General features: G+C 61.7%; 69 protein-coding genes (2 of these 69 cut by a window edge). 4 read left to right on the forward strand and 65 right to left on the reverse strand.

Annotation, left to right across the window (positions count from 1 at the left end; genetic code table 11):
* The 55 genes from D4A92_RS00285 to D4A92_RS00550 all read right to left on the reverse strand — a co-directional run.
* Positions 1–68 carry the 5' end (the start) of a hypothetical protein gene (locus D4A92_RS00285; RefSeq protein WP_203017326.1) on the reverse strand. Its footprint begins 1,231 nt before the window's first position, so the window shows 68 of its 1,299 coding nt (coding positions 1–68); it begins with the start codon at positions 66–68; its stop codon lies beyond the left edge, outside the window.
* 52 nt (positions 69–120) lie between these two features.
* Positions 121–387, reverse strand: coding sequence for a hypothetical protein (locus D4A92_RS00290; RefSeq protein WP_203017327.1), 267 nt, complete (start codon positions 385–387; stop codon positions 121–123).
* 9 nt (positions 388–396) lie between these two features.
* The gene (locus D4A92_RS00295; protein ID WP_203017329.1) at positions 397–891 is read right to left on the reverse strand and encodes a hypothetical protein; all 495 of its coding nucleotides are present in this window, start codon (positions 889–891) and stop codon (positions 397–399) included.
* A gap of 255 nt (positions 892–1,146) precedes the next feature.
* Entirely contained in the window at positions 1,147–2,253 is a 1,107-nt protein-coding gene (locus tag D4A92_RS00300) for a hypothetical protein (RefSeq protein WP_203017331.1), read from the reverse strand.
* Entirely contained in the window at positions 2,253–2,849 is a 597-nt protein-coding gene (locus D4A92_RS00305) for a YmfQ family protein (protein ID WP_246753995.1), read from the reverse strand. The genes D4A92_RS00300 and D4A92_RS00305 overlap by 1 nt, the downstream gene beginning before the upstream one ends.
* On the reverse strand, positions 2,846–3,988 hold the full coding sequence (locus tag D4A92_RS00310; RefSeq protein WP_203017334.1) for a baseplate J/gp47 family protein: 1,143 nt from the start codon (positions 3,986–3,988) through the stop codon (positions 2,846–2,848). The genes D4A92_RS00305 and D4A92_RS00310 overlap by 4 nt, the downstream gene beginning before the upstream one ends.
* Positions 3,988–4,449 (reverse strand): phage GP46 family protein, encoded by a 462-nt coding sequence (locus D4A92_RS00315; protein ID WP_203017336.1) that lies wholly within the window; start codon positions 4,447–4,449, stop codon positions 3,988–3,990. Before D4A92_RS00315 ends, D4A92_RS00310 begins: the two co-directional genes overlap by 1 nt.
* Positions 4,450–4,506: 57 nt before the next feature.
* On the reverse strand, positions 4,507–5,022 hold the full coding sequence (locus D4A92_RS00320) for a phage baseplate assembly protein (protein ID WP_203017338.1): 516 nt from the start codon (positions 5,020–5,022) through the stop codon (positions 4,507–4,509).
* Complete coding sequence (locus tag D4A92_RS00325; protein ID WP_203017340.1) at positions 5,019–6,212, reverse strand: phage baseplate assembly protein; 1,194 nt, start codon at positions 6,210–6,212, stop codon at positions 5,019–5,021. The genes D4A92_RS00320 and D4A92_RS00325 overlap by 4 nt, the downstream gene beginning before the upstream one ends.
* A complete protein-coding gene (locus tag D4A92_RS00330; protein ID WP_203017342.1) occupies positions 6,212–7,453 on the reverse strand; it encodes a DNA circularization N-terminal domain-containing protein in 1,242 nt (413 codons plus the stop codon). Before D4A92_RS00330 ends, D4A92_RS00325 begins: the two co-directional genes overlap by 1 nt.
* The gene (locus D4A92_RS00335) at positions 7,453–9,747 is read right to left on the reverse strand and encodes a phage tail tape measure protein (protein ID WP_203017344.1); all 2,295 of its coding nucleotides are present in this window, start codon (positions 9,745–9,747) and stop codon (positions 7,453–7,455) included. The genes D4A92_RS00330 and D4A92_RS00335 overlap by 1 nt, the downstream gene beginning before the upstream one ends.
* Positions 9,748–9,845: 98 nt before the next feature.
* The gene (locus D4A92_RS25215; RefSeq protein WP_281435256.1) at positions 9,846–9,980 is read right to left on the reverse strand and encodes a hypothetical protein; all 135 of its coding nucleotides are present in this window, start codon (positions 9,978–9,980) and stop codon (positions 9,846–9,848) included.
* Entirely contained in the window at positions 9,980–10,447 is a 468-nt protein-coding gene (locus tag D4A92_RS00340) for a hypothetical protein (protein WP_203017346.1), read from the reverse strand. Before D4A92_RS00340 ends, D4A92_RS25215 begins: the two co-directional genes overlap by 1 nt.
* A complete protein-coding gene (locus D4A92_RS00345) occupies positions 10,444–10,809 on the reverse strand; it encodes a phage tail tube protein (RefSeq protein WP_203017348.1) in 366 nt (121 codons plus the stop codon). The genes D4A92_RS00340 and D4A92_RS00345 overlap by 4 nt, the downstream gene beginning before the upstream one ends.
* Before the next feature lie 24 nt (positions 10,810–10,833).
* The gene (locus D4A92_RS00350; RefSeq protein WP_203017350.1) at positions 10,834–12,321 is read right to left on the reverse strand and encodes a phage tail protein; all 1,488 of its coding nucleotides are present in this window, start codon (positions 12,319–12,321) and stop codon (positions 10,834–10,836) included.
* Positions 12,321–12,497 (reverse strand): DUF2635 domain-containing protein, encoded by a 177-nt coding sequence (locus D4A92_RS00355; RefSeq protein WP_203017351.1) that lies wholly within the window; start codon positions 12,495–12,497, stop codon positions 12,321–12,323. The genes D4A92_RS00350 and D4A92_RS00355 overlap by 1 nt, the downstream gene beginning before the upstream one ends.
* Positions 12,498–12,499: 2 nt before the next feature.
* Positions 12,500–13,084, reverse strand: coding sequence for a hypothetical protein (locus D4A92_RS00360; protein WP_203017353.1), 585 nt, complete (start codon positions 13,082–13,084; stop codon positions 12,500–12,502).
* Entirely contained in the window at positions 13,084–13,521 is a 438-nt protein-coding gene (locus tag D4A92_RS00365; protein WP_203017355.1) for a gp436 family protein, read from the reverse strand. Before D4A92_RS00365 ends, D4A92_RS00360 begins: the two co-directional genes overlap by 1 nt.
* A 61-nt stretch (positions 13,522–13,582) precedes the next feature.
* A complete protein-coding gene (locus D4A92_RS00370; protein WP_203017356.1) occupies positions 13,583–13,849 on the reverse strand; it encodes a hypothetical protein in 267 nt (88 codons plus the stop codon).
* Between the two features lie 85 nt (positions 13,850–13,934).
* Positions 13,935–14,333 carry a hypothetical protein gene (locus D4A92_RS00375; protein WP_203017357.1) on the reverse strand — a complete coding sequence of 133 codons (399 nt, stop codon included), beginning with the start codon at positions 14,331–14,333 and terminating at the stop codon, positions 13,935–13,937.
* Positions 14,334–14,446: 113 nt separating this feature from the next.
* Positions 14,447–15,340, reverse strand: coding sequence for a Mu-like prophage major head subunit gpT family protein (locus D4A92_RS00380; RefSeq protein WP_203017358.1), 894 nt, complete (start codon positions 15,338–15,340; stop codon positions 14,447–14,449).
* Positions 15,341–15,350: 10 nt separating this feature from the next.
* On the reverse strand, positions 15,351–15,746 hold the full coding sequence (locus D4A92_RS00385; protein WP_203017359.1) for a hypothetical protein: 396 nt from the start codon (positions 15,744–15,746) through the stop codon (positions 15,351–15,353).
* A 1-nt stretch (position 15,747) separates the two neighbouring features.
* A complete protein-coding gene (locus tag D4A92_RS00390; protein WP_246753996.1) occupies positions 15,748–16,848 on the reverse strand; it encodes a phage protease in 1,101 nt (366 codons plus the stop codon).
* A 22-nt stretch (positions 16,849–16,870) separates the two neighbouring features.
* Positions 16,871–17,380 (reverse strand): phage virion morphogenesis protein, encoded by a 510-nt coding sequence (locus D4A92_RS00395; RefSeq protein WP_203017360.1) that lies wholly within the window; start codon positions 17,378–17,380, stop codon positions 16,871–16,873.
* Entirely contained in the window at positions 17,377–18,435 is a 1,059-nt protein-coding gene (locus tag D4A92_RS00400) for a phage head morphogenesis protein (RefSeq protein WP_203017361.1), read from the reverse strand. Before D4A92_RS00400 ends, D4A92_RS00395 begins: the two co-directional genes overlap by 4 nt.
* 118 nt (positions 18,436–18,553) lie before the next feature.
* On the reverse strand, positions 18,554–20,146 hold the full coding sequence (locus D4A92_RS00405) for a DUF935 domain-containing protein (protein ID WP_203017363.1): 1,593 nt from the start codon (positions 20,144–20,146) through the stop codon (positions 18,554–18,556).
* The gene (locus tag D4A92_RS00410; RefSeq protein WP_203017365.1) at positions 20,146–21,816 is read right to left on the reverse strand and encodes a hypothetical protein; all 1,671 of its coding nucleotides are present in this window, start codon (positions 21,814–21,816) and stop codon (positions 20,146–20,148) included. The genes D4A92_RS00405 and D4A92_RS00410 overlap by 1 nt, the downstream gene beginning before the upstream one ends.
* Positions 21,809–22,447 carry a phage protein Gp27 family protein gene (locus D4A92_RS00415; protein WP_203017367.1) on the reverse strand — a complete coding sequence of 213 codons (639 nt, stop codon included), beginning with the start codon at positions 22,445–22,447 and terminating at the stop codon, positions 21,809–21,811. Before D4A92_RS00415 ends, D4A92_RS00410 begins: the two co-directional genes overlap by 8 nt.
* Before the next feature lie 2 nt (positions 22,448–22,449).
* The gene (locus D4A92_RS00420) at positions 22,450–22,764 is read right to left on the reverse strand and encodes a VpaChn25_0724 family phage protein (RefSeq protein WP_203017368.1); all 315 of its coding nucleotides are present in this window, start codon (positions 22,762–22,764) and stop codon (positions 22,450–22,452) included.
* The gene (locus D4A92_RS00425) at positions 22,761–23,123 is read right to left on the reverse strand and encodes a DUF2730 family protein (protein ID WP_203017369.1); all 363 of its coding nucleotides are present in this window, start codon (positions 23,121–23,123) and stop codon (positions 22,761–22,763) included. The genes D4A92_RS00420 and D4A92_RS00425 overlap by 4 nt, the downstream gene beginning before the upstream one ends.
* A complete protein-coding gene (locus D4A92_RS00430) occupies positions 23,120–23,338 on the reverse strand; it encodes a TraR/DksA C4-type zinc finger protein (protein WP_203017370.1) in 219 nt (72 codons plus the stop codon). Before D4A92_RS00430 ends, D4A92_RS00425 begins: the two co-directional genes overlap by 4 nt.
* Complete coding sequence (locus tag D4A92_RS00435) at positions 23,328–23,861, reverse strand: hypothetical protein (protein ID WP_203017371.1); 534 nt, start codon at positions 23,859–23,861, stop codon at positions 23,328–23,330. Before D4A92_RS00435 ends, D4A92_RS00430 begins: the two co-directional genes overlap by 11 nt.
* 1 nt (position 23,862) lies before the next feature.
* The gene (locus D4A92_RS00440) at positions 23,863–24,846 is read right to left on the reverse strand and encodes a glycoside hydrolase family protein (protein WP_203017377.1); all 984 of its coding nucleotides are present in this window, start codon (positions 24,844–24,846) and stop codon (positions 23,863–23,865) included.
* Between the two features lie 101 nt (positions 24,847–24,947).
* Entirely contained in the window at positions 24,948–25,319 is a 372-nt protein-coding gene (locus D4A92_RS00445; protein WP_203017378.1) for a sigma-70 region 4 domain-containing protein, read from the reverse strand.
* Positions 25,316–25,510: a hypothetical protein gene (locus tag D4A92_RS00450; protein ID WP_203017379.1), complete on the reverse strand. Its 195-nt coding sequence runs from the start codon at positions 25,508–25,510 to the stop codon at positions 25,316–25,318. The genes D4A92_RS00445 and D4A92_RS00450 overlap by 4 nt, the downstream gene beginning before the upstream one ends.
* On the reverse strand, positions 25,510–25,947 hold the full coding sequence (locus tag D4A92_RS00455) for an ASCH domain-containing protein (protein WP_203017380.1): 438 nt from the start codon (positions 25,945–25,947) through the stop codon (positions 25,510–25,512). The genes D4A92_RS00450 and D4A92_RS00455 overlap by 1 nt, the downstream gene beginning before the upstream one ends.
* A complete protein-coding gene (locus tag D4A92_RS00460) occupies positions 25,947–26,492 on the reverse strand; it encodes a DUF1643 domain-containing protein (RefSeq protein ID WP_203017381.1) in 546 nt (181 codons plus the stop codon). Before D4A92_RS00460 ends, D4A92_RS00455 begins: the two co-directional genes overlap by 1 nt.
* Positions 26,492–27,220: an SAM-dependent DNA methyltransferase gene (locus D4A92_RS00465; protein WP_203017382.1), complete on the reverse strand. Its 729-nt coding sequence runs from the start codon at positions 27,218–27,220 to the stop codon at positions 26,492–26,494. Before D4A92_RS00465 ends, D4A92_RS00460 begins: the two co-directional genes overlap by 1 nt.
* Positions 27,220–27,540, reverse strand: a complete 321-nt coding sequence (locus tag D4A92_RS00470; RefSeq protein ID WP_203017383.1) for a helix-turn-helix domain-containing protein — start codon at positions 27,538–27,540, stop codon at positions 27,220–27,222. The genes D4A92_RS00465 and D4A92_RS00470 overlap by 1 nt, the downstream gene beginning before the upstream one ends.
* On the reverse strand, positions 27,540–28,187 hold the full coding sequence (locus D4A92_RS00475) for a gp16 family protein (protein WP_203017384.1): 648 nt from the start codon (positions 28,185–28,187) through the stop codon (positions 27,540–27,542). Before D4A92_RS00475 ends, D4A92_RS00470 begins: the two co-directional genes overlap by 1 nt.
* A complete protein-coding gene (locus tag D4A92_RS00480) occupies positions 28,184–28,378 on the reverse strand; it encodes a hypothetical protein (protein ID WP_203017385.1) in 195 nt (64 codons plus the stop codon). The genes D4A92_RS00475 and D4A92_RS00480 overlap by 4 nt, the downstream gene beginning before the upstream one ends.
* Positions 28,375–28,809, reverse strand: coding sequence for a hypothetical protein (locus D4A92_RS00485; protein WP_203017386.1), 435 nt, complete (start codon positions 28,807–28,809; stop codon positions 28,375–28,377). The genes D4A92_RS00480 and D4A92_RS00485 overlap by 4 nt, the downstream gene beginning before the upstream one ends.
* Entirely contained in the window at positions 28,806–28,952 is a 147-nt protein-coding gene (locus D4A92_RS00490; RefSeq protein ID WP_203017388.1) for a hypothetical protein, read from the reverse strand. Before D4A92_RS00490 ends, D4A92_RS00485 begins: the two co-directional genes overlap by 4 nt.
* A gap of 152 nt (positions 28,953–29,104) precedes the next feature.
* Entirely contained in the window at positions 29,105–29,758 is a 654-nt protein-coding gene (locus tag D4A92_RS00495; RefSeq protein WP_203017390.1) for a DUF3164 family protein, read from the reverse strand.
* Between the two features lie 2 nt (positions 29,759–29,760).
* A complete protein-coding gene (locus D4A92_RS00500) occupies positions 29,761–30,054 on the reverse strand; it encodes a hypothetical protein (RefSeq protein WP_203017392.1) in 294 nt (97 codons plus the stop codon).
* A complete protein-coding gene (locus D4A92_RS00505) occupies positions 30,051–30,374 on the reverse strand; it encodes a hypothetical protein (protein ID WP_203017394.1) in 324 nt (107 codons plus the stop codon). Before D4A92_RS00505 ends, D4A92_RS00500 begins: the two co-directional genes overlap by 4 nt.
* A complete protein-coding gene (locus D4A92_RS00510) occupies positions 30,371–30,658 on the reverse strand; it encodes a hypothetical protein (RefSeq protein WP_203017396.1) in 288 nt (95 codons plus the stop codon). Before D4A92_RS00510 ends, D4A92_RS00505 begins: the two co-directional genes overlap by 4 nt.
* Positions 30,655–31,680 (reverse strand): AAA family ATPase, encoded by a 1,026-nt coding sequence (locus tag D4A92_RS00515; protein WP_203017398.1) that lies wholly within the window; start codon positions 31,678–31,680, stop codon positions 30,655–30,657. Before D4A92_RS00515 ends, D4A92_RS00510 begins: the two co-directional genes overlap by 4 nt.
* Positions 31,681–31,800: 120 nt before the next feature.
* Positions 31,801–33,762 carry a transposase domain-containing protein gene (locus D4A92_RS00520; protein WP_203017400.1) on the reverse strand — a complete coding sequence of 654 codons (1,962 nt, stop codon included), beginning with the start codon at positions 33,760–33,762 and terminating at the stop codon, positions 31,801–31,803.
* Entirely contained in the window at positions 33,759–33,959 is a 201-nt protein-coding gene (locus D4A92_RS00525; protein WP_203017402.1) for a hypothetical protein, read from the reverse strand. Before D4A92_RS00525 ends, D4A92_RS00520 begins: the two co-directional genes overlap by 4 nt.
* On the reverse strand, positions 33,956–34,420 hold the full coding sequence (locus tag D4A92_RS00530; protein WP_203017404.1) for a hypothetical protein: 465 nt from the start codon (positions 34,418–34,420) through the stop codon (positions 33,956–33,958). The genes D4A92_RS00525 and D4A92_RS00530 overlap by 4 nt, the downstream gene beginning before the upstream one ends.
* Positions 34,417–35,247, reverse strand: coding sequence for a ParB N-terminal domain-containing protein (locus D4A92_RS00535; protein WP_203017406.1), 831 nt, complete (start codon positions 35,245–35,247; stop codon positions 34,417–34,419). The genes D4A92_RS00530 and D4A92_RS00535 overlap by 4 nt, the downstream gene beginning before the upstream one ends.
* Positions 35,248–35,622: a hypothetical protein gene (locus D4A92_RS00540; RefSeq protein WP_246753997.1), complete on the reverse strand. Its 375-nt coding sequence runs from the start codon at positions 35,620–35,622 to the stop codon at positions 35,248–35,250.
* A 1-nt stretch (position 35,623) separates the two neighbouring features.
* A complete protein-coding gene (locus tag D4A92_RS00545) occupies positions 35,624–35,776 on the reverse strand; it encodes a hypothetical protein (RefSeq protein WP_203017410.1) in 153 nt (50 codons plus the stop codon).
* 146 nt (positions 35,777–35,922) lie between these two features.
* Complete coding sequence (locus D4A92_RS00550) at positions 35,923–36,240, reverse strand: helix-turn-helix domain-containing protein (RefSeq protein WP_203017412.1); 318 nt, start codon at positions 36,238–36,240, stop codon at positions 35,923–35,925.
* 130 nt (positions 36,241–36,370) lie between these two features.
* Between D4A92_RS00550 and D4A92_RS00555 the strand changes: the two genes are divergently transcribed.
* A complete protein-coding gene (locus D4A92_RS00555; RefSeq protein WP_203017414.1) occupies positions 36,371–37,072 on the forward strand; it encodes an XRE family transcriptional regulator in 702 nt (233 codons plus the stop codon).
* A 590-nt stretch (positions 37,073–37,662) separates the two neighbouring features.
* Here the strand turns inward: D4A92_RS00555 and D4A92_RS00560 are convergent.
* Complete coding sequence (locus D4A92_RS00560) at positions 37,663–38,331, reverse strand: hypothetical protein (protein ID WP_203017416.1); 669 nt, start codon at positions 38,329–38,331, stop codon at positions 37,663–37,665.
* A gap of 97 nt (positions 38,332–38,428) precedes the next feature.
* Here D4A92_RS00560 and D4A92_RS00565 point away from each other — a divergent pair, with 97 nt between their 5' ends.
* Positions 38,429–38,698 (forward strand): hypothetical protein, encoded by a 270-nt coding sequence (locus D4A92_RS00565; protein WP_203017418.1) that lies wholly within the window; start codon positions 38,429–38,431, stop codon positions 38,696–38,698.
* 7 nt (positions 38,699–38,705) lie between these two features.
* Here D4A92_RS00565 and D4A92_RS00570 read toward each other — a convergent pair whose 3' ends face one another.
* Together D4A92_RS00570 and D4A92_RS00575 are read right to left on the reverse strand one after the other, a co-directional pair.
* Positions 38,706–39,347: a ThuA domain-containing protein gene (locus D4A92_RS00570; RefSeq protein WP_203017420.1), complete on the reverse strand. Its 642-nt coding sequence runs from the start codon at positions 39,345–39,347 to the stop codon at positions 38,706–38,708.
* A gap of 24 nt (positions 39,348–39,371) precedes the next feature.
* The gene (locus D4A92_RS00575; protein WP_203017422.1) at positions 39,372–40,472 is read right to left on the reverse strand and encodes a Gfo/Idh/MocA family protein; all 1,101 of its coding nucleotides are present in this window, start codon (positions 40,470–40,472) and stop codon (positions 39,372–39,374) included.
* 269 nt (positions 40,473–40,741) lie between these two features.
* Between D4A92_RS00575 and D4A92_RS00580 the strand changes: the two genes are divergently transcribed.
* Together D4A92_RS00580 and D4A92_RS00585 are read left to right on the forward strand one after the other, a co-directional pair.
* Positions 40,742–41,326, forward strand: coding sequence for a transglycosylase SLT domain-containing protein (locus tag D4A92_RS00580; RefSeq protein WP_203017423.1), 585 nt, complete (start codon positions 40,742–40,744; stop codon positions 41,324–41,326).
* A 186-nt stretch (positions 41,327–41,512) separates the two neighbouring features.
* On the forward strand, positions 41,513–41,953 hold the full coding sequence (locus D4A92_RS00585) for a GNAT family N-acetyltransferase (RefSeq protein ID WP_203017424.1): 441 nt from the start codon (positions 41,513–41,515) through the stop codon (positions 41,951–41,953).
* A 65-nt stretch (positions 41,954–42,018) separates the two neighbouring features.
* Here the strand turns inward: D4A92_RS00585 and D4A92_RS00590 are convergent, their stop codons facing one another.
* The 7 genes from D4A92_RS00590 to D4A92_RS00620 all read right to left on the reverse strand — a co-directional run.
* A complete protein-coding gene (locus D4A92_RS00590) occupies positions 42,019–43,032 on the reverse strand; it encodes a Tim44 domain-containing protein (protein ID WP_203017425.1) in 1,014 nt (337 codons plus the stop codon).
* Positions 43,033–43,270: 238 nt separating this feature from the next.
* On the reverse strand, positions 43,271–44,275 hold the full coding sequence (gene cydB, locus D4A92_RS00595) for a cytochrome d ubiquinol oxidase subunit II (RefSeq protein ID WP_203017426.1): 1,005 nt from the start codon (positions 44,273–44,275) through the stop codon (positions 43,271–43,273).
* On the reverse strand, positions 44,265–45,677 hold the full coding sequence (locus tag D4A92_RS00600; RefSeq protein WP_203017427.1) for a cytochrome ubiquinol oxidase subunit I: 1,413 nt from the start codon (positions 45,675–45,677) through the stop codon (positions 44,265–44,267). Before D4A92_RS00600 ends, cydB begins: the two co-directional genes overlap by 11 nt.
* Before the next feature lie 205 nt (positions 45,678–45,882).
* Positions 45,883–47,478, reverse strand: a complete 1,596-nt coding sequence (gene serA, locus D4A92_RS00605) for a phosphoglycerate dehydrogenase (protein WP_203017428.1) — start codon at positions 47,476–47,478, stop codon at positions 45,883–45,885.
* A gap of 88 nt (positions 47,479–47,566) precedes the next feature.
* Entirely contained in the window at positions 47,567–48,745 is a 1,179-nt protein-coding gene (locus D4A92_RS00610) for a phosphoserine transaminase (protein WP_203017429.1), read from the reverse strand.
* A 199-nt stretch (positions 48,746–48,944) separates the two neighbouring features.
* Positions 48,945–49,781, reverse strand: coding sequence for an outer membrane protein (locus D4A92_RS00615; protein WP_203017430.1), 837 nt, complete (start codon positions 49,779–49,781; stop codon positions 48,945–48,947).
* A 230-nt stretch (positions 49,782–50,011) separates the two neighbouring features.
* Positions 50,012–52,181, reverse strand: the 3' portion of a protein-coding gene (locus D4A92_RS00620; RefSeq protein WP_246753998.1) for a methyl-accepting chemotaxis protein. 110 nt of this gene lie beyond the right edge of the window; 2,170 of the gene's 2,280 nt are visible here — the last part of the coding sequence; its start codon lies off the right edge, out of view; it ends in the stop codon at positions 50,012–50,014.

Raw genomic sequence — 52,181 nt, forward strand, 5'->3', positions numbered from 1 at the left:
CAAAACTCATCGTCGCTGACATACTCGACAGCATACACGCCACCCTTGATCGGGGTATTGCTGAACAAGGGCCAACGCGGGGGCGTCGGATCGGAAAGGCCAAAGGCCTGCGGAACCGCGTCATGGGTTTGACCACGCCTTCGCCGTTGCCTGATTGAGGTTGTTTTTCACGGCGATTTTCACGAAAGGCAAAGCCGAGAAATTGGCGATTGGTCTGGTGATGGTTAGCGTGTCGACCTCGACCCAATCGGCATTTCCATCAACACGTGCAATCACGGAAAAGGTCGTCAAAGGATCAGCAGCGGATACCTGCACATAGAATTCACCCCCAGGGGTGAAAACTGCGCTCTCTGCCGTAGCAGACGTCGTGTTCAATCGCTCTGTCATCACATTCCCCTAGTTGACCGGCCAAACGACCGCGTTGGCCGCTGCCTTTGCGGCTTCGACTGTTTCAGCGTTGACAATGCTCTGCTTCGTCGAAAGCCTTGCGGCCTCGATCGCCGCACCAATCTGCAGCCACTGAGCGTTCGCAGTCGCTACGACTTGGGCAACACCAACCAGCGTGCTTGCGGTGATGCCAATCTCGGCCGCAAGGAGCGGATAGTCTTCGGGATTGGGGTCGACGGCGCTGAGGCACAGCCGCGCCTCCTCCGCTTTTCGGGCATAGGTCATAGCCTGCCCTGCACCGGGCGTAATGTAGCGATGGCGGTGAGCCTCCGCCTCTGCGTCTACGCCAGCCATAAGCAGGCTCTTGACCTGAACTAAAGATGGCGGTTCCATGGTCAAGCCATAGGCCCCGAGCACTTCTTGCAAAGCCTGATCTGTCTGCTCGCCTTCGCTATCGCTGGGCCAGCGCGTCGGTGAATGACCAACAGCCAGGAATGCCTCCATGCGATCATCTGGCACTACTGATCGTCTCTGCTGCGCGCTGTCGAAGATCCTGCCGTCGTCTGACAGCCAAAACCACTTAGCTGGATCAAACATAGATGCCCCCCGTTCCCGTGGTGCCAGCCTGGTCACCGGGTAAAAAGTTGACGCCAGCACCAGCCGTGTTGATGACGCCGTTCATATTGACGTCAAACCGTTTGCCGCCATTCGCCCCTGTGAAAGTGGTGGCAAGGACAGTCGCTCTTCCACCGCGCACTCTCAAAAATGTTTCTTGGTTGAAGCCAGGTCCCATCTGTACCGTCGCGGGGTCGGAGAACGCGGCCCCCGAAAATATTCCGCCCATAGAGACATCAATACCGATCGGTGACGAGCGCATGAATTTGATGGTGCCCCCCCACGAAAGCTGCCCCCATCTAAAATTCCAATATGAGCAAAGCCGAGATGATAAACGACAGGATCAAGCTCGCAATTTTTCAATAGGCCTGATGAACCGACCCCGACCAACAATCCGTTCGACGTGATGTCTGTGGTTATTCCGTTTCGGATTTTAATCCCCTCGACCCGAAATCCAGGGCAGTAATCCAAGCGGATTGCATTGATTTGGCTGCCGCCGACCACATAGTTTTGCGGCGCAGCCGGGTCGCCCCTCAGAATTAAGTTAGCAATGCCGCCGATCGTGCAGCCATCGTAGTTGCCCGCATTACCCAGCTGAATGACGGTGCTTTGCGCACCTGTGTTGAAACGGCGCAAGGCATAGCTTGCTGCTGCGTTAATGGTGGCAAAGGCAGCCGCCGCAGTGTTCGCAGAGCCATCATTGTTGTCGTTGCCGTCAGTTCGTACAAAGATTGTGGTTGTGCCTGGCGATGAGCTCAGGAACTGGGTCATTGCAGGGCTCAAAAGTTGGAAGGAGCCTGCATCGTAGATCGCAGCAATCTTGTCGCCGGCTTTGTAATCGAACCTCGCCAACGCACCTCCGCCTTGACGGGTCAACGGCACAGCGCCAAGGCCGTCGACGTTGATTGTCGTGGCACCTGCACAATCAGCTGCAGCTTTGAAACGAATGATCAGACCACTCGCGTAGCTAACGGGTGCGGGCGACAGTGCAAGCGTGAGAGCCGTAGCAGATCCGCCCGCCGCTGCGAAGTTCATGCGGCTGGACTGTATCGCCTTGGCGAGTTGTGACCAATCATCGGGCGACGGATCCATGCCGGTCGATTCGACTACATAAAGGATTTCTTCCTGGGTCATGTTCAGCCAGAGAGCTTTAACCTCTGTTCCCTCCTGACCTAGAACCAGATCCTCATCACGAAAGCCCCTGCGACCTGTTCCGATATCAATTGTACCGGCACCATTGATGCGATCCATCAGGACCCTCCATAGGAAAAAACGACCAGGGTGTGAGAGGGCTTCAACCGCCGGATCTCACACTCGATCGAGGACACGGCAAAGGAGCCGAGGCTATGGCCAGCGCGGCTCGCTCCGGCCTTGAAGTTCACGACGGTCACAAGACCAGGAATGTTAACCCGCCAGACGAACTGACAGCCTTCGGGCCTCAACCGCTGTCCGGCCCGCAAGCCGCCGGCCCTTGATGGCCAGAACTCATCGATCGTGATTTCCACGCCGAGGCGGGATGCAAGAGCCACGAAATAGGGGACCGACTGGCCGCCGCGCGCGGTCCAGCGCTGATGCGCAAGCCGCTGGCGCTGGGCGACATTGAGATCGCCCTGATCGCGGCCGCACGGGTCAGGGCCGAGGCACCGCTCGAAATCCGTCAGCAGCAGGTTTGCCTTCCTCGGATCGGTCTCATCCATCAGGGCTTCCGCGCCGACCTCGACATCGTGCAGGGCAAGGCCAATGCCAGCGAGAATGGCGTCGAGGATCCCGCCACGCTTTCCGAGCGCCCAGCCCGGCGCGACCTTGGCAATCAGACTGCGCGTGATGGCTTGAGGGGTGCGCGTCATGCCGGCACCCATGTAATGGTGCCAGGGATCGGATAGTGTGTGGACCCCAGCGTGTATCGATCGGCCGGCACCGTCAGGTCATGGGCATATTCGCCGTCGGCAGCCGAGATCGCCTCGGAGATCCGGCTGGGCTCGATGGTGGCTCCGATCGGGCTTTCGTTGCCGGTATCATCCTCGTCGCCGATGGTCGCGATGAAGCGATTGAAGGCTTGCTCGACGGCAGACCTGGTAGAGGCCACATCGGGTCGCAGCCGCACAGAGATCGGGACAGCCGTCAGGACGCCCGGCACGACGATCACACGCGCTGTCACCGGCCGCACGCCGAGCAGACTGCCGAACTCGCCCAGATGCGCTTGAATACGATCAATCTCTTCCGTGGTCGGCACGCGGGCAGAGCCATCGTCATCCCGCATGATGACGACGACAGCGAGCGAGCCGCGACCGATCCATTCCGGGATGACCTTGATGGCCAGAGCATCGGCCACTTCGCGCACCCATGTCGGATAGTCAAAGCCCGCGCCGCCATGAGCCGGCTGGCGGATACGCTGCAGATAGGCAGCCTTGATCTCCTCCGGCGTCATTTCGTCCGCGCCGCCCAGGAAAGCCGTCGAGACCGTAACACGCGTAATGCCGGCGACAACGGCGACCGTCGATAGCTGGACGCCGGCCGGCAGATTGCCCGACGCGCCGGCGCTGACGGCAATGGCTGGCATGGTCGCAACACCGGCACCTGAGATCGTCGCGCCAGCGGTGGTTTCAAACAAGATCCCGTCACTGGCCGAAAGCGCGATACCGGAAGGCAGCACTGTGCCAGGCGCACCCTCAATCAGCACTGCACCAACAGCTTTGATTGCGCCGCGCTCATCGACACCCCAGATGCCGGCATGCCGTCGGATCATGGTTTCATCGTCGGCGCTGTCGGGCATGTATTGCCGAGCCCACCAGGCGATGTGGTCGTGTAGCTCTCGGACTTCAGGAGCAACCGAGGCGAACACCTGGAAGAAGACACCGAAGCGGTTGCGAACGGCCCTTGAGAGCTTGCGGGGATCAGCGTCAGATCGGATGGTGAGAATGCCGGCTTCTACACCGGCCGCTATCCGCTCGAAAATGGCTTGCGCACGGGGAATGGGCCAGACCATCAGCCGTCCACCCTTTTAGTCAACGAGAGGCTTGCATCCTCTACCGAGACACGGAAGCCGAGCACCTCGGGTCGCAACCACACGACCTCGATCTCGGCCGGCTGCCCGGTCACCTCAACCGCCCACGACAGAGCCTCTTCAAGCCAGAACTCGCACAGCAACCGCGTTGTCTCGGTTTCCTTCGCACGTTCCAGGAGCCAAAGCTTCGACCCAGTCATCGCCCCCGAAGCTTCAAAGGCGTCGGCAATCGCGCCACGGCGCTCCGAGAAGCTGGCAGGCGCAAGGAACTGAGAACGCCCTTCAGGAAGCGGGTCATCAACATCGGCCCGACGATCGAGGCCGATCGAGACGAGCATGGCCGAGACCGATGTCGTATCGAGCACAAGATCGAGATCATCGCCGAGCGTCAGGTCGCAGCGGCGGCTTTCCGGATCGTAAGTGAGAGCGAGATCGCAAAACATGGTGGCGAAGCTATCGCGCGCGCGCGGAGCTGGTCATGCCAGCGCCGGCAGGCGGGATCAGCCGGCTGGCGGATCGGTGAAACCATCGCCTTCAACCACGCCGCCGTGGGTGTGGGTGTCGCCGATATCTTTGCCGTTATGGGTGATCGTCCCACCTTCGAAGGCAAAACCGTCGGCCGACTGCGTCAGCGTCGTGCCACCAACCTTCTGGGTCAATGACGATGCCGCCTGGATTTCGATACCACCGCCAGAGCGGATGATGATGCGGTCACCAAACTTGTTGTAGAAGCCCACGTCCCCCTTACCCAGGCCGCCCATTCGGCTGGAGGGGTTCGCGATCGGCAACAGGACGATATCGCCTTCGTCGCCGCCAAGGGCGAGCGCTATGGCGACGGCGCCATCCTCGGGCGCGCTCGATGAGATCCCATACTGCTGAAGGATTTCGACATCGGAGCGCCAGATCCCATCGGCCACCTCGATCGAGGCAGTCTGCGTCTCGCCGTCGTCCTTGATGTCCTTCACCGTCACGCGGCGGGCCATGCCCCGGATCTTGTCGAAAACCTCCTTCGTCATAGCGCGCTCGCCGTGCCGTCCAGCGGGCCGGCGCGCTTTCCGGTCTTGCCTGCCTTGTTCGTTCGACGATCCCCGACCGGAGCCTTGTCGAAAGCTTCCGGGCTCTCATAGCCCAGCTCAGTCACGATGCCGGCACTGTCTTCGCGATAGGCGACGCGTGAGATCAAGAGGTCACGGTAGACGCCAAGGAATGCATCGGACACCGAAGCGAGCTGGTTGACGGTCCAGAGCTGGCCGTTGACCGTGTGGCCCTTGACGGTGTGGGTGAACTCTTCACCCTCCGCTCGGGCCGTACGCATCCGCCAGTCAGCCTCGTCTTGGGCCGAGACATTGTCCGCCTTTGACCGCGCCAGATGCACGATCGGACGGTGCCGAGTGATCTCCCCATCACGCGCTCGGCCTGTGGCGACCGTCCCCTTGCGTTCCTTTTCTGTCGCCGCGCCGTCACCGTCCGCGCGATCGCCAGCGCCGATCGGTTCGGCCGTCGAATCGAGAGCTGCCGATCCTCTTGCCTTCCCGGCTTTCTCGCCCTGGCCACGGACGATCGTCTCGCTGTAGCGCCCCTCGTGGCTAAAGGTTCCTCTAGAGAGCAGCACGTTGCCGGGATAGCGCAATTCGACCGGTGCTCTTGTCTGCCCGGTTCGGGTTATCACGAGGCCACCGACGCCGTCGGACAGGACGAGAGCGTGGCGAGACCGGGCGCCCTTCTCGATCGCCGAGAAGGCTGTCTCGGCAAGATCGATGCCATAGCGCGTAAAGGGCTCCCCCGTATCGATCTCCGAACGGACGGCGAGGCCGTAGGGGGCGGCGATCCGCCGGGCCGCTTCTTCAAGCTTGACGTTAAAGAACTCGGCTTCATTGGTCATTGCAGCCCCGTCGATGAGATCGCCGGTCAGGTCTCTGCCGCTGATGACAATGGTCGCCTGGCGGTCGCCACTATCTGGCTCGACGCGCTCGATGAAGCCTTTCAAAACCAGCCGCCTTCCGATCCGGATCTCCACGGCAGGACCGGGCCGAAGTTCACGAACGGCCGCATCTGTCGCGAAAGGCAGAGAGCGCCTGGCGCGCTTGGCATCACGGAAAGTGAAGCTGAACGCCCCGGAAAAGTCCTTCAGATCCCGTGTCACCTCGGCTGAAGTCCACTGGTCGTAGGCAGTACCATCTATCGATAGCTGGATGCTCTTTGCCATCAGCGGATCTCCAGTGCTTCAACCGTCGAGCCTTCCATGACGGCCGGGTGACGCGGCCGGTTGCGGGCAACGATGTCGAGATAGACCGCTTCGATCTGGCCCGGCCTGTCGCCGGCAATGTGCTGGGCAACCTGCCAGGCGTCGTGCTCGCGCTCCGCTGCAAATACCAGGACTTCCGGCAGGCGGCCGACAACTTCGTTCATCTCGATGACCACGGCAGACGAGACCCGCCTTGCACCCCGAATGAGTTCGGATGAAGCCGCCTGGTAGGTATCCGACCCGAGGATCTCCGCGCGGTCGATTAGGGCAGAAAGCGCCGACGTCATCGCCGTGCGATAGGCCGTCGCCTCTCGCCTCGAGGCGAAATCGGCATAGACAGACTGGCGGGCAGCGGCAGAAAGAAACTCGGCAGCGGCCGCGATCAGCAGAGCCGCGTCCACCTGGGACGGGGCTCCCGCTGCGGCTTCCATCATTCGCCCAGCGAGATCCGAAGCGACAGCAATCTTTGCCTGAGCCGTAGAGACAGGGGGTCTCGCCAAAGCCGAAGCGACAGCCGGTTCCTCGGTCACAGCGGAAAGGACGCTCACCGCGCCAGATAGCCACGATCCGAAGGAAGCCGGTGTCTCGGGAGACGAGGCCGCCAGGATCGACCGGATCTCCGGCAGGAGCCGCGCTCCGTCCGAAGGCGGGGTCACTGCATTCGCGGCGGCGGCAATCAGCCTTGCCGTGCGACGGACGGCAGCGCCGCGTGCTGCAGAGAGCACTCGCAGACCGACCACGTCAATCAGCGCTTGCGCCGCCGAGAGCAGGCTCGCCACGCCGCCAATGAGGCCGGAAAGCACCTGGCCGACGACCCCACCAATCTGGACGCGCTTCAGGCGGACATTGATGCGGGCAACACGAAGCTCGCGAACCGAGAAGGCGATACTGGCCGGCTCTTCCAGGATGACCGACATAGGCCCGAGCCAGGGATGCATAAGCTGGCCGGGTCCAGGTGTCTCAAAGGCCCTTTGAAGGCTCTTCACCTGCACTTTGTAATCGTCACCGATCACGAGCGCGTCGATGGTCAAGACTGAAGGCAAAAGACCGAAGTCGTCATAGGCCGGCGCATCGACACCCGGAAACAGATACTCCAGCACCCGGCGACCGTGTTCACTGGAGGTGTCCAGGAAGTGCAGCGTGCGGCCCCGGTAGGAACCGGGGACCAGGCCGGGGAGCGCGTCCAAGCTATCGATCCGCATCAGTCCCTCCCCACGACCCGACCGGTGTTAGCCCTGATCGGAACATTTGGGTTGTCGCTACTGGTGTTGGTCACCTGTGCCGGGCCGTTGACGCGGATATCGATCTGGCCACCGACGCTGGCCTGCCCAGATCCACCCTGTGCGGGCAACATGTTCTGATTGGCCGGCTGAGCTGGTGTAGCCTCTCCGCCACCAAACCACGAGGAAGGTGAAGGCCAACTGATGATACCTGACAAGTCAATCTTGCCGACCGCGTCAAGGATCCTCTGGCCGAGCCCCTGAAACCAACCGATCAGGGTATCGATTGCGCCCTTGATGGCGTCCACCATGGCCTGCCCTGCTCGCTCCCCGGCCGTGCGGAAGGCAGCCTCGGCCTCGGTCGAATAATCATTCATGGTGAAGATGTCCGAGAGGAAGCCCTTCACCTGGCCGGGAATGGCCTTGATGAAACCGACGACGCTGCTCGCAAAGGCCTCGATCTTGCCGCTCATCGCCGCGATCTCCGCTTCGTCGAACCCGAGCCAGGCTGCAAACTTGCCGGCCATCTTGGCATTGCCGCTCGCGAACATCCCGGCAAGGTTTGACAGCTTCCCCGTCAACTCAGAGAGAGCGCCACCAATCACCGAAGCAAAACCCTGTGCGAAGTTCTTGATCGGCTCCCAATAATTGTAGATGGCGAGGCCCAGCGCGGCCACGGCGGCGATCGCGGCCCAGATCGGCCAGGTGATGCCAGCGATCGCCGCTCCGATCGCAAGTAACGCGGCCTTCAACGCGGCAAGACCAGGCACGGCCATCGCCATGCCGCGAAGACCGACGGCCACGCGGGAGAGGCCAGTGAACCGAGCGCCGCTCATCGCAGCCAATGTGGCCTGCAGCGCGATTGCGCTTCTCGCAGCTGTCGCAAAGTAGCGTCCGATCGAGAGCGCCAACCGGCCTGTGCCGATGAAAGGCATCGCCAGTGCTGCCATGCCAGAACCGACGGCCGGCAGGACGAAGCCGAGAGCGCCGAGCGCAGCAACGAGGATCAGAGTGGCACCTGCAAACGACAACGCTTGGCGCACCATCCCGCCGGTTTCCCGATCGAGATCGCGCAGCCATTTGATGGCCGCCTGGAGGTGTTGATTGATAAGGGGCATCCAAAGACCGAAGGCAAAGCCCACTTCACGCCACGCCTGCCGCCCGATCTCCCGAAAGATCTCCATCTGCCGATTGAGACCCTTCATCTGGGTCTCAAAGTCTTCGTCGATGATCTCACCGGTAGCCTTCGCGACTTCATCCCGGATCTGCTTGTACTCATCAAGGTTGCCAAGCATCGGGATCAGGAAGTCCATGACCTGCATGTCGCCGAAGATCTCGCCGAGCTTGCCCGCGCCGTAGATCTTTTCGAGCTGCTCGCGGACGTAGCCCAGCGCCTCTGCGCCCTCAAGACCGTTGGCCTTGGCCTTCTGCATTAGGCCGTCGATCTCCTTTCCGGAGATGCCGGTCAGCTTGGCAATCTTCTGGATGACCGCCTCGATCGGATTGATACCCTTGACCGCCGCATCCTGCATAACGGCTTCGATGTCGACGCCGGCATCCTTGAAGTTCTTGATCGTCGCGGGTGCCAGGATCTTAGCGAGGAAGTTCTTCAGGTTGTTGGCCGCTTCCGCCGGGTCGGACGTACCCTTGCGGGCGATCTGCAGTGCGGATGCGAGGAAGTTCACGGCCTCCCGTCCGGTCACGCCGAACTTAGCCATCTGGCTGGTCAGGGTCGGGAAGTATCGCGCCATGTCCTTCAGCTCGAAAGAGCCGAGCTTGCCGGCCGTCACCAGTGCGCCGAGGCTGTCGTCCAGCTGATCGGCCGGTACGCGTAAGGTCATCAGCAATGATGTGGCAACCGATGCCATGTCGGAAAATTCAGCATTGGCGGCTGTCGCAGCGCGGCCAATGTCGCCGATCGACGCATCGATCAGCTGTTTGTTCACACCCGCCGCGATCATCTGCCCCGCGCCGGAAGCAATGATGTCAGATGACTGGCCCACCAGAAGTGCGAGCGCCTCGTACTCCTCTTTGGCTTGGCCAGTGAAGGCGAAGGCGGCCCCGCCGGTCATCTCCATTGTGCCGGCGATATCCAGCAGCTTCTGCTGGAAGGCCGCCGCCTGGTCGATCGGGCCGAGGAAGCTGATGCCGGCCACTGCCGCACCAAGGATGCCGATGCGGCGGGAGAACGAAGCAATGCCTTCAAGGGAGGAGCGCAGCCGACGCAAAGGCCCGGACAGGAGATCCCGCATCCGGACGATGACATCAAGGTTCATGCTTCTTGAAGACATCCCGCCACGCTCCAGAATTGATTTCCGGTTTAGCGCGCGCGCGCAAGTGCCGTCATGCCCGTGGCGGCGGGCATGACGGTTCGTTATTGCTTCTGCTGGTCAGCGACTTCTTTCCGCCAGGCCATCACGCAGTTCCACCAGAACTTGGCGCGGTGAGCTTCGAAGTCTTCGAGCTCGGCGGCGCTGAAGCCCGTGCCATCGGCAAGGGCTCCGAGCATTATCGGCCAGTTCGGCGGCCACTCGTCAAAAAATGGTTGATCACCTTGCCGCCATCGACGATGTCGGCCGCATCCATCTTGTCAAAGACCGCATTCATGACCGCCTGCATGGTGCGGGTCGATCGAGCGAAGGTCACGACGGTGTCGTTCTCCTTCGATGCCGCCGCGATCGCCTGAATATCGGCCCCCTTCAGACGGAAGAAGGTGAGGCTCTCGAAGGTGCGTTCCCGAACCTTACCGTCCTTGCGGGTGGTGATGGTCACAGGCTCGATGAGCGGCAAGGTCACGCTGCCGTCATCGTTGCGAACTGCGCGGGACGGCAGCTTGTCCAGAACATCACCATCCTCATCCACGATGACGGCCTTTGCACCGCCCTCGTCGATGACGTCAGTCGAAGTGCCGGAGCTGGTGACCGTAGCAGTGCCGCCCTGATCCTCGTCCAGGTCGATATGAAGATCCTTCTTCATGCTCCGATCTCCTCGGGCGTGCCGGCCGACCAGGTCATCTCGATGCTGCCGCCTTCGCCGCCGGTAATCGTCGGGATGTCGCCGGAGAGGAAGGCGTCATACATCACGAAGGTCTGGCCGGTGTCGCAGACGACCTGGAGTTCGCCTTCGCCGCTATCCCAGGTGTTGCCCCAGCGCTGCCCAGCTTCGAAGTGGACGGTCGCCTTGATTTCCGAGCCCTGGTATTCCTGGGCGCGCCCCACCTTGCGGCCATAGGTGACCGGGTTGTTCTTGAGGCCGCCAGGACGAATGCTCGCCCCCTTGGCCACCTGAAGGTTACGGCCTCGCCAGATGATATCGACGATGCCCAATACCTGCGTCATTAGAGTGTCCTTTCAAGTTGGGCGTTAGACCTGGAATTCCAGCGCCTGGGCAAAGACCATCAGATTGCCGACGATCTGCACCTGCGGGCGCCCTTCCAGGCGGTTGCGGTCGGAGTTGGAGCGCTCGAAGGCGCTTTCCTTCACCGTGCGGGTCACGTCCTCGATCCAGACGTTCTCGCCGTAGAGCTTGCAGCGCGCCGCCCAGGAGGCTTTCATGCGTTTCGGCGTGACGACGGCTGTGCCGGGATCCTCGTCGCCGTTGAACCGCTGGACGTTCGCGCCGTCGGTGTCGTCATCGACGAGCTTGGAGCGCGGATACATCAGGCTGACATAGGTCGCCCAATCGTAGCGGATCCGGCTCATGGTGGCGGGCACCATGATATCGAGCCAGGCGCGATCGGCGGTGCCCAGGCTGCTGGTCTTGTAGGTCGTGATCACGCGGCTGATCACGACAGAGCCGTCAGACAGGCAGTCGAAGGTCGAGATGCCGGTCCGCAGCAGCAGATCGTTTTCGGTGTCGAGGAACTGATCCACCGAGTCGGGCGCTTCGACGCCGGGAAGGACGAGCGAGCGGAGCTGGCGCGCCGGATCGTTCGTCAGGTGGAAGGCGGCGATCCCCATCAGCGAGGCGGCGATCGACCAGGCTGAGGTCGGGCTCTTCTTCAGGCCGCCCGTCGTCAGGAAGGCGTTGTTGGTCAGGGCGCCGAAGGTGCTCAGCTCGCCAAACGTGCCACGCTTGAAAACGAAGCCATGGCAATCCAGCTTCGACGTCGCCAGATAGCGCACCCGCAGGAACTCGGCGAGTGCCGCCATGTTCGTGGCATCGTTCCAGGGCGTGGTCAGCTTGGTAAACCAGGTGTTGGCAATCGCGTCGAGCGCCGTCTGCAGCACCGGGTTGCCGGAGCCTCCGGACATGGCAACGACGGTGATCGTCAGGCCGGCCGGGATCGGCTCATTCTTCGTGTCGACGCGCAGATCGATCTCATTGCCGACCTCACCGCCATGGCGAGAGGTGACCGTGACCACGCCGGCAGCCGCTGCAGCCGTCGCCACCATGTCGAGATCCGCGTTGATCGCGGCCGCAAGCTTGGTGGCAAGTGCCGTGACGTTGTCCGTCGTGAGTGCGGTGATGCGCACCTGCCGGCCACCAATCTTGAAGCGGATGGTGCTCGCCGCCTGGACGGCACCGACAAAGGTGAAGGTGCCGATTGCTTTGACCGCGCCGCCAGCATCCGCAAGCGCCATGATCGAAAGCGGCGTGTTGCGATTGGCCTTCTTGAAGAAGGCGACCTGCTCGGCACCGATCGAGCCGCGACCGAAATAGGCGATCGCCTCCTCAGCACGAGTAATCTCGATGATCTGGCCGGGCGTGATCGTGCCGGCGGCCAGCTTCTGACCGATAATCAGCGCCTTCTCAGGCCATGCGAAGATGCCGGCGTTGCGGTAGTTCGCCCGCACTTCGATCAGGACGCCTGGCTCCAGGCGATCCACGGGGATTTCGTTGAAATCCATTACTTCTCTCCTTCAGGCTTCTTCGGCGCCGAAACTTTGACCAGATCGCCATCGGCGACACGGCGGCGGGTGTAGAGGGTGTCGGGATCTTCCATCCCTTCGGTCGGCCAGGGCGTTCCGTCTTCCTGCGGAACGAGCCGATCCTTGGCCGGAGCCAGATAGTCCTTCTTGGCCATGTTCACTCCTGTGGTGGCTCGATGGTGTCGTTGATTGCGCCTGGTCCTTCGGAGCCGGACAACGACCAGGTGATGCCGAGCTGCTCGAAGCTCTCCGGCGACGAAATGGCGTAGTCCGCGGGCGATGTGACGAAGCTGAAATTGAAGTCGATCTGGGCAAGCGCGATATCGTCGTCGGCATAACCTTCAGCGACGAGGCTCTGCGCCTGGGTGACTTCCATGACGCCGACCGGCTTCATGGTCACGCCGTGGATCAGCGCCAGGGCGACGTCCGTCATCGCGTCGAGGCCAATGTCCTTCCGATCTCCTTTGAAGCGCGCTTCAAGGCCACTTGAAACGCGGCAGATCAGGATGAGCCGCCACTGCATGACGCCCTTCAGCTGCCGGCCGCTGTCCTTCTGCGGCTGCATGCCCGCCCAGGCGAGACCCAGCATCGGGGCCTGCTTCACGACCCGCTTGAACTCGGCCAGGCTGAGCGACTGCGGAACGCGCTCGATGCCGAAGGTCTGGGCGGGAAATGCCTGCCGAAGCCGCTCGATGATGAGCGGCTCCTGGCGGCGAATGGTGGCAAGGTCAAAGGAGGCCATCAGAAGCCCCTCAAGGTGTCTTGGCTGAAGACCCGGCCGCGATCGGAGATCCTCGGCCCTGAGCCCACCTGGTCGGTACCGGTCACCAATGCGCGCGGCACATCGAGATTGACCAGCTCCTTCGAAATCGACTCGAGCCACTTGATGACGTCGGCCCGGCCTTTGCTCATCTCCTCTGTCGGCGACGAGCGTTCAGTGTCTGAGAGGTCATAGCGGGCGAGGATGCAAGTAGCCCGCACAATCTCGGCCGGAGGGGCAGCGATCGGCACGAAGTACCGGCCACGAAGGTAACCGTCGATCACGGCACTGGCATCGGCGAGAGCGATGTTGACCTTCTCCTCGTCAACCGTCTCGGCCGTACGGTCCTCCGGCTGGGAAAGCCGGATGATCTGGGTCTCGCCAAAGCGGGCGATCATGTCGGTGACGGTTGCGTACAAGGTCTCTCTCCTGGTTGAAGCTGGCGGACGATTGGCCCGCCAGAGTTCTGCAGATCTTGCGTCAGGCCAGACGCAAAGAGCCGTCCAGCGACTGGCCGTTGGTCAGAAGGCTTTCGCGATAGACGGGCTTGAGTTTCCCGATGAAGGCGAAGGCAACCGCCTTGAAACGCGGCAGCCACGACAGGGCGAGCGCCACTGTGGCCTCGCGAACCAGGTGGATCATCGGAGCCAGGACGAACTCAGCGACACGCGTTGCGGCCGAAACCAGAACTGCGGCCACCAGAGCCAGAGAATGCAGAATGATCATGCGATAGGGCTTATGGTTCACGGATATTCTCCTGTTGGGTGGAAAGCCCCGGTGCCGCTGGAGCCTTCCGTCAATTCGCGCCTGTCGGCACCCGCGCTGGGTATTCCTACTTCTTCGCCTTTGCGCCCTGGTCGCCAGCAGCCTTGGTCGCCGCATCGAGCTTGGCATTGAGGTCCGCGACAGCCTTGTCGTGATCGGCCTGCAGCTTCTCGATCTTCTCCTTTGCCTTCTCGGCGACGGCCTGATCGAAGGCTGCCTGCAGCTCGGCGATCTTCTGCTCGACGAGCACCTGCACGGCATTGTTCACACGAAGCTGGAAATCGTCCTCGGTCTGGACGTTCTCGCCTTCTGCCACCTCGCGCACCGTGAAGGCCGGGTCCGCCCGGAAGGCGGCAAGCTGCTCGGCTGTCCAATGACCTTCATCGTAGAAGGCGGAAGGCGGGTGACTGACACCATTCCGGCGCATGCCAGGCGTGGTGCAGATGATCTGGATCTTCTTCGACATGTTGGGTTCCTTTCCGGGTCTCGGGAAAGCGGCCACCGGGCCGTTTTCCGGAAACCCGTCGCCAGTCGGAAGGAAGACTGGCGACGGCCTCGGGACGCTTGACCTGTCCGAAATCAGGCGAGGTACGGGACCACGACGACGTCGGCCGAGCGGTTCCAGACGTTGGTCGCGCCGTTCGCTGCGGTCTCGGCGGCCACCAGTTTGCGGGCGATGCCTTCCAGTGCCGGCGGAACGATCAGCTTCGCGCCACGGATGTTGAGCGGAGAGCCGTCGCGGCGGCGAATGGTCGAGAGAGCCGTCCGAGCCGCCTCGTAATTCGCCTCGTTGAGGGTAGCCTTCGACTTGTGGGCCAACTGCCAGAGGCCAAAACCTGCGTTGCAGCGGCCATCGACACCCCAGACAAACTTGTTCTGGTAGAAGACGTTCGGATCATCCGGGCTCTGCAGAGGCGTCAGAACGAACGGGCGACGGGTCTGATAGACCAGCGGCTTCATCACCTGAGTGTCATCGACCAGGTACCAGGCGGGACCAGCACCATCGGTGAAGTTCGAAACCGAGATCGCGCCGCCGGCTTCGTTGTAGCCGGGGTGGTCGGTGTCGAAGAAATACTGGCCGTCGTAGCACTTCACGGTCTCGCCGGTCTTGAAGAGCGGCCAGATCAACTGATCAGGAAACTGAGCGGCGTCCTGCCCCATCTGGCCGGCAACCGGCGTGAAGATGCCAATCTGATCGTCGTCGATCTGCTCGCGCTTGATGCCGATCGTCTTCTCGAACGTGCGGTTCTTGATGACATAGGTCTGGGCGCCGAGATCGTGGATGATGCGGTCGCCGAGCCATTCACGGAAGCCCGGAATGTCGTCGAGACGCGGATACTCATTCATGGCCGTGCTGGACGGCACGGTCATCGCGACCGTGGTGTAGAAGGTCTGCACTGCGCTGAAGCGAGCGTTGTAAGCCGTGGAAAGGCCCGTATAGATCGCGCGCAGCGTGCTTGCATTGATATCCATGTGGACGTCCTCAGAGGGTCTTGAGCCAGACGCCGTCAGCGTCGATGGCGTCGATGGTGCCGATTGCAAGCAGCGAGCCTGCGGTGAGCGTGAAGGTGTCGTCGGCGGACGCGTAGACCGTGGCGCCGATGTTCGCGACTGTGGCGCCGGCGAGCGGGATCAGGCGCACATCCTTCTCGATGTTCACGACCTGGTCGCCGGTTGCGCCACCGGTGTTGTCGGCTCGCTGCTCGGCGAAGCCGATCAGCTTGACCGCCGACACGTGGCCGGCTGGAACGGCTTCCCGGTTGGCCGTGATCCCGACAGCCGAGCCGCCGAAGATCTTCACATTGGCAAGCACGGGGTAGCCGTAGGAGCGACCGAGGCCCGGCTTGCGCTTGGAGCGGATATCGTCAGTGGCGGCCATATCAGTTGCCCTTTCCGTGCAGAGCCTTTGCCGAAGCGGCGAAGGTGGTTTCGTCGACGCCCATCATGGCCGCGACCTGGCGGTCTTCGTCGGTCAGCCCGCCGCCTTCAGCTTCGGGCACCTTGCGTCCGCCAAGGCCGCCGCTGTTGATCGACGGCAGGAGCGAAATCTCCTTCTCGACCTCAGCCGGATCCTTCATGTGGCGGGCGATCATGTGCTCCTTCAGCGCAGGCACGATCTTGCCGGCCTTGACCGCGTCCTCGACGACGACGACGGCGCGGTCGCGGGCGTGGTTAGAGATCAGCGTCGTGAGCTGGCTCTGGAGCGAGGTGACGCTCGACCGCAGCTCGGCATTCTCGGCTTCAGTTGGGGTGACCTTGCCGCGCGCCTGGAGAGCGGTGACGAGGGCATCACCGGAGGTGCCTGACGGCAAGCCCACGGCTTCAACGATCTTGCCGACCAGGGCGGCGTGAGTTGCCGTTTCCTGCTGGGCCTGATGGGCGGATGCGACGGCCGCCAGCACATCGGCCTCCGTCGCGGTTTCCGGAAGGCCAAACGCCTTCCGCAGCTGTTCGAGCATTTCGCTCTCCTCTCTCTGGTGTAACGCTGTCAGAAAATTCAGATTGGGGTCGTTCGTAAGGGCGACGCGCAGGACCTTTCCGATCCGGTAGGGTTTCTGTGGTGTGTGAAGAAACACGGGCGACAGGTACCCGTAGGCCTTGCCGACCACGAGCCTCTGCCCCTCCTCGGTCCATTCGACCCGGCCCCAGAGCCCGTCTTCCCTAGCCTGCAGCTCCACGATCCATCCGCGTGCCGGGGCCGGATTGCCAGCCTTAGCAGCCAGATCAATTGCGTGATTTTCATCGACTGGCAGCTTGCGCCCTTCGCTGTTGAAGATAGCGATCAGGGCTTCGAGATCCGGAGCAAGGTACGGGCCGCGCCCATCCAAACCGCTAAACTGGCCGGCGGGCAGCAAATGGAGCCACTCCGGCGCGGTGGCGTCGGCAGCGTGAATTGCGATGAGAAGGGCAGCAGCGGTTTTAAGCATGCCGCGAAAGTGCCATGCGGGGCACGGCGGTATCATGCCCGCAGGCGCGGGCATCAAGGCGGCGATGAGGGGAGGATCAGCGGCGCGAGACGCGCTCCATGAAACCGAAGACCGTCTCTGCGATCATGGCTTCATCCTGGACAGATATACCGAGGTAGGGCCGCGCGGGCAAGGTGACGCTTTTCGCCTTGATCAGTCGGTCGCCAATCCGAAAGACAAGTGCCTCGCCGTTCTTCGGTCGAATGGTGCCGCCGAGTTGGTGAATGGCAGCATAGACGACGTTCGATCCGACGCGGACTTCGTCATTCGAGGCCCTTGCATTGACGCTGTCACGCAGCCGACCGCTCTCTGTCAGGACACGGCTGTTGCGCTTGGTCGAGGCATAGTCCTGGTTCAAGGCCTGCCATGCCTGGCCCTCCGGATCGGCCTGGCTGATGAAGCGCTGATGGGTCGATCCGACAAGTCCGACGCCGATCGCATGCATCAGAGGCCGCGTATTGGTCATGATACGGCCGAGCTGCTGCACGGCGCGCTGCACCTCCTCATCCATCACCTGGAATGTCAGTGAGATCGCAGCTCCGCTCATCGGCCGGCCTCGCGGGTGAGCTTGTGCAGGAGAACGCGGGTGCGGTTGCCATCGCGCTCGACACGGACAGATGCCCGCCAATCATCGCCGTCGACGGTCTTCGAGATCTGAAAGCGGCCATCGCCCTGATCCTCGACCTTCGCCTTGCGGGCAAGCCGGCGCGGGATCGTGGCATAAGCATCGGCCGAGATTTCGTCGCCGGCATTGGTGCGGATCACGTCCGCCAGGAGCCGCAGCTCTGTCCCCGCCTCGACGCCAAGCGCGCCTGCCACCTCATCGCCATGCACGCCGACGACCGTCCAGCTACCCTCGGGCCACTTGCCGCGAAGGCTGGACGCAACGAAGGCCGCGACATTCGCTTCATCTGCCGTCACCGCTGTCAGACCAGGTGCGGTTTGTCGTAGCCACGCCTCGCCGGGATTGTAGGCAAAGGATGGGTCGACGCCACGCGGCTGATCCGTGCCGAGCTGGTCGAGATCCGGAGCGCGATCAAAGCCCTTCTTCCCCATCCGCCTCAGCGCCGGCATCGAGACTGGCGTAACGAAGCAGCCGCAGCCGAAACCGTTCGGCGGGAACATCACCTTCCAGGCCGGATCAGTCGCGGCAAGCACTGTGCCGTCCCAGCTCTTGTGGTCGAGGCGCGGATGCAGTGCACCCGAATGATTGTACTGCCAGCCCGGAAAGGCTTCGAGAGTGTCCGGCTCGGTCAGCTGGGCATAGCGTCCCGCCGCCTGAGCGGTCCTCAAATTGGTTTCGAAGATTGTTCGGGCGCGCCAGCCGCGCTCGCCTTTATAGGACCAGCCATTGCGCTTGACGATCTGATCGAAGTCCTTCCGGAATTCTTCGAGCGTCGTGCCCTGTTCGAGCGCCTTCGCGATCGCAGCCTTGAAGTCGTCAACCAGGGCGACAGTGCTGGCACCGGCGACCATGAACATCTTCGAATGAGCCGCATCCCAGACGTCACGCCAGCTGCGCGTCGGCACGGAGGCCTTCTCGCGGAAGAAGGCGATCGCCTCGTCGAATGGCAGATCGAGTGCAGAAGCCGTCGTCACCATCCTCGCCTCACTCCCATCATCGTTTTCGAAGCCTCTTCAAAGCCCATGGACGCGCTTCGAGGGCCGGAGACGGGGAAGCGCCCGTCCTTACCCCTTGCTGCGCGTCTGTGGGCCGATTTCACGAGCGGGTCTTCAAGTCGTCGATGAGGGATGCCTGGCCGGCGAGATGAGCGAGCGCCATGCCTCGCGCCATGGCCTCCGCCAGATCATCAGGCGCCAGGTCGAGCTTCGCAAGCCGCTCGGCTGCATCGCGCAGATCGGAGGCATCCATCAGTGCCTTCCTCACCTCGTCGACCAGACCGTTCATCGCGCCGGCCGCTTCCTCGTCGAGACGCTTGGTCAGGATTTCAACCGTGTCCTCCGGCTCGTTACGCTGGTGCGCGGACTTGAAGAGATTGTCAAAGATGCTCGCTGACGCGGTCTGACGTGCCGGCGGCTGGCCGTCGATCGGCGATGACACCGCTGTTGTGGGCGAGCGCCCCCCAACCAGGACAGCGCCAGCCTTTGGCTTCGGGATGCCCATGCGATCCTGCAGGTAACTTTCATCCGCCGTGAGGCCATATGGTGCCAGCTTCGCAAAGGCTTCCGAGAACTCCTTCAGCGGCACCTCGTCCGGACGGCCGACGCGAAGATGTGGATAGCGGTCCTGCGGGCCGAAGTTGAAGGCAATCATGTTCGGCACGAGCTGGCGATTGAGCGTCGCGGTGACCATGCCGGCGTCGTCGCGCTCGATGTCTTCTTGCACCAGGCGGTGCTCCTGGCTGACGGCATGGCCACCGGAGACGGCGTCGGTCGTGGTCGTTTGGCCAAGCACAAGCTTCGACACCTGGCGATCGAGCCAGTCCGCGCGCCGCTCATACATGTCCGTCGAGCTGCTCTTTGAGCCGACCTCATGCAGTTCGATCAGCATCTCGCGCGGGATGATCGCGGCGCAGTCGCCCGCGATCCCAGAGACTGCACGCCAGAGAACGTCCTTCTCCTCCTCGGTCGCACCGCGTCCATATTTGCCGATCCGGATCGGCTGGCCATAGTTCTGGCAGAAGATTGCCCAGTCCTTCGTCGTGAAGCTCTTGAACATCCACGCCCAGAGTGCCACGCGGGCGATGCCCGATCGGATCGTAAGGCCGGATTTTGACTTGTGGCGATGGACGATGAACTTGTGCTCAGGCAACGGCTCGCCTGCCACCCCTTCGCGCAGGAGCACGGTCTCGCCATCGGCGCGGTCGAAGGTAAACCAGCGCTGCGTCCGCCAGATCAGATCACGCGGCATGACGAGGCCGTTCTTCACCTGCCAGTCGATCTCCATGACCGAGAGACCTTTGCCGATTGCGTCGAGCATGTCAAAGAGGTTGGCGCGCAGCACTTCCTCATCGATCCAAGCCTGTAGAAAATCCGCGTGCTTCTTGTGTTCGGCGCTATCGGACGCAGCCTTGACCGTAATCGGCAGTTGGGCGACCGACCGCTTGCGGGTCGCCATGACGGCCGCGTAATGCAGGTCGCGCTCTTCGATGTCCTCCGCCAGCTCGAAATAAGCCTCAGGCTCTCCCTCGGCTGCCGAGCGCAGGATGTTTGCCAGGCGCTGCGGGGTGAGCCCATTCGCCGGGTGTCCGGAGATCACCTGGCGCACGCCACCGGCCTGCGGTGTGGCGTGGGGATCAGTGAGCGTCAGCATTTTGACGACGCGGCCGAGATAGTCCTTCAGGCTGGCCATCACAGGGAACCTCTCAAAGTAAAATCGATCGAGCGGCCGCGCCTGTCTTCATCAAGAGGCGGTCCGCCATTGTGGCCGGCCATGCAGGAGCCTGCGATCTTGCGGTTGGTCTCGTAGCCATAGGCGAGCGCCTCCTGGCAGCTCGCGAACCAGGCGAGCGCGCCGGCCGGAGCGGTGTCGCCATGACGATCGTAGCCGTCGACGCCCTTGCTCGAATGCTCATCCGGCACCTTGATGATGCCGTTGACATAGGCGAGCGCTTGGTGGTCGGCGAGGATGTCGGCGTCATAGGGAAAGAGCAGGCTCTTGTCGCCGAAGGCTTCGATATAGGCCGGCATGTTCGTCGCATACCATTTGGCCGACAGCATCACTTCGTGGATGCACTCGCCCCAGCGCTGGCGCGCCTTTTCCGCCAGATACTGTCCGTTGCCTCGCGCATCCAGCGCGCCGCCAGTCAGGCGCGGCAGATGATCGCCGATAAAAAACAGGATGTCCCGCTGCTGGTCGAAGGGAATGTTCTTCAACTCGACGACCAGGCGCGCGCGACGTACGAGGTCGGCGCCGATCTCGAAGACAACGATGGCGGTCTTGTCTCCCGATCGGGCGAAGTCCTCTCCGAAGCAATGCTCGCGCCCCGGATCGAGGGCGTCGAGAAGCGGCTTCAAAACGCCTTCACAGAACTCTGAAGCTTGCTCTTCCCGCTCGTAGTCGTCGAGGTTTTTGAAGTCGTCTGGACGATCCCAGCGCACGACGGCCGGAAGATCCCGAGACATGCAGCTCTCGATCAGGACGCGCGTCATGGCGGCGCCTTCGGCCTCGGCCGGGATGGCGTCCAGCTCCTGGCGCATCTTGGCGGTGCGCGTGCCGTAGGAGGCGCGGATCTGCGCTTCCCATTTGTCTTCCTTCTCTTGCGTCCACTCCTCGCCCTTGATCAGGCAAACGCGCTTGTAGAGGCCGTTCCTGACAGCGTCGCCAAAGGAATAGGTGTGGATGCTGAACGGGTTCTTTCCCGCCCGCGCTTCCTTGATCAGTTCGTTGAAGGGGCTGCTGACACCGTTGTGCGAGGAGATGACGCGAATGCGGCCGCCCCAGATCAGAAGCGCGTTGACGGCATCGAGCACGTTGCGGACGTCGCGGTGGAATGCCGCCTCATCGATCACGACGGTACCCTGCAGACCGCGAATGTTCTCTGGCCGCGAAGACAGCGCCTCGATCCGGAAGCCGGAGGCGAATCGGATGATGAAGCTGGAGATCGCCTGGGTGGAGCCGTCTTCCTTCTGGTCGAAGAAAATACCGTCCTCGATCGTCAGCATCTCCTTTGCCACGACCTTGGCGAAATGCGCCGCATACCCGATGAACTCGCGGCCCTTCGGCTTGGTGTCACCGATGTAGAAGACATTCTGTCCGCCGGCCGATCTTTGGGCAGCGGCGATCAGCGTGCAGTCGAGAGCCTCGGCAAAAGTGACGCCGGTACGTCGGCCCTTCTCGCAGATCTTCAGGTCGCTCTCATCGGCAATCCAGGACGCCTGATGAGCCATCAGGACGCCTTCAGCCAGCGGGTCTAGATCCTCGGGGATCTCGGCACCACGCGGGAACTCAACCGGCAGCTCTTCCGGAACGCGGGCGAGCACCGGCGGATCGGTCCATTGGCCCTTTGGCAGCTCAACCATTATCGGCTTCGTCCTTCTTCTTCATCGGGCGAACGCCGAGGAAGTCACGACGTGCCCGCGCGATCGCAGCCTTGGAAATGCCGGGCTCGTGGGAGAGCGTGTCGAGTGCCTTCTCCGCCTTCGCCTTCATCTCGGCCTCGATTTGCTTCAGCTTTGCATCGGCTTCGAGCTTTGCGCGGCGGTTCGAGCTGCTCACCTGGGCAGCGGAGGCAGCGCGCAGCGCGTTCGCCAATTCCATTGCACCCTTCGTGCTGATGCCGGCCTCGCCACTCGATTGCAGGATTTCGAAGATCAGCGTCTTCAGCGCCTCGGCCGCGATCAAGGTGAGATCATCGGAGCCGGCAGCATCCATGCGCTCGGACAAGGTCGCGGCAATTTCGCGCGTCTGTTCGAGTCGCCGTGAGATCATCGCGAGGCGGACGCTGTAGCGATTGAAGGCAGAGAAGGACGGAATGTCGAAATCAATTCCCTGCTCGCCCTGAAGAGCAATCAGCTTCTGTTTGAATTCACCGTAGATCTCGACCTGCGTCCGCGTGCGATCAGCCAGCTCCTGAGATGCCCAGCCGACAATCGGCTCGCACTCGTCTGGCAATTGATCGATTGCGGTCAGGCGCCCGCGTCCCTTGGCCATGGTCAGGCTCCCGGCCGCGACGGACGCTTGACGCCTTCGATGACATAGTGCCGATCAAGATGGCGCCGTCCAAGTTCGGTCAGCGTGGCGATCTTCACCGTGCCAGCATTGACCACCTTCACGGCGCTCATCAGTTCGAGGTAGTCGATCTGCTGATGCACCCAGGCGCGCGGCATGTGGATCGCAAACTGGGCAAGCACCGGCTCCAGAATGGAAGAATTGAGGCTCTCATTGGTCTGTTCGCCGAGAGCCTTGAGGATGATCAGCCGGGCTTCTTCCTGCATGATCTGTGCGTAATCCATGGCGAGATCACTCATTTGCGTGCTTGCTCCATCAAAGTCTCTTGCAGTCTTTCCCCGATCGCCTCGATTGGCTTCAGGCGCTCGGCCATGACGTTCAGCTTGCCGTTGATCTCGCTCATCGCGAGTTCCATCCGGTGCGTTGTCGACCGGTCCGGCAGATGCTTGATTTCCCCTTCGATCGCCTGGATGCGGCGGTCGTATTCGATGAGCTTGCTCTCCGCCTTTGAGAGACGCTCATCCATCTTCTTCTCGATCGATAGCAGCTTCTCGCTGAGTGTCTTTTCGCCAGAAGAGAAATAGCCCTTAAGGTGTCCAAGGAGAGCGAGGGACGCCAGCGCGGTGTTGACGTAAAGCAGGTATTCGGCTGGGGTCATCGGAGATAGGCTTCCTTCTCGGTCATCTCCTGGCATTCCAGGCAACGGGTGGCAGACGGGTAGACTTGGCGGCGGGCAAGCGAGATGGAGGCGCCGCAATCGACGCACTCCTCGGTGCCCATCTGCTTTAACGCCTTTCGGGCAGCATTCAGTTTCGCCTGGCGTTCCTGTTCGACCCGCTCTTCACCGATCTCGCGGTCGAAATCACTGTACATTCGGACCCCGCCAGGTCTTGACCGCCTCAACCGCCTGGCGCCCGATTTCCTTCACAGTATGACCGCCCATGTAGAGGCTAATAAACCAGCCAGTGAGCGTCATGAGAGTGGCGCTGTCGATCGGGTCAAGAGCGACACCGAAGGCCTTCAGCACCGGAAAAAGAAGGAAAGCGCAGACCCAGAGGAAGGCGAGCAGATACATCCAGCCCCAGCGCCAGGCGCTCTGCCAGAACCCTTCCTGCAGCTCGGCCTGGAGCAGCTCGAACTGCCCCTTTAGACCCGCCTCATAGAGCGCGATCATCTCGGGCGCTTCCGCCTCCACCTGGCGCACGGCCTCTTCGATCTTGCTGACGGGTGCCGCCGATAGCTGGTCGGGCGCAACTCCAGCCTTCTCGGCAACAGCGTCGATGACGGCGCCGGCCAGATCGCCGCTCACGCCGCCGATCTTCTTCTCAATGATGCTCTTGATGATCGGAGCCCCGATCTTGGCGGCCATGCCGAGGATCACTGCGGATGCAGACATGTCAGAAGCTCCGGAGGAAGGTTGCAACACGGGGAGCCTTATCGGCGATCCGCGCGGCTATGACGTCGCGGTACCGGTAGGCCTGCCAGGCGAGATAGAGGATTGCGACGGCTGCAACGCCGAGGCCGATAGCCGTGGCGATCTGATCGGGGGCTACGGCAGAAGGATCGACGGGTGCAGGCCCGGTGACAGCTCCGGCGACCTGGTCGCCGCCTGCCACGCCAGCACCGCCAGCCGTCGCAACGGAGCCTTGAGCTGCCTTCGAGCGGGCATCGAGTTCACGCTGAAGGGTGGCGAGCGTGGCCATCCCGACCTTGCCGTCAACCGTCAGGTCATGGGCCTTCTGGAACATCTCGACGGCAACGCGGTCAATGGCACCGGTCGGCGCGCCGGCATTGTAGCCAAGTTTCACCAGCGCCTTCTTGGCTTCCTCGATCTCGGCCGTCGTCAGTGAAATCACGATTGCTGCATGGGAGCCAATCCGCGAGTCGACCGGCGTCTGGATACCCGTGACCGAACGCTCGATTTCGGCCGGGAAGCGGCCGTCGAGAAGAAGGGTTGCTTCCTCGGCACGGCGCCGTGTCAGACCAGGCATCACCTTGCCGTTGCCCTTATTCCACATCAGCAGGCGGCGGCGTGTGTCGATCGGATCATTCGAAAGGAAGGATTTGACCCAGGAAGCAGAATGGATCTTGCCGGTGTTGTAGTCGAAGCTCGTGCCGGCATCGAGCGCGTGCTGGCTGCAGCTGTCGCCGAGAGCCTTCAGGACGCGCGGTAGATAGTTTCGCTTCAGGGCAAGATCTACCAGGCGATCATTCTCAGCCTCGGTGATGACCATGCCGGGCTTAACGGTAATGACGCCCGATGCCGTCGTCAGGCCAGCGCCGATCGTCCAGATCCCGGCCGGGCAGCGATAGGCCTTCTTCACCACGCCCTCGTGAGCGTAGAGGAACTCTCGCCCTTTCGGGCTAACGGATCTTGTCATGATGGGCTCCAGAAATGAGACTGGCCGAACGGGCTAGTGATCTGGAGCGAAAGTAACGGCAGGTTGCGCGTCGAGGCATGCCCGCCAACGTGGGCGGCAGGCTAGAAGAGGTCCATTTGTCGTGGATCGGCGGGCTTTTCGCCCCGTCCTGGATTGGCTGAACGCGCTCGCCTGATGAGACGCTCCACACCACTTTCGGTCAAACCGAGACGCCGGGCGATATCGCGGTTGCCGAGGCCTGCTTCGCGGTACCGGAGCGCACGAAACTCGCGAGCAAGCGGAACCTTGATATAGCCGCCCGGATAGAGTTTGGAAAGACGGGCTGCATGATCAAATCCGATCGTTTGCGGAAGCTCCGAGCGGCCCGGATCTGCGGGCACGTAAAGCCGCATGCCGGCATGCGCTTCGACCAGGGCGAAGAAGCCTTCGTCGCCCAGCGTCGTCATAAGCTCGCCAACCAGATCTTCGCTCATCTCTTCCCCGCTATGCCGAGGCGAAGCTCGATCTCAATCTGTCGGGCGGTCAGCATGCGCAGCTGCTCTTCGCGGTGAATGCGGGTGCGGACATCCACACTGCCGCGTTGAAGCTTGCGCTGCAGCTCCAGGCGCTCACGCCGGATCTTGTCCAGCTCCATGGCGTCGAAGAGCGGCAGCGCGGTGGCCATCAGGGTCGAGCCTCCCAACGGATGATGACGCCCTGGAAGATCGAACCGGGATTTTCGGCTGCCCAGAAGCGCCCCATGGTTTCACGGGCGGAAGCACCGATCAGCTTGGGCGGTGCGATGCCCTGCAGGCGAGTGGGATCGAAACCATCAGAGACGGCAAACGCTTCGATCTCGTCCCGGTGCAGCGGCGTCCCGTCAACCTCGATGTAGGCAATGCCGGCCTCGATCAGATCCGACGACATGATGACGATCGGCAGGACAGCGATGCAGATCGGGTCCGGGATGATCTTTCGGCAATGGCGGGTGCGCAGGCCAGTGAAGAGCTGCACCGGCTCGCCGACATGGGCGTGACGACGTCGGTGACCCCGGATGGTATGGCCCTTGCTACCGTCCTCGATCTGAGGCGCGAAATACTTCTTGAAGCCGTAGGCGACCATTAGTTCCAAGCCTCCAGGTAGACTATGGGTTGCTGATCGCGGGGAATGCGGTGCTGGCCACGGGCCATTGGATGTTTGGGATGGCCGTCCTTTGTCCGACCGAGGCAGATCAAAGTGACGCCTTGAGAGACCGCCCGATTGGCGAACCACTTATCCAAGCCGTCGAGTTCTCCGCCACAGCCCCATGCGACAAGCATCCGGCCACCTTGCGTCTTCGAGAACTCGATAGCGGCCTGCAGGTGCTTGGAGTTGTCCGGCCCGCTGCGAACGCCTTCGACCTGGCGGAACATCTCCTTCGGTTGAGAAGCGCGGAATGCGTAGAGATTGACGATCCGAATGCCGCCGTAGCCCCAAAGAGTGGCAAAGTGAGTAAGAGCCAGAACCGTCTGATCGTTCACCTTCGCATCCGCGCGGCTCGGGTTGAGCATGCAGACGACGAGGATTGGCTTGCTTCCGTCCCAGATCCTCTCCAGCTCGTAGCGATAGGTCTCGCAAAGCGACAGGATCGCGGTCCAACGCGCTTCGGGTCCAAACAGGTCTGCCATCACGCACCCACCTTTTCTGCCGCGACGCGCGAGGCTTCTTCCTTGCGCTTGGCCAGCCGACGCTTCGCCTCGCCAGGTGTGGCGAGTGCCATGTCGCTCTGCTTCGTGTAGGTTTTCTCCATGCCTGGACGCAGCCAGATCGGTGGCTGCGGCGGCATGCCGTCCACCCATGCAAGCCAGACATAGTCCGTGGCGCTGGAAAGCTCGGGATCCCAGACACCTTCCATCAGCGACACGCGCTCGGCGAAATGCACCACGAAGGTAGGCGGGTTCGGACCGTAAATCAGGCTATACCGCTCCTGGCCGGAAAGCCAGGAGACGCGGACGAAGAAGGCAACGCCGCGCCGAGCGATCTTCAAAGCGGTGTCGAAGAAGCTTTGAGCGATGTTGAAAGGCGGGTTGACGAAGAGCCAATCGGGCACGATACGGCCATCGGCTTCAAGGCTTGCCCGGCTCTCGAAGGTGAAATCACGGATCGGCGGATTGAAGCCCCAATCATGGACGTCCGAATACTCGACCTGGCGGAAAACCTCGCGCAGCGGCACGACCATATGGCCACCGCCGCAGCACGGATCGAGCGCAGTCATCTCCGAGAGAGGGAACCAGAAGTTCTGCCGAGGGATCAACACCTCGTGTAGCATGGCGCGGGTCGCCCAGGGCGGCGTCGGGAAATAGTCCAGGCTGTCGGCCGCCTGGTGGCGTTGGTTCATGACGTGGACGGTGCTCATCACGCCACCGCCTTTCGATCGTCGAGGCGTTGCAGCCGATAGCCGACACCCCAGCGAAGCTCGACGGTCCAGCCAAGCGTGGAGAGCCTCGGCCGCATGCGAGAGATAACCACCTTGATCGCGTTCGACGGGTCCAGAGGACCGCCATCCGGACGATCCCCATAAACGGCGTCGACCAGTGAGGTCATCGGCGTGAAACGATGCCGCCCAGCCACGAGAGCTTCCAGGATCAGGGTCTCCGTGCGGGTGAGCTCGGCGATGTCTATCCCGGAAAAGTCGCCCATGGGCTGGCCGCAGTGGGTGCAGAGAAGCTTCGCCATCACGCACCGCCTTTCGCCGCACGGACACGCTCGCCCAGTGCGTTCATCACCCGCTGCCAGTCGCTATCGACAAGGTGGCTGAGCACCTGCGCGTCTTGCCGGCCGGAGAGACGGATGGCCTCTTGGTCGAAGCCCTGGCGGGTAATGAGGCCCGCGCCTGGATGAAGAATGCGCCACTGCGCCCATGCGATCTTTGCACCATCGCGCTGCAGCCACTCGTATCCATTGGTGTTGCCGAAGCCGACGCCGGCTTCACGCTTCAGCCAGCCCTTCAGCGCCTCGATCGCGGCCCGGCCGTCGTCGGCGTAATGCAGGAATCGGGTATGATCGAGACCGGTTTGGCGCTTGACGAAGGCCAGCAGCGCCGTGTCCCGGCGATCCTTGACGACGCCGAGATTGTAGCCGGCGATCCAGAGCGCCTGGAGCTTCTTGGCATACTTGCCCGTCAGCCCCTTCACCTTCTCCTTGCCCTCGGCCGGCTTGAAGCCGTCGTTGCGCAGAACGGTCAGGACGCGCTGGCGCTCCTGCTCGGTCATATCCTTCACCGACGACTTGCCGGTGATGTTGGTGAGCTTGGCCCGGTAGGTGTCCTCATCCAGGCAGAGCTGCTTCTTGGCAACGTGGATGGCGGCGATCGAGGAGGTCATGGAAGCCTCCTGTCGATCTGGCTGGCCAGCGTGTCGAGGTTGAACTCGGCAAGCACCAAGGCCCCGCGTTTCGTATTCTCGACCAGGCGTGCATAGGCCTCGCCCTCATGCTCGACGATCTCGTGACCATCGCGCTTGTATTCGTCGATGACGATGGCCCGGATGCGCTCCCGACGGGTGAGTTCGGTCATGCCGCACCTCCACTTCTAGCAGCCCGCGCTTCTGCACAGGCTGCGCGCTCTTCCGCAGACTTCATCTGCGGCCTGTGCGGATTGGCCATCCGCTCGGCACGATCGCCGCGTAATAGGTTGGACGCCGTGCCTACCGGCAGCTGCCCGGTCCCTGGCACGGCGTCCTCGCCATCGCACTCCGCTGTCCGGATCTGGTTACCGGGAGGCGTTGGCATCTCAGAAGCGAAGGTCTCGTTAAGCGCCCGCACGGCCACATAGCTCGGCGCCGGACACGGTGTGCCGATCACGATCTGGCCATTGGCGGTCTGCAGCTCACAGCCGCAAGCAAAGGTGGCGGAGGCGAAGGCGACACCGCCGCCTCCGCTGGTGATCTGACTTCCGCAGATCGGGCAGTTGCTCTGGGCAACGAGGGTGACGACTGCAGCGCTCATGAGAAAATCACTCCTGTCATGAGGAGCGCGAAGAAGAGAGCGAAAGTCGCGCCTTCATGACCCTTCCAGGCCTTGATGCCGGCGACAATGATGGTCGCGAGGACGATGATGATCCCGCCGAGCCTCAGGAAATCGAGTGCCATTACACTTCGTCCTTTTTCGCAGTTAGTGGAAGGATTTTCCGCAGGTCAAAGCCACCGGTGGAACGAAGGGTCATCGTCCCGTCCCTGTTGAGTTTCATGGTGACTGTGACCGGCTTTTTCCGGGGAGTGGTTTTCTTCGCCATCGCCCCACCTCACGCCTTGGCGAGGTCGATCGTGATGGCGGTCCAGCCCTCTTCGATCGTCTCGCGGGTGTAAAAGCGCACATACTCCTTAGAGCCGGTAACCCGGATGGAGGAGCGGATCGCGTCCATGGCACGGTTCCAGCGATCGTCATCGATCTCCAGGCGGAGCAGCATAAACAGCTCCGACTTGTTGATCTGGCCTTCCTTGTCCGTGTTGAAGGCACGTGTAACGATCGACTGGATCTCCGGCCGGCTGTCGGCCGACCATTCGTTCAGGCATTCATCGATGAGCCCCTTGGCGATCTGCAACTGCGGACCGAAGGCGATCTGGTCGGCAACCTGCACCTGGACACGCATCAGGCCGTCGAAGGATGAATAGGTCTTATTGCCCTTCTTGCCGCCGACTGTTGCACCATACTCCTGGGCGAGCAGCTGATCGAAGGCGGTGATATCGGCCATGGTGTGATCCCGAAACCGAGTGATCTGCGCATTGAGTGCGCGGGCAAAGCCGATGATCTTGCGGACCATCTCGTCTTCGAGCTTGTCCTCGGCCTTGATATTGACGACGGGCACGAGGTGGCCCTTGGCGTCGTGCATGTATTCGCGGCCGGTCACAACGACCACACCGGCTTCTGGCTTCTCTTCAATGATGACGGCTTCCATGATCAGGACACCTTGTGCTTGAGGTAGGACGTGCGCAGCCGCAGGAGTGCGTCATGCAGGCGCTGGCGGGCTTCCTTCTCGCCAGCGGTACCGCTGGCGAGCTGTTGGTGATCGAAGGCGGCGACGACCTGTTCGACGCGCTGCATGACGAAGAAGGTGCGGCTCTTCTTGGTGCCGCTCTTCGGGTTGGTGCTGGCTCCGACCAGAGTGCTGGAGACGCCGGCCCCGACCTGATCGACGATGCGATCAAGCGGGATACGGATCTCGGCCAGGACGAGGATGTGATCGTCGGTCATGCCGCGTCACCTCCGTCAGGGCTGTGCTGGATGGTCCGGAGACGCGTCGGCAGCCGGACGACATTGCCGCCAATCTGACCGTCGACGCGGTCGGCAAACCGCTGGTCGCGGGTTGCCTGCCGGCCGGCTTCCATCCGCGCCAGCTCGATCTGGATCCCAGCCTCTTGCTCGGCATCACGAGCAAGCTCCTGGACAGTCCGCAGATTGCGAATGAGCGTCAAGACAGCCTGCGGAGCCAGTTGAACTCCGGTTCCCTCGAAGGCGCGGAACGTCTTGATGATGGACCCGACCAGGTCGGAGACGAGAGGAGCGCTGTTCATGAGCGGCCTCCCTTCCCGAAATCCGGACGGATGATCTTGCCCTTGGCATCAGCGATCATGTCTTCGAGCTGCTCAGTAGCAGCCAGCTCCATGCTCCGACGTGCCTGACCACCGGCCTCCATGTCGCGGAAGATCGAAAGCTCCAGCTCGATACGCTGTGCCAACGAGCTGAGGGCGCTGATAAACACCCCCGTCTCGATGATCTCCGCGACCGGCACGTCGGCGCTGCGACCTTTGAAGTCGGATGCGATCGCATCCAGTTCCATAGCGAGACTGATCGTCATGCGATGTCTCCCAGGTCACGGTTCTTCCAGGCATCGCGCAGCAAGGGCAGCGTGAGATCTTCGCCACCGGAGAGGCCAGAAATCAGCGCGGCCTTTATGGTGCGGTCGATATTGCGCAAGGCTCCCGGCTTCTGGGCGATGACCTTGAGGAACTTCACGCAGTCTTCGTCATCGACGCCCCAGGCTGAGATCAGCATCTCAGCGCCGAGCTGCGGGTTGTTCTCCCGCTTCAGGCGACGGTCAAAGCGGGTCGCGACCTGAGCCCGGCTCATCACCGACTTGCTCCGATCGTTGAAGAAAGAGGTTCCGGTGTCCTCGTTGCCGAGGAGCGCCAGCCCGCAATTGTTGATGTCGACGAAATGGCGCAGCTGGTTGATCGCGTCTGGAACAAGGTTCTGGGCCTCGTCCACGATAAGGAGCGAGCCCTCACCGATGCGCTGCAACTTGCGACCGATGGTCCGCACAAGCCGTGTGGGATTATGCTCGGTCACCTGCAGCTCCTCGGCGATATCGACGAGGATCCCGTGGATGGTCTTCGTGTGCGGGCTGGCCGTTACCATGAAGACATGCGGACGATAGTCACGGAAGTGCTTGGCCGCTGTCGTCTTGCCGGAGCCTGAAGGCAAGGTCACCATGACCATGCCAGCACTGATCTGGGCGAAGAGGAGGGTCTTGACCACGTCCTCGCCTGTCGGCGTCTTCAGGTATCGCGGCGAGACCGGGAGCGTTGCGGCGATCCGCGAGCTTTCTTCCAGGTTGTCCAGCCAGGTGCTGATCTGGTCGTTGAGATTGGACAGAACGCCGGCATAGTTGCCGTTCGTCCACTGGCTGAAGGTGGCTTCCGCCATTCCCGTGCGACGGCGCACCTCGGCCTTCGACCAGCCATTGAGCTTGGAAAGCTCGATGACTGCGCCGAGCAGCTTGCGCCAGCGATCGACCTCCGCCGGTTGATGCTTGACCGTGAACTCGGTGCTGGGCTGCGGAATGATCCAGGCGCCGGTTGTGTTGATCGGATTTTTCATCTATTTGGGTTCCTATGCTTTTGACTTTCGGCAGGCTCTCGGGCCTGCCTTTCTTTTTTGTGGAACCGTACGCGGTACAAAATCGGCTCCTTGATGAGCCCGAACGCAGCACTCTTCGGGCTATTCCCGGTTGGGGAATAGGATGATGTCGGCGTCGCCAAGTATGCGATCCATGCCGGCATTGAACTTGTCGTCGAAGCTCTCGACCTCCTCCGACACCGCAGGCTCCAACTTCGTCAGCACCGCTGATCGGGTCACAAGTCGAGTGACCGTCGGAGCCTTTGGGGTCTTTGGCTGGGGCTTCATCTTGTCGGCCTTGGCATTCAGTTCCTTGAGGTCCAGATCGGTCAGGCGACGTGCTGCCGTCTTCTGGGCCTTCAGGGAGCGCATGTGATCGCTCTCGGCGCGCGCCCGCTCACGAGCTGCCGCCTGGCAATCGAAGCCAACCTTGGCAACGCAATCCGCTTCGCCCAGGAAACGTCCTTCCGGATCGTAGACCTTGATCGCCCCGTGCAGGTCGGCCGGGTCGAAGCGAACCGTGACCTTGCGACCGATCCACTGAGTGAGGAACTGCTGGTGATAGCGGTTGCCGAACAGGTGGATGGCGCCATCCGGTTTGCGGGCTGTGACCTGCTCTGCGGCGAGCATCCAGAGCGAGCGCTGGGCCGGGCTGGCAAACCGAACGAACTGGCCGTGCGTCTGCATGCTGGCTTCAAACACCTGGTCGAAACTTCTGCCCTTGGCGGTCTCTGTCCTGCGGTCCGGACGAGCGTTGTGCTCGGCCACCTGGCGCGCCACGTGCGCCTCCAGTTCGGCGACGGGGATTGCACGCTGGCCGTAGTTTTCCGGCTTGTGTTGCGTGCTTCGCCCCGTATAGGCGCCCGCCATATCCGGATGCTTCGAGATGTTCTCAGCGAGATCGCCCCACGCACGCTCGACGGGCTTTGACTGGCCACGGCGGGGCTTAACGAAGCGTCCGTCGATGCCCAGCGTCTGCAGAAGCCCGGCAACTTCGTCTTCCGTGATCTTAAAACGATGGCGTGACTTCGCGCCGCCGGAGATCTTCTTGCTGGCGAAGGCCTTGCCGTTGTCCATGTATAGACGTTCCGGGATGCCATGCTGTTCGACCATGTTGCCGATGACGGTCCGGACGGCCTCCCAGGTCTCAGCCTCGGTCAGCACCCATGACAGGATCTTGCGCGAGTACAGGCACTGAGTGCCGACCAGATAGAGACGCCCCTGCCGGCCGTCTTCGAACTGGACATGCAGGTCGAGCTTGTGACCGTCAGTGTTCACATACTGCATGGCATGCAGGTGCGAGACGCTACGCTGCTGGGCCGGGATAAGCTTCCGGGCCTCTTCCTTGCCTTTGCGCGAGAGGATCTGCACCGCTTTGGGGATCTTGAGATCCATGTGCCGGCGCAACGTCCGCTCGTGAGGGATCGGTGCCCAGCCATGTGCCTCGGCCACCGCCTTCATCCGCCGATAGCATGCAGAGAACGCCGACCCCTCAGGACGCAAATAGTCCGAGACCAGGACGTCCCAGGCCATGGGGTGCACCTCGGCGGTCTCGGTCACCACACCCATCGCCTTTTTCGATGTCGACGGAGCCAGTGCAGCTTCCCAGTCCTGTCGCGCATGGCCTTCCGTGAGGGCTCTCCACTCGTGATAGGTGGATCGAGAAACTCCGTAGCGCTGCTTGATCGCGGCCATGGCCTGGGCCGATGTTGCACCGTCCCGGATCATGGTCTCGACGGCGAGGAGAACCTTGAGGCGGCGCTCGCACTGTGCCTTCTGAACAGTCGTCAGCCGCTCATAGATCGCCCAAGCCGACTTCGAACGGTCGGTTTTTGGGGCTTGAGCCTCCATCATGAAGGCGAGCTTCTGCCTCGCAGCGTCGGGCAAAGAGGACAGGTGGTACTCGTAATAGACGCCGCCGTTCGGCGCTGTCTGGCGCCTGAAGTACCGAAGGTCGGAGCGTAGACCCTCGCGGGCCACAAACCGGTCGAAGTGCTTCGCATCAGCCGGGACACCGGGAAGCTTCGCCTCGACGAGTTCCTTGACGGAGAACCACTCTTTCACGGGCGGCTACCTTTCTTCGCGTCGATCGCGGCGCGGATCTCAGCCTCATGGCGCTGCACGAGGCGAAGCGTCAGCGCCACCGCCTGCAACTGGTCAAGCAGGAGCGCCCGCTTAGAATTGCTGGATGCAACGATCGGGAATTGGCCCGAGGTGATCGCGTCGATCGCGGCGATCTGGCTGGCAAGCGACACTTTCATGACCGCTCACCTCTCGATCGGATCGCGACCGGGCGGGCCTTCAGGAGACGAATGTGATCCGCAAGAGCCTTTTGCTCCTGCTGAAGACGAGCGATCTCCGCGAGCCGGGCCTCGTCGCCCTGGAGAAGGGTTAAGCCGTCCTCCGAGACAACGCTGTCCCAGAGCCAGACAGCACCTGTGGCCCGAACGAAGGCCTTGAACCGGACCAGGCTCACGTCATGGCCGGTCTTGCTCTCGGCGGTGTAAGCATCGAGCGCGCCCTTCGAGACGCTGGCGAGACCGAGATACTGCGCCATGCGAGCTGCGATCACTGGCCGGTCATACGGGCACTCGCGAATGGCGCGGGACATGTCCCGCTTCAGCCGAGAGCGGAACCGTTCCAGGTCGATGCGCTCGACGGCAGACCGAGCCTCGAAGACCGGCACCTGAAAGAAGTCGAGTTGAGACGGATCGCGCTTCATTCTGCGGCCTCCAGGAACCCGAGGTCACGCTTTTCGCCGATATGCTCGACGATACGAGCAAGTGTCTCGTCGTCGGCCTTCTCAATCAGGGCTACCATCTTGCGGAAGATTTCGTCCTGGAGGGTGGCGGCATCTGGCTCGGCCTTCGGCTTCAGCCATCCCCAGATGGTCTTGAGATCGGCGCCCTCGCGCAATCCAGCAGCGACTCGGGCCTGATCGTCAGCGGGCAGCTTGGCGAGCTTCAGCAGCTCCTTCTGATCGTTCTCGGCAGGTGTGCCACGGACGGCCGCTCGGAGCGCAGGAGTAATTTTCTGGCCGATACGGTTAACCCGCTTGAAGCTGGCCTCGGAGAAGCCCAAACGCTCCTGAACTCGTTCTGAGAGCTGGCGGCCCGGCGCAAAGATCAAAGGATCACCGTGATCCTTTGATTTCCGATCGCCGCCACGTGCGATCTTGCCGAACTTCTCCTCGTACATCTCGCGAAACTTCAGGACGAAGAGCGCGCGATCCAGGGGAGTGAGTTCGTTGCGGTAGATGTTCTCGGAAAGCTCGATCAGCTGCGCCTCAACGGCATCAGCGGAGACGACGATGACATCGATCTCTTCCCATCCGTTCAACTCGGCCGCACGGAGGCGATGCCCTCCAGCCACCAGTGTCAGCGGGGTTTTGCCGCCATTGGCAGCCGGTGTTGAACGGACTGTGAGCGGGTTGATTAGCCCGCGATCCATCATGGATGCAGCAATCGCTGCAGCGTGATCCTCGTCGATGGGACGGGCACGCTCTCCAACAAGGATCGAGGCAATCGGAACGGTCTTGAAGGTCGCCATTTATGCCGCCTCCGCCTGGGCCGCAGCGGCTTCCAGCATCGACGACATGAAGATGTCGTGGGCTCGGGTTGCCATCCGTTCGTAAGCCCGCTCGAAGCAGGCTTCCTCCCGGCGGCTTCGAACCACGCGGTTGGCCTGCATCACCGACCAGCGGGCGACGCCGAGCAAAGCGACCAGCCGGCGACGGGGAACCGTGAATTCGGCATTCAGGATCGAGATCACCACCTGGCGCGCCAGCTTGGCGTCAAACATGTCACGTGGCGGGTCGATGATGTCGCGCATTGGGATGTGATTGAAGTGAGCCCTGACGGCCCGGAAGGTGGCGTTGATCATGGCGCCCAGGCGCTCGTCTTCGCTGTAGGGGTTCTGGCTCAAATCAGCCTCCGAGGACCGGAAGAAGAGAAAAGACACCGGCCACCAGAGCGGCGAAGACCACACTGAAGACGAGCGCGGCATCGATGAGGCGGCAGGCTGGGGAGAGCGAAGGGACAAACGGAACCATGTCGATATTGGCCGTACGCTTCGCCATTTTCACCGACATCGAAACGGGCGAATGTTGGCAGGTGGCGCCGGTTGACCGGGACTGACAGCCGGGGCGGACTGCCCTGCGGATCACTCGCGAGAGGCTAGAGCAGCGGCGACCGGCGCCACGCTTAACGAGAGAGAGGAGAACCATCACGCCGCCTCCTGCTGAGCGGCGGGACGTCGGCCGTTGCGGTAATTGGCGGCGGGCTGAGGGCTGAGCCGGCGACCATCTGCATGGTAGCGGGTCCGCCACAGCATTTCGGGACGGGTTTTCAGCGCGGCGGCAATTGCACGCTCGCCTGCAAGGTGAGGCTCATGCACGGCATTGCCTGCCGTACCTGCAGGGAGACCATACGCCTTGTCGATTTGCGAAAGCGTCAGCTTGGCGAGGATGAGCCGACCCTTGATCCGGGCGACCTCTTCGAGCCTTTTTCGCTCGGTCTTGTCGGTGAGTGCATCGCGATGCATAAAGAATTCCTTCGATACCAACTGGGAGGCCCTGGCCGGCCTCCTTTTTTGGGGTGGTGAAATCTGCGAACACAGGAAGGAGTACCCAAATATTGGGTTCATGTAAACCCATTTTTTGGGTACATCGGGGATGAGCGAAGAGAAGGCGTATTTGAAGCCGATCGGGCGACGCCTGATCGCTGTGCGAGAAGCACTGGGATTTAAAAATCGGGAGGACTTCGCACTTGCGTACGGAGCCCCTCGAAAGACATTCGAGAAGTACGAGCAGGGGCTCTCAGAGCTGCCGACTAAGCTCATGCTTTGGCTGCGAGACCAGTACGATGTGAACCTGAGCTGGCTGATCTCGGGTGACGGAGAAATGCGTCCGGCAGCTAGCCGCGCACCGGCAGTCGTCAACGAACTCGATGACGGCATGGTCCGGATCAAGCATTACAACGTCAGCGCCGCCGCAGGCACAGGCCTGGTTCCCGTCGACGAGCACGAAGAGCAGGATGACATCATCCTGGCGCGCTCTTTCCTCCGCCGGCTCGGCGCCGCGCCCGATCAATCCCAGGTGATCTTTGCCAGAGGCGAAAGCATGCTCCCGACGATCCCTGACGGATCGCTGCTCCTCATCGACCGCAGCAAGACCCACCTCGTCGAGGGGGGCGTTTTCGTTTTCCGTGTTGGTGAAGGGATCAAGGTCAAGCGCGCGCGATGGCGCGCAGATCAGCGGATCGACCTGCTCTCGGACAACCAGCTCGCCGGTTATCCGCCGGAAACCTACACCCGAGACGAGATCGCAAGCATCGTGCCGCTCGGTCGCGTCATGTGCGTTATGCGAGTTCCTTGACTGAAGGGTCTGGGGAAGCGTTGCCGCCCGTATTTCGCGCAGTTTTCCACGCTTCCCCTCGACATTTCAAAGGCTTAGACGGCGAACACGTCGCGTTTCCCCTGAGTTGGGGAAGCGCCAATTGGATTTCGGGATGCGAAGCGGCGTTCCTGAGCGACGGTGTGCAGCAGCCCACGAACTATTCGGCTATTGTTTTTCAATGGCTTGAGGACGCCTCAAAGGCGTTTCAACGGTTTCTGAGGACTTCGTGAGGAATTGCCGCGCTCCAGCCGGCCGTGACAGTGATCCGCAGACTTTCGGGATTCGCCCTGTCAAAACGCTCCGCGCCGCTGCGCCGCTTGAGCCGCCGTAAACCGCTAAATTCTTTGGCTTTTTCGATCGATCCCGCTTTTTCCCAGATATTCCCGGTTATTCCGGATCCATGTGTCAAACAACACCGATCCTTTTTGCTGTTCGCGACGCTGTTCTAGAATTTTGACAGCGGAAATCACAATCGTATCGCCCCATCTACGTTCAGCCTCTCCTCGGAGGCCTCAAATAGCACGCGAACATTCTTTCAACTCGGATCCAAAACAAACCATTAAAGGGCGTCAACGCTTTTGGGAACCATCTACCACGGCACCCAGAACCTTCGCTCGCCATAGCTGACCTCCGACGAGTGATGTGCTTTGGACAGTAAGGGTACGGCATCCAGGGATATCCCTGATCGTTTCTATAACCGATTGCCTCAACGCAACCGGCATCCACGGGCTCAGTATCACCCGTTTAATCCAACTGATTTCGATTGGGACATCAAACGCGCTAACTTCTTCGGTTGCGGAAGAGTAGATGATCCGCAATTCCTGCTCGGGCTCATACGGGGCCCGCTTCAGAAACGGCAAGTCACTTACAAGCCACCGCTTGGAAGATGGGCGAAGGATGTCGAGTTTGCGGTATTCCACATTTCTCCATCTGATGCCGTCTAGGCCGCTTAGGCTTTCACACAGATTTTCTCGGTCGAACTCGAAGCACACACCGGATGCTCCAACAGTAAAAACCCGCCAATGGTGGTAAGTTTCCTTGCAGTCGGCAAAGCAAATGGCGAGAAGCGTTTGGAGCTCTAGTGCTTCTTTATACCGCTCCATACACATCCGGTCATTCCCATCGTCCCAACGGGACGGGTCCAACAGCGTAATTTTCTTTGCCCGGAGTATGTGTAAGCCCGATGCAAGATCTGTATAGCGACGCAGCTTCTGTGGTGATTTCTTGATAGACGCCACTAACGCCCCTCCCCTGGATCCATCTTAAATATAGGGCTTCAAGAGGGTTGTAGCACCTTGTCACATTTCGCGCCAAGCGAGCCTACCGGCAGCCGCCTTGAAAGACAGCGATGGCGGTGGCACATTTGGCGCCATGGAACACCGCGTCAAAGCTCTCGAAGACACCATGAAGCGGGTCCTGCAGGACACCGCCGAGATCAAGGGAATGCTGCGCGCAGCACCCTCCGCGATCGAATTCGGCGAGCTGAAAGGCCGCGTCGACAGCCTGCCGACCATGGGCAAGGCAGCCGCGATGCTGTCGATCGCCACAGCCGTCATCGTCATCTTGAACAACTGGACGGCCGTACGTTCCTGGCTTGTCGGCTAGTCCGCCCTCACCGAGCCGCCCAGACCAACCCTCTCCGCACAATCTCCCGCATCTGCGGCCCCTCGAACTCCGCCGCCTGATGGCCGAGCGAGGAGTAGAATACCCTGCCTTGCCCGTGGCGTCGCTTCCAGACGACCGGCATCACATGGCCGTCGATCCAGGCATCGTGCTCGCCGGTAAAGGTGGTCGTCGCCAGCACCTCGTTGTTGGGGTCGACATGCATGTAATACTGCTCAGAGCGATAGGGAAAATCACTGACGCCGGAGACCAGCGGGTCATCCGGCTTGGTGATCTCGACCGTGTAATCATAGATATTACCGGGATGGGCGACCCACTGGCCGCCGATCATGTATTGATACTGCACGCAGTCGCGAAAGCTGTCGCCCGCCTGACCGTGGAAGCCGCCGAGGCCGACGCCGCCTCGAATGGCAAGCTCCAGGTTCTCGATCTCAGGCTTTTCGATCTTGGTCATCGTCAGCATTGGCACGATGAGGCTGTAGTCTCGGATGGCGGTATCGGCAAAGGCCTCCGTGCCCGCTTCGACACGCACGGAAAAGCCCTCGGCCTGGAGCATGTCGGAGACGACGGCGGCGCATTGTTCGGGCTGGTGTCCGTCCCAGCCGCCCCAGCAAATCAGAACCTGACGCATGAAAATATCCTTGTGAAAATGAACTTAGCGGCCAATCAGGCCATCGACGAGCGATTGGTCGAGCGGCGCCGGCCGCTCCACAGCTGTAGTGATCTTGACCGTCTCGCCCCGGTCGGAGGCCGTCTGGAAGGCTTCCATGACTTCGAGCACATGCAGCGCGAGATCCCCATTGGCCCGGTGTGGGCGGTCGGAGAGAATGGCATGCGCCATGTCGGCGACGCCAAGCGAGCGCCAGTTGCCATCGGCATAAGGCAGCGTCACCGGCTTGCCCTGCGCCTCGCCGGTCAGCGGCAGGACGAAGACATCGCCGCCGAAATGGTTGGGATCCGGCACGATCAGTGTGCCCTCGGTGCCATAGACCTCGAGCGGCTTGTGCCAGTGGGCAGCCACATCAAAGCTCATCGAAATCTGCACCACGGCCCCGTTGGCAAAGGACATAAGCCCTGCGACATGCGTCGGCACATGCACGGGGATCGTCTCGCCCCGGCGCGGCTCGCTGCCGATCTTTCTGGTGTCCCGCACCTTGGTGGCAAAGCCCGCCACCTTCTCGACCGGGCCGAAGAGATTGACGAGATCGGTGATGTAGTAGGGTCCCATGTCGAGCATCGGCCCGCCACCGACCTCGTAGTAGAAATCCGGATTGGGATGCCATCGCTCGTGGCCCGGGCACATGAAGTAGGCGGTGCCGCCGATCGGCTGGCCGATCAGACCCTGGTCAATCAGCCCGCGCGCTGTCTGATGCGCACCGCCGAGAAAGGTATCGGGCGCAGAGCCGACCCGGAGATTGAGCGATCTGGCCACCTCGACCAGCCGCTTGCCCTCCGCAAAGGTGACGCCGAGCGGCTTTTCCGAATAGACATGTTTGCCCGCGGCGAGTGCCTTCAGCCCCACCTCGACATGCGCCTTGGGGATCGTCAGATTGACGATGATTTGCACGTCCGGATCGGCATGCAGTTCGTCGATCGTGCGCGCCGGCACACCGTATTCGGCGGCCCGACTTGCGGCGAGATCACTGTTCAGATCGGCAATGCCGCAGACCTTGAGTATGGGAAAATGCTGGAGCGCCTTGAGATAAGCGCTTGAAATATTGCCGCATCCGATGATGCCGATGCCGACCTGCTGCATGCCTTGAATTCCTCACTCCCGGACATCCGTCCACCTGCGATCGCCGGGCAAGAACGCAACAGTTCCTCCTCGCTGCCTCGGCGACCGCCCGGCAGACTGGTGGCAAATGCGACTGACGTCAACGCCTGTTTCTCGCCAGGCGAGCATGCGGGGCAGCCCTCCCCCGGCATTCCCACCCCTGATTGGGGATGCGAGATCCGGGGGCGGTTAAGAAAACCTTTCGTTAAATTTTAATGAATAGGATGGAGGGCCTGTAGCGAGGTTTTGTCATGCGTACCGCTCTTATCTCCGCCCTCGGCGTCATGCTGATGCTGTCGGCCTGTGCCAAGCCGCCATCCCAGACCCGCAATGCCTGCGCGATTTTCGAGCAGCGCAACGGGCTGTTCAACAACTGGCGCCGCGCCGCCGTCGCAGCAGAGCGCGAATATGGCGTGCCCGTCCCGATCTTGATGGCGACGATCTACACGGAATCGAGCTTCCGCCACAACGCCAAACCGCCGCGCAAGAAGATCTTCGGCTTCATCCCCGGCAAGCGACAGTCGACCGCCTATGGCTATTCCCAGGCCCTCGACGGCACCTGGGAACGCTACCAGCGCGAAACAGGCCGCTGGGGCGCCCGCCGCACCGACTTCGCCGACGCCATCCGCTTCATCGGCTGGTATCACCGCGAGAGCGCGACCAAGGTCAACATCCCCCTGAACGACCCCTACAAGCTCTACCTCGCCTATCATTCCGGCCATACCGGCTATCTGCGCGGCGCCTACAACAAGCGGCCGGAGGCGCTGAGGGGTGCGAAGAGATTTACCGATATTACCTATACTTACGCCAAGCAGTTGCAGCAGTGCCCGGGCTGAGGGTGATCTGACCGGTCGGCATGCCATTCAAGACTTGAGGCGAGACGCCTCAAGGTCTAAAAGTTCAGGATCGTCGGCAAGAAGGAGTTTGATGCGCAGTAACGATAGCCTGTGAACCCTATGGGAACGGCTCGACAGCCGAATGCTGTCGCACGCGCATCAACAACACGACTGACGGAACAATCCATGAAATACGACCTGAAAATCCGGGCTTTTCTGCCCGAGGATAGCACGCGCCTCGTCGCTATCTGGCGAGCAGCATCTGAGAAAGGGCACCCCTTTCTCGCCCACGCGCAACTGGACAACCAGGCGACCCTCGTGGCCGACCATTACCTACCGCTGGCGGAGACCCATGTCGCACTGCGAAACGGTGAGATCGTCGGCTTCATCAGCCTGCTGGACCAGACTATCGGCGGCCTTTTCGTCGACCCGTACCACCATGGGACGGGCATCGGCCGACATCTCGTGGAACATGCCTCACGCCTCCACCCAAGGCTGGAGCTGGAAGTGTATACGATCAATGAAAGCGCCCGCCGCTTCTACGACCGGCTGGGCTTCGTCGAGACAGGCCGCCGTCCGACCGACGACAGCGGTCTACCCTTCGAGTTGATCAAGCTCGTTCGCTGACACGAAAAAGGCCCGGCCAAAAGGCCGGGCCCCAACATGTTCGGGGACGCCAAGTGCCGAGGCACTCAGCCTTGTTCGACACCCTGGATTGCCGAGATCTGCCACAGGGTGTTCGGGCGGCGGGCGAAGGTCCAGAGCTCGACCGACTCGGTCGGCGCATTCGGATCCCCATCGACCACAGCCCCGCTCTGGCGATCGACAATATAGTCGATTGCTTCGTAGCGCATCGCGACCGTCGCGTATTCCATCTTGTCTTCGGCCCAGCTCTCGGCCACGTCGCCCTGAACCAGATGCACGTCGCGCACCTCGTTCTTGACGCCCTTGGTGGCGTTCTCGCTCAGTTCCTCGGCGAGATAGGACATGGCTTCCGGCGTGGTGATGCGGCGAAGCGCGCCGTAATCTTCCGCCGCATAGGCCCGCTGCATCTCCTGCAGCAGTTCCTCGAAGCGCTCGAGATCCTTCGGCGTGATACCGAGTTCGTCGGACTGACCGGACCGTCGAGCGGAGGCCGCCGAAGATACGCCACCACCGAGCTTCGGGATCTGGAAACTCGGACGAACCTGGTCACCGCTCTGGTTGTCACGCGCCATGCCGCCAAAGCCGCCGAAGCCCGGACCGCCACTCGGGCCAGACGCTGGTGCTTGACGATTGGCAAACATGCGCATCGCAAAGCGGATCAGGAAGAAGATCAAGATGCCCTGTAGAAGCAGGCCGAGGAAGCCGAAGCCGCCACCGAAGCCGGTGCCCATCAGCATGCCGAAGAGACCACCGAGCAACAGGCCGCCCATCAGACCACCGGCGAGACCGCCGAACAGACCACCCGGACGCGCAGCCTGGTTGGCCGCCGTCGACTGGGCAGCACCGGGCTGGTTCGCATTGGTGCGCGGGGTCATGGTGCGTTCGATCGGCGCGGCCGGGGTTGGCGCGGTCCGTGTTGCAGCCGGCGCGTCGAATGTGCGCGTGCCGCGACTACCGAAACCACCGCCACCTGCCCGGCGCGCCTCGGCGAAGTCGACGGCCACCAGCGTGACCATCATTCCAAGCGCAAGCGTCGCGAATGTCTTTGCGTATTGCCGCATCGTGTTTCCTGTCCTCCTCGAAACAGTCTTGAATGCCCTTTCGGGCTTGTCCCCCATATGGAGAGAGCTCGCTCTCTTTTGAAGAGAGAGCGAGCCGATTTCCATTGAATTTCAGGTGATCGACGTCAGGCTCGAAGCCAGAACTTGATGATCAGTCCGACGATCGTGATTGCCAGCACGCCGCCGGCCCAAAGGCCGACGAACCAGAGAAGACGGCTGGCGATGAGGCGCTTATCCATTAGTGATAGCCCTCGTCCGGATTGAGCTTTCCACGGAAGACCCAATAGGCATAGGCCGTGTATCCGAGGATCATCGGCACGAGAATGACGGCACCGACCAGCAGGAAGGCAAGGCTCTCGTCGGGTGCCGCCGCCTCCCAGATGGTGAGGGACGTCGGCACGATATAGGGATAGAAGCTGATCCCGATCCCGGCATAGCCGAGCACGAAGAGGCCGAGTGCCGCCAGGAAGGGCCGCGCGTCATGGCCTTTGCGCAACCCGTTGACGATCACGTAGAGGCAGCCGAGCACCAGTGCAGGCACGATGACCGAGAAGATCAGCGTCGGGAAACTGAACCAGCGCTCGAAATAGAGCGGTTCGAGCCAAGGCGTCCAGAGGCTGAAGACGCCCATGGCGCCGACGGTGGCAAATGACAGAGGCAGCGCGAAGGACCGCGCCCGATCCGAGATCTCCCCTTCCGTCTTCATCACGAGCCAGGTGGCGCCCAGAAGCGCATAACCGATGACGAGAGCAGCACCGGTTGCGAGCGAAAACGGCGTCAGCCAGTCCCACCAGCCGCCGGAATAGGCGCGGTTCTCGACCGGGATACCCTGCACGAGTGCGCCGAGCGCCACACCCTGAAAGAAGGCCGCGACGACGGAGCCGCCGGTAAAGGCCCAGTTCCACAGATACTCCGCGCGCTGCGTACGCCAGCGGTATTCGAAGGCGACACCGCGGAAGATCAGCCCAAGCAGCATGATGATCAGTGGCGCGTAGAGGGCGGGTAGGATCGTCGCATAGGCGAGCGGGAAGACCGCAAGCAGCCCTCCCCCGCCAAGCACCAGCCAGGTCTCGTTGCCATCCCATACCGGCGCCACCGAGTTCATCATTAGATCCTTCTCGTGCTTCTCAGGAAAGAAGGGAAAGAGGATGCCGACGCCGAGATCGAAGCCGTCGAGGATGACATAGGCGAGCACGGCAAACGCAATGATGCCGGCCCAGATGAAGGGAAGATCAATGGGCATGTCTGCCTCCATGGTGTCCAGGCTGAGCGGCCGGCGTGATGCCGGACGAGCGGATCGGGCCATCGTCGAGATCCGGCAAGGGATCCCGCGGCAGGCGGCCCATCAGGCGCAGGATGTAAAAGGTGCCGGCACCGAAGACGATGAAGTAGACCACGATGAAGGCGATCAGCGAGGCCGCGACCGCAGGCGCTGCAATCGGCGAGATCGAGTCGGCGGTCAGCAGATGGCCATAGACCGTATAGGGCTGGCGTCCGACCTCCGTGGTGATCCAACCGGCGAGCACAGCGACAAAACCGGAGGGGCCCATGACGAGGGCCGCGCGGTGCAGCCATCCGTTCGAATAGAGCGTGCCCTTCCAGCGACACCAGAGCGAGAAGAGACCGACACCCAGCATCGCAAAGCCGATGGCGATCATCACGCGGAAAGACCAGAAGACGATGGCGACCGGGGGCTGTAGCTCGCGCGGCACAGTATCCAGACCATCGAGCGGTGCATTGAGGTCGTGCTTGAGGATCAGGCTGGAGAGTTTCGGGATCTGCACCGCATAGTCGATCCGCTGCTCGTCCTGGTCCGGGATCCCGAACAGGATCAGCGGCGCGCCCTCGGGATGGCTTTCGAAATGGCCCTCCATGGCCATCACCTTGACCGGTTGATACTCCAGCGTGTTGAGGCCGTGCATGTCGCCGGCAAAGATCTGGATGGGCGCAACGATCGCCGCCATCCACATGGCCATGGAGAACATCTTGCCGGCGCGGCGCGGCGCCGTGCGCTTGACGAGATGCCAGGCTCCGACAGCGCCGACGACGAAGGCAGTGGTCAGATAGGCGGCGATGACCATATGAACGAGGCGATAGGGAAAGGACGGATTGAAGACGATCTTCCACCAATCAACAGGCACGAACTGGCCGACATCATTCATGGCAAAACCATCAGGCGTCTGCATCCAGGAATTGACCGAGAGGATCCAGGTGGCCGAGATCAGTGTCCCGAAGGCGACCATCAGCGTCGCGAAGAAGTGCAGCCCCGGCCCGACCCGGTTACGACCGAACAGCATGACGCCGAGAAAGCCTGCCTCGAGGAAAAAGGCGGTGAGGACTTCGTAGCCCATCAGGGGACCGATGACCGGTCCCGCCTTGTCGGAGAACACCGACCAGTTGGTACCGAACTGATAGGACATGACGATGCCCGAGACGACCCCCATGCCGAAGGCGACCGCGAAGATGGTCTTCCAGAAGTCGAAAAGCTCCAGATAGACCTTGTCCTTCTTCCAGAGATAGAGGCCTTCAAGCACCGCGAGATAGCTCGCAAGGCCGATCGAAAAGGCCGGAAAAATGATGTGGAACGATACGGTAAAGGCAAACTGTATGCGTGCCAGGAGTTGCGCGTCGAAGTGCTCGAACATGGGCTGTCCCTTCCTTCTCTCCCCCCGGAGATGATAAACATCAACTATACCCTCGCACTGCAGAAGCAATGCGACAACCCGCCATGCGTCAGTTCAACGCATATGCTTTTCAATATGTAACTTTGCGTTTAGCCGAAAGCTCCAAAACGAAAACGGCGCGGGTTTGATCCCGCGCCGTCTTTGTCGATGAATTTCTAAGCGCCGATCAGTCGACGTTGAACACCAGCGGCTTGGCCTGCTTGACGGCCGGATTGGCGGTCAGCTGGTCGAGAACCGCCTGCTCGACGGGACCGTCGACATACAGAAGAGCGATGGCATCGCCGCCTTCCTTGTCGCGACCGAGCTGGAAGTTCGCGATATTGACCTTGGCATTGCCAAGCGTCGTGCCCATGAAGCCGATCATGCCGGGAACGTCGGTGTTGGAGATGTAGATCATGTTCTGACCGACATCGGCATCCATGTTGATGCCCTTGATCTGGATGAAGCGCGGCTTGCCATCGGAGAAGACGGTGCCGGCCACCGAGCGGGTCTGCTTCTCGGTGGTGACGGTGAGCTTGATGTAACCGTCATAGACGCCGGTCTTGTCGCGCTTCACTTCCGAGACAATCACGCCCTTTTCCTTGATCATGATCGGGGCAGAAACCATGTTGACGTCGGCCACCTGCGGGCGGATGAGACCGGCGAGAAGCGCCGAAGTCAGCGCCTTGGTGTTCATGCCCGAGGTCACGCCGTCATAGAGGATCTCGATTTCCTTGATCGGATTCTCGGTCATCTGGCCGGCAAACGAGCCGAGCACGTCGGCGAGACGGATGAACGGCTTCAGGATCGGCGCTTCCTCGGCCGTGATCGACGGCATGTTGATGGCGTTCGAAACGGCACCCTTCATCAGATAGTCGGACATCTGCTCGGCGACCTGCAGAGCTACGTTCTCCTGGGCTTCCGTGGTCGAGGCGCCGAGATGCGGCGTGCAGACGACGTTCGGCAGGCCGAAAAGCGGGCTTTCGGTCGCGGGCTCGACTTCGAAGACGTCGAAGCCGGCGCCAGCCACATGGCCGGACTTGATGGCGTCTGCGAGAGCCGCCTCGTCAACCAGACCGCCGCGGGCGCAGTTGATGATGCGAACACCCTTCTTGGTCTTGGCAAGCGCGTCCTTCGAGAGGATACCGCGGGTCTTGTCGGTCATCGGCACATGCAGGGTGATGAAGTCTGCCTTGGCGAGCAGCTCGTCGAGCTCGACCTTGGTGACGCCCATTTCCTGGGCGCGCTCGGTCGACAGGAAGGGGTCATAGGCCAGCACATGCATGCCAAGGCCGATCGCCTTCTTGCAGACGATGCCGCCGATATTGCCCGCACCGATGACACCGAGCGTCTTGCCGGTGATTTCGACACCCATGAACTTCGACTTTTCCCACTTGCCGGCCTGGGTCGAGACGTCGGCCTGCGGGATCTGGCGGGCGACGGCAAACATCAGGGCGATGGCGTGTTCGGCCGTCGTGATCGAGTTGCCGAAAGGCGTGTTCATCACGATGATGCCGCGCTTGGAGGCAGCCGGGATATCGACATTGTCGACACCGATGCCGGCGCGGCCGATGACCTTGAGGTTGGTGGCGGCAGCGATCAGCTTTTCCGTCGCCTTGGTGGCGGAGCGGATGGCGAGACCATCATAATTGCCGATGATTTCGGCAAGCTTTTCCTTGTCCTTGCCGAGCTTCGGCTGGAAATCCACTTCAACGCCGCGATCGCGGAAGATCTGGACGGCGGTTTCAGACAATTCGTCGGATACGAGAACGCGAGGTGCCATGACGAGGCCTCCTTCAGATAGTTCGTTTGAATGGGATGATGAGAATTGCGGGGCTCCGCCGATCAGGCGGAGCCGAAATCGTCCAGGATCAGGCGGCAGCCTTGGCCAGAGACGCCTTCTGCGTCTCATAGGCAAAGGAGAGCCACGGCATCAGCGCCGCCATGTCTGATGTCTCGATCGTCGCACCAGCCCAGATGCGAAGACCGGCCGGCGCATCGCGGTAAGCGCCGATGTCGAAGGCGACACCCTGCTTTTCGAGGATGCTGGCAATGCCCTTGGCAAAGGCGGCCTGGGCATCGGCATCGAGTGCGGTCACTTCGGGATCGACGATCTTGACGCAAACAGACGTGTTGGAGCGCGTCGCATCGTCGACGGCCAGATTGGCGATCCAGTCGTTCTTCTCGATGAAGTCGAAGATGACCTTGGCGTTCGCATCGGCACGGGCGATCAGGGCTTCGAGACCACCGATCGACTTTGCCCACTTCAGCGCATCGATATAGTCCTCGACGCAGAGCATCGACGGCGTGTTGATCGTCTCACCGACGAAGATGCCTTCGATCAGCTTGCCGCCCGAGGTCATGCGGAAGATCTTCGGCAGCGGCCAGGCCGGAACATAGGTCGTCAGGCGCTCGACGGCACGCGGGGACAGGATGATCACGCCGTGACCGCCCTCGCCGCCCAGAACCTTCTGCCAGGAGAAGGTGGTGACATCGAGCTTGGAGAAATCGAGATCCTGCGCGAAGGCCGCCGAGGTGGCGTCGCAGATGGTGAGCCCCTTGCGGTCGGCAGGGATGAAGTCGGCATTTGGAACGCGGACGCCAGAGGTGGTACCGTTCCAGGTGAAGACGACGTCGCGGTCGAAATCGACTTCGGCAAGGTTCGGAACCAGGCCGTAATCGGCATTGAACTTGCGGACATCGGCGAGCTTCAGCTGCTTCACCACATCGGTCACCCAGCCGGCGCCGAAGCTTTCCCAGGAGAGCATGTCGACGCCACGCTCGCCGAGCAGCGACCACATGGCCATTTCAACGGCGCCCGTGTCGGATGCCGGAACGATGCCGATGCGGTAGTCAGCGGGAACTTTGAGAATTTCGCGGGTAAGGTCGATGGCCAGCTTCAGCTTTTCCTTGCCGACCTTGGCGCGGTGCGAACGACCGAGTGGGGCATCGGAAAGCGCGTCTAGCGACCAACCGGGGCGCTTCGAGCAAGGGCCAGAAGAAAAGTGAGCATTCGCCGGACGCGCGGCGGGGGCGACGATATCAGCCATATAGATACCCTTCCAGGTAATTAGCCTCTCGTTGGGGAGAGGTGTCCCGCCGTCGGAACTACTCCTGTCGCCCGACGCAGTCAAGCGGGCGCGCGTCGCATGAGGAGAAATTTTTGTCTCGTCTGCGCCGCCTCGGCTATGGGCTGCAACGCAAAAGGGCCGCCCGAAGGCAGCCCTTTGCTTGATCCCTGAAGGAATCTTACTTGTAGACCGGCAGCTCTACCGGCGGCTGGTATGCCACGGGAGTTTCGCAGCCACCGAAGACGTAGCGGGCACCAGCATGCAGGCTGTGGCTGTGGAAGCCCTTGTCGTAGCCGGGACCTCCGCTCAAGGCATAGCCGAACATGTCGCCACCTGCAGTATGGCGGAAGCGGTAACCAACGTCGGCCTTGACGTTGCAGGTCACGTCGATCGAGGCGCCGGCCATCAACTGGTAGGCAAAGCGCCAGCTGCCTGCGCCATGGTGCTCGACGGTTGCGTCACAGTTGGACGAGTTGCTGTCCGCACACGAAGTGTTGCGAAGCTTGTCCCACTTGACATAGGAGCCACCAATACCGCCGCCGATATAGGGCGTGAAGTAGGCGTATGTGCCGAGATCGACATAGGCGTTGGCCATCAGGGTATAGGCGCGCATCGACGTGATGTCGCGCGAGGTGCATGCGCCTGATACGCCGCAGGAGCCGCGGGTCGAACCATTGAAGTCGGCCTTGGTCAGATAGTCGAACGTCAGGTCCGTGCGCAGATAGCTGTTGATCTGATAGCCGACACCGCCGCCGACCCAGAAGCTGTCCTTGATCGAGGACGTGGCGAAGTCGACCTGGTTATTGTTGCTTCCCTGAAAGTAGTTGGCGCCGCTCAGCTTGTTGAAGCTGTAGCCGAGATCGCCGCGCAGATACCAGCCGGAGGCTTCCGAAACGGCAACCTCAGGAGCATCGACGTACACGGGCTGCGGTTCAGGCTGATAGACATCGGCGGCATAGGCGGCCGAGCTTGCGAGCAGGGCAGCCGTTGCCACGGCAAGAATGGTTTTCGTCATGACAGGATACTCCAAATCCCAGCGTTATCGCGTCAGGCTGCCAAAGACCCAACATCCTGAATTGGGACAGATAATGGAGTGGAAAGGTTAAGTTCGGATTAACTACAGTTCTTAACTTTAGAGGTTATCCATTTGCTTACCTTGATACTTAGAGCAAGAAGTCCGGCCCAAAAGAAAAATGCGGCCCGAGGGACCGCATTCCAGTATCTCCCGGTATGTCCGCGAGGTGCTCAGGCAGCGTGGCGCGCCGTGCCGGGACGCTCGCCCCCGAGGTTGAAAAGACCGAGCCGCTGGTCCATTTCAGCCGCCTCGCCCGCGAGGCGATGGATGGCGGCAGTGGTCTCCTCGACCATCGCAGCGTTCTGCTGCGTCATCGCATCGAGCTGGTTCACCGAGGTATTGATGTCGACAAGCGTTTGCGCCTCTTCACGGGTGGACTCCATGATCTCGGCGATATGGCTGTTGATCGACAGCACGTGCGAGCCGATGCCATCGAGCGCATTGCCGGCCTTTTCGACCAGCTTCACGCCCTGATCCACCTCGCCGCGAGATTTGGAGAGCAGACCCGCAATCTCCTTCGCCGCATTCGAGGAACGCTGGGCGAGCTCGCGAACCTCCTGCGCGACGACGGCGAAGCCCTTCCCGCTTTCGCCTGCACGCGCCGCCTCGACGCCGGCATTGAGCGCAAGCAGATTGGTCTGGAAAGCGATCTCGTCGATCACCGAAACGATCTTGTTGATCTCCATCGAGGAGCCCTGGATCGCCTCCATGGCCGCAATGGTATCGCGCATGATGTGGCCGGACATCGCGGTATCGTCCCGCGCGGCCCGGGCGATCCGTTCGGCTTCCTCGGCCCGCGCGATCTGTACCTTCACCGCACCGGTGATCTCCTGGATCGCGGTGGCGGCCTGCGAGATCGCAGCCGCCTGCCGCTCGGTCCGCTCGGCGAGCTGGTCGGCACCCGCCCGCATCTCCTCGGAGCCCTCACGGACGGCGACCGAATTGCCGCCGATACCGCCAAGCGTGGCGCTCAGTGTCTCGAGCGCCTTGTTGAAGTTGGATCGCAATGTTTCGAGATCGGCCGGGAAGCGGCTTTCGATACGGAAGGCGAGATCGCCCGCGGCCAACCTGTCCAGCCCCCGATCGAGGGTTTCGACCACGTCCTGCAGGGTTCGAGCTTCGCTGTCGCGCTCTTCCATCCGCTGGCGGCGTTCTTCTTCGGCGCGCGCCCGTTCCTCGCGGCGCTCGGCAGACTGCCGCTGCTGCTCGATCAATGCCAGGCGGAAGCGTTCGAGCGCCCGCGCCATGCTGCCGATCTCGTCGCGCCGCTCCTGGTTGGCAACGGGATGGTCGATTTCACCATCGGCCACCGCACCGGTAAAGGCGACAAGGCGCTCCAGCGGCGCAAACAGGCGGCGGGTGAAGACCCAGGTCGCAGCGGCAAGCACGCCAAGCGCGATCAGGCCGGTCACGAACAGGATGGTTGCGATGCGGATCGAGCCGGCTTCGAGCTCGGCCGTGGTCAGACTTTCCGTCACCACGAAGCTCTGGTCCCCGAAGCTGATGCGCCGGCCATAGACCATCGCGGCACCTTCGGGACGCTCGCCGGACTGCACGGAAACGCCATCGCCCGACATGGCGAAATCCGCCCGGACGTCGATGAGCTTGCCGGAGGCGTCAAGCGCGATGCCCGAGCCCTCGCCCGAAAGAATGGCGGCCTTCTGGCTGCTGCCGGCGACAATGCCCTTGGACAGAAGGTTCTCGAAGACACCGGCCTTCACCTGGAACATCAGGCTGCCCTTGTAACCACCAAGCTTGACGAAGGGTACGGCGAAATAAATGTCCGGGGCAGCGGCATCGGCACCGACAGAAAGACCGGAGAAGTTGACGTCGACGGCATCGTCGACCGCTGCCGCCGCTGCCTGCACCGACTGCTGGAAGACACGCCCAAGGTTCGTGGCAGCCCAGCTCCCCTCCGCAAGATTCTCCCCGAATGCAGCACCCTTCCTGAAGGAGTAGATGACATTGCCGTTTTGGTCGGCGATCAGCATGTCGCTGAAGCTCGTGCCTTCGAGATATTCGGCAATCTGAGCCTGCGTGGTCTCATGGGTGGAATAATAGAAGCCGCTCGGCCCCTCGGGCTTCAAGAGCTTCTCGCGTTCGCCGGGCGGATTGGGATTTTCCGCAACGAAGACACGCTGCAGTTCCGCTTTCGCATCACCTGTGCTCTTGCTGATGGTGTTCCAACCGCTCTTCAGCCCGGTCATCGACTGCTGCAGTGTCTCGATCTTGGCGATGGAGGCTGCCTGGTTTTCAAGCGCCTGGAGCTTCTCCGTCAGCATGTCGCCGCGGAAGGTCAACATGCTGGTCATCGCCTTCTCGGTCTGCTCGCCGAACAGC

This window comes from Rhizobium rosettiformans, from assembly GCF_016806065.1.
Lineage (GTDB): Bacteria > Pseudomonadota > Alphaproteobacteria > Rhizobiales > Rhizobiaceae > Allorhizobium.

What these genes read in the sequence shown, in the direction of transcription:
- D4A92_RS00455 (WP_203017380.1), bottom strand. Translation starts at nt 25,947, where the DNA reads ATGGTCGCCTACGGCTTCAAGAAGTATTTCGCGCCTCAGATCGAGGAC.
- D4A92_RS00525 (WP_203017402.1), bottom strand. Translation starts at nt 33,959, where the DNA reads ATGAAAGTGTCGCTTGCCAGCCAGATCGCCGCGATCGACGCGATCACC.
- D4A92_RS00400 (WP_203017361.1), bottom strand. Translation starts at nt 18,435, where the DNA reads ATGGTGACGACGGCTTCTGCACTCGATCTGCCATTCGACGAGGCGATC.
- D4A92_RS00350 (WP_203017350.1), bottom strand. Translation starts at nt 12,321, where the DNA reads ATGGATTTCAACGAAATCCCCGTGGATCGCCTGGAGCCAGGCGTCCTG.
- D4A92_RS00290 (WP_203017327.1), bottom strand. Translation starts at nt 387, where the DNA reads ATGACAGAGCGATTGAACACGACGTCTGCTACGGCAGAGAGCGCAGTT.
- D4A92_RS00320 (WP_203017338.1), bottom strand. Translation starts at nt 5,022, where the DNA reads ATGACGAAGGAGGTTTTCGACAAGATCCGGGGCATGGCCCGCCGCGTG.
- D4A92_RS00535 (WP_203017406.1), bottom strand. Translation starts at nt 35,247, where the DNA reads ATGGCGACCTTCAAGACCGTTCCGATTGCCTCGATCCTTGTTGGAGAG.
- D4A92_RS00580 (WP_203017423.1), top strand. Translation starts at nt 40,742, where the DNA reads ATGCGTACCGCTCTTATCTCCGCCCTCGGCGTCATGCTGATGCTGTCG.
- D4A92_RS00460 (WP_203017381.1), bottom strand. Translation starts at nt 26,492, where the DNA reads ATGGCAGACCTGTTTGGACCCGAAGCGCGTTGGACCGCGATCCTGTCG.
- D4A92_RS00415 (WP_203017367.1), bottom strand. Translation starts at nt 22,447, where the DNA reads ATGGCCAAGGGACGCGGGCGCCTGACCGCAATCGATCAATTGCCAGAC.
- D4A92_RS00390 (WP_246753996.1), bottom strand. Translation starts at nt 16,848, where the DNA reads ATGCCCGCGCCTGCGGGCATGATACCGCCGTGCCCCGCATGGCACTTT.
- D4A92_RS00330 (WP_203017342.1), bottom strand. Translation starts at nt 7,453, where the DNA reads ATGCGGATCGATAGCTTGGACGCGCTCCCCGGCCTGGTCCCCGGTTCC.
- D4A92_RS00310 (WP_203017334.1), bottom strand. Translation starts at nt 3,988, where the DNA reads ATGGTCTGGCCCATTCCCCGTGCGCAAGCCATTTTCGAGCGGATAGCG.
- D4A92_RS00610 (WP_203017429.1), bottom strand. Translation starts at nt 48,745, where the DNA reads ATGGCTGATATCGTCGCCCCCGCCGCGCGTCCGGCGAATGCTCACTTT.
- D4A92_RS00325 (WP_203017340.1), bottom strand. Translation starts at nt 6,212, where the DNA reads ATGGCAAAGAGCATCCAGCTATCGATAGATGGTACTGCCTACGACCAG.
- D4A92_RS00315 (WP_203017336.1), bottom strand. Translation starts at nt 4,449, where the DNA reads ATGTTTTGCGATCTCGCTCTCACTTACGATCCGGAAAGCCGCCGCTGC.
- D4A92_RS00485 (WP_203017386.1), bottom strand. Translation starts at nt 28,809, where the DNA reads ATGAGCGCTGCAGTCGTCACCCTCGTTGCCCAGAGCAACTGCCCGATC.
- D4A92_RS00420 (WP_203017368.1), bottom strand. Translation starts at nt 22,764, where the DNA reads ATGAGTGATCTCGCCATGGATTACGCACAGATCATGCAGGAAGAAGCC.
- D4A92_RS00585 (WP_203017424.1), top strand. Translation starts at nt 41,513, where the DNA reads ATGAAATACGACCTGAAAATCCGGGCTTTTCTGCCCGAGGATAGCACG.
- D4A92_RS00305 (WP_246753995.1), bottom strand. Translation starts at nt 2,849, where the DNA reads ATGACGCGCACCCCTCAAGCCATCACGCGCAGTCTGATTGCCAAGGTC.
- D4A92_RS00515 (WP_203017398.1), bottom strand. Translation starts at nt 31,680, where the DNA reads ATGAAAAATCCGATCAACACAACCGGCGCCTGGATCATTCCGCAGCCC.
- D4A92_RS00600 (WP_203017427.1), bottom strand. Translation starts at nt 45,677, where the DNA reads ATGTTCGAGCACTTCGACGCGCAACTCCTGGCACGCATACAGTTTGCC.
- D4A92_RS00615 (WP_203017430.1), bottom strand. Translation starts at nt 49,781, where the DNA reads ATGACGAAAACCATTCTTGCCGTGGCAACGGCTGCCCTGCTCGCAAGC.
- D4A92_RS00545 (WP_203017410.1), bottom strand. Translation starts at nt 35,776, where the DNA reads ATGGCGAAGCGTACGGCCAATATCGACATGGTTCCGTTTGTCCCTTCG.
- D4A92_RS00405 (WP_203017363.1), bottom strand. Translation starts at nt 20,146, where the DNA reads ATGGCCAGCCTGAAGGACTATCTCGGCCGCGTCGTCAAAATGCTGACG.
- D4A92_RS00550 (WP_203017412.1), bottom strand. Translation starts at nt 36,240, where the DNA reads ATGCATCGCGATGCACTCACCGACAAGACCGAGCGAAAAAGGCTCGAA.
- D4A92_RS00470 (WP_203017383.1), bottom strand. Translation starts at nt 27,540, where the DNA reads ATGGCGAAGCTTCTCTGCACCCACTGCGGCCAGCCCATGGGCGACTTT.
- serA (WP_203017428.1), bottom strand. Translation starts at nt 47,478, where the DNA reads ATGGCACCTCGCGTTCTCGTATCCGACGAATTGTCTGAAACCGCCGTC.
- D4A92_RS00395 (WP_203017360.1), bottom strand. Translation starts at nt 17,380, where the DNA reads ATGAGCGGAGCTGCGATCTCACTGACATTCCAGGTGATGGATGAGGAG.
- D4A92_RS00465 (WP_203017382.1), bottom strand. Translation starts at nt 27,220, where the DNA reads ATGAGCACCGTCCACGTCATGAACCAACGCCACCAGGCGGCCGACAGC.
- D4A92_RS00335 (WP_203017344.1), bottom strand. Translation starts at nt 9,747, where the DNA reads ATGAACCTTGATGTCATCGTCCGGATGCGGGATCTCCTGTCCGGGCCT.
- D4A92_RS25215 (WP_281435256.1), bottom strand. Translation starts at nt 9,980, where the DNA reads ATGCTCGGAGCCCTTGCCGATGGCACGGGCTTCAGCGCCGCCGAGCTC.
- D4A92_RS00435 (WP_203017371.1), bottom strand. Translation starts at nt 23,861, where the DNA reads ATGTCTGCATCCGCAGTGATCCTCGGCATGGCCGCCAAGATCGGGGCT.
- D4A92_RS00385 (WP_203017359.1), bottom strand. Translation starts at nt 15,746, where the DNA reads ATGGCCGCCACTGACGATATCCGCTCCAAGCGCAAGCCGGGCCTCGGT.
- D4A92_RS00505 (WP_203017394.1), bottom strand. Translation starts at nt 30,374, where the DNA reads ATGAACAGCGCTCCTCTCGTCTCCGACCTGGTCGGGTCCATCATCAAG.
- D4A92_RS00410 (WP_203017365.1), bottom strand. Translation starts at nt 21,816, where the DNA reads ATGGTTGAGCTGCCAAAGGGCCAATGGACCGATCCGCCGGTGCTCGCC.
- D4A92_RS00530 (WP_203017404.1), bottom strand. Translation starts at nt 34,420, where the DNA reads ATGAAGCGCGATCCGTCTCAACTCGACTTCTTTCAGGTGCCGGTCTTC.
- D4A92_RS00440 (WP_203017377.1), bottom strand. Translation starts at nt 24,846, where the DNA reads ATGACAAGATCCGTTAGCCCGAAAGGGCGAGAGTTCCTCTACGCTCAC.
- D4A92_RS00490 (WP_203017388.1), bottom strand. Translation starts at nt 28,952, where the DNA reads ATGGCACTCGATTTCCTGAGGCTCGGCGGGATCATCATCGTCCTCGCG.
- D4A92_RS00570 (WP_203017420.1), bottom strand. Translation starts at nt 39,347, where the DNA reads ATGCGTCAGGTTCTGATTTGCTGGGGCGGCTGGGACGGACACCAGCCC.
- D4A92_RS00495 (WP_203017390.1), bottom strand. Translation starts at nt 29,758, where the DNA reads ATGGAAGCCGTCATCATTGAAGAGAAGCCAGAAGCCGGTGTGGTCGTT.
- D4A92_RS00445 (WP_203017378.1), bottom strand. Translation starts at nt 25,319, where the DNA reads ATGAGCGAAGATCTGGTTGGCGAGCTTATGACGACGCTGGGCGACGAA.
- D4A92_RS00590 (WP_203017425.1), bottom strand. Translation starts at nt 43,032, where the DNA reads ATGCGGCAATACGCAAAGACATTCGCGACGCTTGCGCTTGGAATGATG.
- D4A92_RS00510 (WP_203017396.1), bottom strand. Translation starts at nt 30,658, where the DNA reads ATGACGATCAGTCTCGCTATGGAACTGGATGCGATCGCATCCGACTTC.
- D4A92_RS00375 (WP_203017357.1), bottom strand. Translation starts at nt 14,333, where the DNA reads ATGTCGAAGAAGATCCAGATCATCTGCACCACGCCTGGCATGCGCCGG.
- D4A92_RS00480 (WP_203017385.1), bottom strand. Translation starts at nt 28,378, where the DNA reads ATGACCGAACTCACCCGTCGGGAGCGCATCCGGGCCATCGTCATCGAC.
- cydB (WP_203017426.1), bottom strand. Translation starts at nt 44,275, where the DNA reads ATGCCCATTGATCTTCCCTTCATCTGGGCCGGCATCATTGCGTTTGCC.
- D4A92_RS00355 (WP_203017351.1), bottom strand. Translation starts at nt 12,497, where the DNA reads ATGGCCAAGAAGGACTATCTGGCTCCGGCCAAGGATCGGCTCGTTCCG.
- D4A92_RS00345 (WP_203017348.1), bottom strand. Translation starts at nt 10,809, where the DNA reads ATGACGCAGGTATTGGGCATCGTCGATATCATCTGGCGAGGCCGTAAC.
- D4A92_RS00475 (WP_203017384.1), bottom strand. Translation starts at nt 28,187, where the DNA reads ATGACCTCCTCGATCGCCGCCATCCACGTTGCCAAGAAGCAGCTCTGC.
- D4A92_RS00450 (WP_203017379.1), bottom strand. Translation starts at nt 25,510, where the DNA reads ATGGCCACCGCGCTGCCGCTCTTCGACGCCATGGAGCTGGACAAGATC.
- D4A92_RS00295 (WP_203017329.1), bottom strand. Translation starts at nt 891, where the DNA reads ATGGAGGCATTCCTGGCTGTTGGTCATTCACCGACGCGCTGGCCCAGC.
- D4A92_RS00430 (WP_203017370.1), bottom strand. Translation starts at nt 23,338, where the DNA reads ATGTACAGTGATTTCGACCGCGAGATCGGTGAAGAGCGGGTCGAACAG.
- D4A92_RS00340 (WP_203017346.1), bottom strand. Translation starts at nt 10,447, where the DNA reads ATGAAGAAGGATCTTCATATCGACCTGGACGAGGATCAGGGCGGCACT.
- D4A92_RS00575 (WP_203017422.1), bottom strand. Translation starts at nt 40,472, where the DNA reads ATGCAGCAGGTCGGCATCGGCATCATCGGATGCGGCAATATTTCAAGC.
- D4A92_RS00500 (WP_203017392.1), bottom strand. Translation starts at nt 30,054, where the DNA reads ATGACCGACGATCACATCCTCGTCCTGGCCGAGATCCGTATCCCGCTT.
- D4A92_RS00360 (WP_203017353.1), bottom strand. Translation starts at nt 13,084, where the DNA reads ATGGCCTCCTTTGACCTTGCCACCATTCGCCGCCAGGAGCCGCTCATC.
- D4A92_RS00555 (WP_203017414.1), top strand. Translation starts at nt 36,371, where the DNA reads ATGAGCGAAGAGAAGGCGTATTTGAAGCCGATCGGGCGACGCCTGATC.
- D4A92_RS00425 (WP_203017369.1), bottom strand. Translation starts at nt 23,123, where the DNA reads ATGACCCCAGCCGAATACCTGCTTTACGTCAACACCGCGCTGGCGTCC.
- D4A92_RS00300 (WP_203017331.1), bottom strand. Translation starts at nt 2,253, where the DNA reads ATGGATCGCATCAATGGTGCCGGTACAATTGATATCGGAACAGGTCGC.
- D4A92_RS00380 (WP_203017358.1), bottom strand. Translation starts at nt 15,340, where the DNA reads ATGGATATCAATGCAAGCACGCTGCGCGCGATCTATACGGGCCTTTCC.